We start from the raw sequence: 56,714 nt of genomic DNA, 5'->3' as shown, positions 1-56,714 counted from the left end.
GCGGGAGCGGGGACAGTGCGCATGGATCAAGCTCGGGCCGGTGAGTTCGACGAGTTCGTGGCGGCCCGCTGGTCGGCGTTGCTCCATCTCGCCCGGCTGCTCACCGGCGGCGACCGGCATCGGGCCGAGGATCTGGTGCAGGACTCCCTGGTCAAGCTCTGGTTCGTCTGGCCGAAGGTCGCCGAGGAGGCGCCCGAGGCGTATGTCCGCACCGTGATGGCGCGCGCGGCGGCGCGCTCGGCGAGACGGCGGTGGTGGGGCGAGCGGCCGGTCGAGCGGCTGCCCGAGACCGCGGCGGGGGGTGATGTGTCCGCGGCCGTGGCGGAACGGTCGCGGCTGGAAGCCGCCCTCGGGCGTCTGCCGGCCAGGCAGCGGGCCGCGGTGGTGCTCCGCTACTACCAGGACCTTCCCGAGCGCCAGGTGGCGGAAGCGCTGGGCTGCCCGCTGGGTACGGCCCGCTCCCACACCGCGCGCGGGGTGGCGCGGCTGCGGCAGCTGCTGACCGATGTCATCGAGCCGGTGGGGTGAAGGAGAGGCCATGGATCACTTCGAACGGCAGCTGGCGCGGATGATGCGCGGCGCCGAGGAGCACACCCCTTTCGAGCCGCGGCACCGGGAGCGTCTGCGGGAGGGCGTCCGCGCCCGCCGCCGGGCGCGGGCCGCGCAGAAGGCCGTCGGCTCGGTCCTCGCGGTCGCCGGACTGGGTCTCGGCCTGTTCCTGCTCCCCGACACCCCCACCCGGACCGAGCCCAGCGCGCCCCGTCCGCGGCCCATGTCGAGCGAGGGGCCGTCGTCCTCCGCGCCGGGGACCAGCCCGTCCCCGGAGGTGTCCCCCTCCCCGCCCGGGGACTCCCCCCGCACCACGGCCCCGCCCCCCGCCACGAGCACGACGAGCACCACGAGCAGTACGAGCAGTACGACGCCCCCCGCTTCCGTCACCTCGTCGCCCCCGGCCTCGTACGGCGACGGGGACGAAGGCGGGGGCGGGGACGGCGGCCCGACACCGACGTCCACGGCCTCGGACCCGGCGGTCTCCGCCACGGAAACGCAGCTGCCGGGCGACGAGCCGTCCTAGGACCGCCGGCACTCCCTCGCACCCCGCGTGCCCCGCCCTGCCCCGCCCTGCCCTTCTCCAGGGAACAAACAAGGACACACCATGCGAAAACACAGCCCCGTTCTCCTCCAGGACGTCCGTCGCGCCCCCGTGCCCGCACACCACCCCGACCCCGTGCTCGACATCGCGGTGCCCGTGTTCGACGAGGAGGCGGATCTGGAGCCGAGCGTGCGGCGGCTCCACGCCCATCTGCGCGCGACCTTCCCGTACCCGTTCCGGATCACCGTCGTCGACAACGCCAGCACCGACCGCACCCCGCGCATAGCCGCCCGGCTGGCCGCGGAGCTGCCCGAGGTGGAGTGGCTGCGGCTGGCGGAGAAGGGCCGGGGGCGGGCGCTGCGCGCCGCGTGGTCGCGTTCCCCGGCGCCGGTCCTGGCGTACATGGACGTGGACCTGTCCACCGGGCTCGCGGCGCTGCTCCCGCTCGTGGCCCCGCTGATCTCGGGGCACTCCGACATCGCGATCGGCACCCGGCTGGCGCCCGGGGCGCGGGTGGTGCGCGGGCCCCGGCGGGAGTTCGTCTCCCGCTGCTACAACGCCCTGCTGCGCTCCACGCTCGCCGTCGGATTCTCCGACGCGCAGTGCGGTTTCAAGGCGGTACGGCGCGAGGTCGCCGAGCGGCTGCTGCCGCTGGTGCAGGACTCGGCGTGGTTCTTCGACACCGAGCTGCTGGTGATCGCCGAGCGGGCCGGACTGCGCATCCACGAGGTGCCGGTGGACTGGGTGGACGACCCCGACAGCCGGGTGGACGTCCTCGCCACCGCGCTGGCCGATCTGCGCGGCATCGCCCGGCTCGGCCGCACGCTGGCCCGCGGCACCCTCCGCCCGGCCGAGCTGCACCCGGGCGGGGGTGCCCCACCGGCCGGACCGGCCGGTCAGATCTGGCGGTTCGCGGCCGTGGGGGCGGTGAGCACGCTGGGGCATCTGCTGCTGTACGCGGCGCTGCGCCCGGCGACCGGAGCGCAGGCCGCCAACGCGCTGGCGCTGCTGGTCTGCGCGGTCGCCAACACGGCGGCGAACCGGCGGCTCACCTTCGGGCTGCGCGGCCGGGGCGGCGCGCTGCGCCACCAGGCCAGGGGTCTGGTGGTCTTCCTGCTGGGCCTGGCCCTCACCTCGGGGTCACTCGCCGCGCTGCACCACACGGCACCCGGGGCCGCGCCCGGCACCGAACTCGCCGTCATCGTCGCCGCCGGTCTGACCGCGACCCTGCTGCGGTTCCTGCTCCTGCGGAGCTGGGTCTTCGCGGCCCGCCCCTCCCGTCGTACGGCGGGAGGTGCCGCCTCGTGACCACCACCCCGCTGACCGGCCACCCCGCCCCCGCCTTCCCTCCCTCACCCGCACCCGCACCCGCCCCCTCGCCCTCGCCCGTCCGGCAGCGGCTGCGCCGGGCGGCCGAACGGCACGGCCCCGTCCTCGCCCTGTACGGCGGGCTGAAGCTGGCCGGCTTCGGGGCCTTCCTCTCCCTGCTGCACTTCGCCGGGGACTTCCGCGCCAAGCACCCGCGCTTCGGCGGCGGCGAGCGCCCCTGGGACGTCCTGGCCACCTGGGACGGCTGGTGGTACCAGCAGATCGCCGCGCACGGCTACGACCCCGCACTGGTCCCGATCCCCGGCGCCACCGGCCTGATCACCCTGGAGGGGAACTCCGCGGCGTTCTTCCCGCTCTACCCGGCCCTGATGCGGCTGGTCTCCGAGACGACGGGACTCGGCCTGTACGGGGCCGGCCTGCTGGTCTCGATCGCCGCCTCCTTCGTCGCCGCGCTCGGCATCCACGCCGTCGTCGCCCGGCTCGCCGGCCCCCGGGCGGGCCTGGCGGCGGCCGGGCTGTGGGCGGTGTGGCCGGGGTCGGGGGTGGAGTGGGCGGTCTACTCCGACTCCCTCTTCGTCGCCCTCGCCGTGTGGGCCTGTCACGCCGTCATGAACGGCCGCTGGCTCACCGCGGGGCTCCTCACCTGCGCCGCCGGGCTCAACCGCCCCACCGCCGTCGCCCTGATCGCCGCCCTCGCCGTGGCCGCGCTGCTCGCGCTCCGCGAGCGCCGCGACGGCGCGCTGCGACCCCTGGCCGCCCTCGCGATCGCCCCGCTCGGGCTGCTCGGCTACCTGGGCTGGGTGGGCCACGAAATGGGCGACTACGGAGGCTACTTCGCACTCCAGCGCGGCGCCTGGGCCCACACCTTCGACTACGGCGAGCACACCCTGGACGTGCTGACCTCCGTCCCGGTGGGCCACTTCGACTACCTCTCCGCGTTCCCCTTCGCGGACCTGATCGGCGTCGGCGTCGTCCTCCTGGCCTTCGCCCTGCTGCCGTTGCTGATCCGCGAGCGCCCTCCGGCCGTGCTGGTCGTCTACACGGTCCTCACCCTCGCCCTCGTCCTGGGCAGCCAGCAGATCTTCGCCAACGTCTCCCGTTATCTGCTCCCGGCCTTCCCGCTGTTCCTCCCGCTCGCCGCCGCCCTGCGCCGCCTGACCCTGCCCCAGCTGCTCATCCTCCTCGGCCCGGCCGCGCTGGCCTCCGGCTCGTACGCGGGGTACGCGCTCTTCGAACTGGGGGTTCCGTAATTATCCGACAGCGATATTTAGAGTCTGAACGGCCCCTCTATTAAGTAATTATCGAGGCGCCTGTTCACTCATTTGCCGCGCACCCGCCGAAGTGCGGCAACGTTAGGGGGGATATGAACAATGCAACCAGGGAAGGGCGCTATCGCCTCCTCGTACGGCGCCCGGCGATGACCGCGAGTGAACTTCCGGCCATGGTGCAGGCCACCGAGCCCCTTCTGCGGGAATTCCTGGATCTGTTGAGCACACTGGAAGCCGATCTGGCGCAGCGGTGGATCAAGACCGAAGGCCGATGATCTCTTCGGGAACGGAGCAGTCAGGCTGCGTCATGTACAACGAAGGAAATCTCTCACAGCCCCTGGTGCCACCGGACGCCGCCTGGGACCCGGCCGAGGAACTGGCATGGATGCTCCAGGAGGCCATGCAGGAGGAACATCCCAGAATTCCCGGGCCCCGCGACGAGGATTCGCTCTTCGCGCCGGCCGAAGGCACGCCGCTGGGCAATCTCCAGGAGATCACCGCCGAGCTGCCGCCGCTGAGGCCCGCCTCCCGCGGCCACCGCCGAATCCCCGAACGCAGACGCCCCCGCGCGCTGCAGACCACAAGCTATCTCGTCGCAGCGCTGGCGGCGGCCATCGCTTCCGCGGTGAGCTTCTTCAGCGGAATGGTCGCCTCCGACCCTCTGCAGGTGGTGGCCGCGGCCCGTGTGCCGGGCGACATCGTCCCGTGGTGGCCTCTGCTGCTGTACGGCCCCTGGCTGGTCGCGTCACTGTCCGTCCTGCGGGCCGCGCTCCATCAGCGCCGCGCGCTGCACTCCTGGTGCACGGTCCTGCTCTTCTCGGCGGTCACGATCCTCCTGTGCGTCCTCCAGGCCCCGAAGACCCTGCTCGACACCACCGCCGCCGCTCTGCCGGGCCTCGCCTCCCTCGCCTGCTTCCAGCAGGCCGTCCGGCAGATCACCCTGACCCGGGCGCCCCGGAAGGCGATGCCCCGGCACCGCACCCGTTGAACTCTTCCGGCTGACGGCGGGGGCCGTACGGGGCATGGCTCGTCGAGATCGACGGACGGAATTGCCCGTGGCCGGAATCCTCATCGGCCTCCCTCTCCCGGAACATCGGCGACATCGGCATGTGCGTCGGCGAGCGCGAAGAGTCCTGGTCGTCGCCACGCACCCTGGCCGGCGTCTCCGCGCGCTGCTCGCACTGTCCGGACTGTTCACGCGAGAGGTGAGCGTCCCGCCGCGCCCCGCCCCGGAACACCTGCCGGTACGCCTGCGGCGAGACCGTGGTCAGCCGGGCGAAGTGGTGGCGGAGGTTGGCCGCCGTGCCGAAGCCGGTGCGGCGGGCCACGGACTCCACCGGGTCGTCGGAGGTCTCCAGCAACTCCTGGGCCAGGCGGACCCGCTCCTGGAGGATCCACTGCAACGGGGTGGTGCCGAGGGCCGCGCGGAAGCGGCGGGCGAAGGTCCGTTCGCCGAGGTGGGCCTCGCGGGCCAGCGCGGCGACGGTCAGCGGCTCGTGCAGACGCTCGCGGGCCCAGTCCAGGACCGGGGCGAGGCCGGTGTCGCGGCGGTCGCGGGGCGCGCGGGCGAGCGGCTTGGCGTACTGGCTCTGGCCGCCCTCACGGTGCGGGGGGACGACCATCCGGCGGGCCACCTCGTTGGCGACCGCGGAGCCGCGGTCGTGGCGGACCAGGTGGAGGCAGAGGTCGATGACGGCACCGGTGCCGGCGGAGGTGAAGACGGTGCCGTCCTGGACGTAGAGCGCGGTCGGTTCGTAGGTGACGTCCGGGAAGCGGCGGGCGAAGTCGGCGGCGTTCAACCAGTGGGTGGTGGCGCGGCGCCCGGTCAGCAGGCCCGCGGCGGCGAGGACGTACGCGCCGCTGCACAGGGAGACGATCCGGCGCCCTTGGGCGTGGGCGGTGCGCAGCGCGTCTAGCAGCGGCTCCGGCGGCTCGGTCTGCACGCGCCGCTCGCAGGCGGCCACGACCACGGTGTCCGCCCCGGCCAGGTCGTCCAGGCCGTACGGGGTGTGCAGGGTGAGCCCGGCGGTGGTGCGCAGCACGCCCGGTTCGGCGGCGCACAGGCGCAGGTCGTACCAGGGGTCGCTGATGTCGCTGCGGTCGAGGCCGAACACCTCGCAGGGCACGGCGAGTTCGAAGGTGGGGGCGTTGTCGGTGACGGCCACGGCCACGACGTGCCGGTCCGGGTGCGCGACGGAGGTCGTCCTGGCAGTCGTCATGGCGGGAATTTAGCGCAGCCGGTCGTTTCTGCCACTGGCCGGTGGGTGTCCCGGCCGCGAGGCTCGTCGGCATGCCTGCTCACAACCCCGCCGAAGGGCGGCTCACCGCCGCCCACGGCACCGCCCTGTACGTCGGTGCCGTGCTCGGCACCGGAGTCATCGCCCTCCCCGCGCTCGCCGCCGAGGTCGCCGGACCGGCCTCGCTGCTGGCCTGGCTCGGGCTCGCCGTGCTGTCCGCGCCGCTCGCGGCGGCCTTCGCCGCGCTCGGGGCGCGCCACCCGGACGCCGGGGGCGTGTCGACGTACGCCCGGCTGGCGTTCGGCGAACGGGCCGCCGCGGTGGCCGGCTGGTGCTTCTACTTCGCCATCCCGCCGGGCGCGGTGGCCGCCGCGCTGTTCGGCGCCTCGTACGTCTCGTCCGCCCTGGGCGGCGGGACCGTCACCACCGCGATCACCGCGGCCGGGCTCATGCTCACGGTCACGATGGTCAACGCGGTCGGGCTGCGGATGACGGGCCGCGCCCAGTTCCTGCTCTTCCTGCTGCTGCTCGCCCTGCTGGCGACGGCGGTCCTCCTCTCCCTGCCCCACACCCGCGCGGAACACCTGCGGCCGTTCGCCCCGCACGGCTGGACGGCGGTCGGCCCGGCGGCGGCGCTGCTGGTGTTCAGCTTCGCCGGATGGGAGGCCGTCACCCACCTCGCGGGCGAGTTCCGCAGGCCCGCCCGTGATCTGGCGCGGGCGACCGGGGCGGCCGTGGTGATCGTGGGCGTGCTCTACCTGGCGGTGGCGTTCGCGGTCGTGGCCGTGCTCGGCCCCGCCGCGGCCGACTCCGACGCCCCCCTCGGCGACCTGATGGCGCTCGGCCTCGGCGGCGGTGCCCGCCCGCTCGCCGCGCTCGCCGCGGTCCTGCTCACCCTCGGCACCATGAACGCCTACTACGCCGGTGCCGCCAAACTCGGCGCCGCCCTCGGCCGCGACGGCGTCCTGCCCGCCTGGTTCGCCCAGGGCAGCACCGCGGGCGAGACCCCGCGCCGCAGCCTCTTCTTCGTCTCCGCCCTCGCGGGCCTGGCGCTGCTGGCGGTGACCGTCACGGACACCGGCGCGCTGCCGGCCGTGATGCTCTCCTCGGGCTCCTTCGTCGTCGTCTACGCGATCGGCGTGGCCGCCGCCATCCGCCTCCTCCCCCGCCGCAGCGCGGGCCGGGCGGCGGCCTGGGCGGCCCTGGCGGCGGTCCTCCTCCTGCTGGCCCTCTCGGGCCTCTATCTGCTCTGGCCGCTGGTGGTGAGCTGCGGGGCGCTGCTCTCCGTACGCCGCTACCGCCGGCGCCGGGCCCGCGAGCAGAACGCCGCCGTCACCGCAACCGCTGCCGGCCGTCAGGAACTGGGCAGCGTCAGGCCTGGCATCTGAGAACGCCGCCGGTGCCGCCCGCCCCCGCAGACGCGCAGGGTGAACGTCTCCGGCCCCTGACCACCGCCCGCGTCGTCGGCGTCCAGACGTCCAGCGGTCGGAGTCGCCATGTGCTCACCCCTCGCGGTCAGCGTCGGCGAAGGGCGCCGGTGCAGCGGGGGTGCACCCGTCCCGCGCCTTCGCCGGGGCCGAACCGGCCGTACGGCAGCGACGCCTCCCCGTCCTCGATCACCTGATCGCACACCAGGCACATCAACGTGCCGTTGAGCGCGTCGTAGTGGTCGCACAGGGCCACGGCGGACCGGGCGAGCCGGCTCGCGCGCGCGACCTCGCCGGCCAGCTCCCCGGCCACCGGCTCGGCGAGACGGCGGCGCGCCTCCCCGACACCGGCCAGCGCCACCCGCGAGGGCACGTCGTCCTCCGCCCTGCCGGCGGCGAGCTGTTCGATCCGGGGGATCACCTGCTCCAGGAACCCGTGGAAGTCCTGGCCGAACAGCCGCACGCTGTTGAGGCCCAGCAGGTGGCAGGGGCGTTTCCGCGTTTCTCTCTGCCCCACAGCACCCGACACATACCCCCCGGGGGTGGCGTCCAGTGGTTGCCGGGACGCAACGGGCCAGGGCCGGTTGCGGCCAGTCGATCTCTCTTCTCACCGCCCTGACCTGCGGCGAAAGTAGTTCTCACCACCGGGCGACACACCCGCCTCATCCCTCACAGCTGCACCTGCAGGGCAGCTGTCCGGGTCAGGGACGTGCCTTCGCCCGCTCGACTTCCCATGCCGCAGGAGAGAAACCGTGAAGCTGAGCAACGCCGTCCGCCGCACCTCCGCCGCCCTCGCCGTCGGCGCGATGTCCCTCGGTCTCGTCACCGTCACCGGCGGCGCCGCCCAGGCCGCCGCGCAGTGCACCGGCGACGTGTCGATCTACGGCACGCTGTCCGACGGCCGGCTGACGTACACGCAGATCGCGCCGAACACCGGCGACCGCGTGAAGACCCTGGTCGGCCCGGCCCTCGGTTTCACGCCCAAGGCGATGGCGACCCTGAACTTCAACACGATCCTGGTGACGTCGACCGCCGGTGACCTGTACCGGGTGGACGTCCAGACCAACAACACCAGCCTCACCCTGGCGAACGCGCCGGTGAAGATCTGGGACGGCGGCTGGACCTTCGACAAGCTCACCTACGACGGCCACGGCCACCTCTACGGCACGGTCGCCGGGCAGCTGCACCAGTACGTGGTCTCCCAGGACAAGCCGTCGGGCTCCGCGCACATCGGCCAGCACGTCGTCATCGACACCGGCTTCGTGCTGAAGACGCTGGCCGCGGCGGGCGACGACCGGATCATCGCCTCCACCGAGGGCGGCCAGCTCTACAGCTACAAGATCGGCGGGGTCGGCAACTGGAAGCGGTCCACGCTGAAGAGCGGCGGCTGGTCCGCCGTGGACTCGCTGGTCTCGCCCGGCGGCGGCCTCTACTACGGCCGTACCAACAGCGGCATGTACTGGTACCACGACGCCGACCCGACCGACGGCGACGGCTCGGACATCGCCTACCACCCGAACGACCCGGTGGACGCGTCCGGCTGGACCCAGACGCTGCTGTCCGCGTACGGCAACAACTGCGCGTACGTGCCGCCGGTCCCGGTGGCGACCACCGGCGAGAAGATCGCCAAGTTCGCCAACGCGCAGGTCGGCAAGGGCTTCGGGGACTTCAACTTCTACCACCCGGGCGCCTGGTGCGCCGAGTTCGGCGAGTACGTGTGGTGGAACGCCGGCGCCAAGACCGGCGGCCTGACCGCCGCCGCCGGCAGCTTCTACACCTACGGCCAGAACAACGGCACCCTGCGCACCTCCGCCCCCAAGGTCGGCGACGCGGTGGTCTACGGCTACTCCGGCGGCGGTTCCGCCAACCACGTGAACCTGGTCGTGGCCGTGGACGGCGACTACATCACCACGGTCGGCGGCAACGAAAGCAACATGGTCAAGCGGACCACGTTCAACTGGAAGACCAACAACAACCCGGTCAACGCCGGCGACATCTCCGGCTTCATCTCGCCGGTCAGCTGATCACCCGGCCCCGGCCGCACCAGGGTGGAGCCCCCTCCTCGGAGGGGGCTCCACCCTTTGCGCGTTGTGGGGGGCGGGGCGGTGCTCAGGCCCAGTCGGCGGGCACGCACTCCGTCGTGGGCGAGTCCATCCTGTTGACGACCCCGTTCACCGTGAGCCGCACGGTCCCGCCGTACGTCTCGGCGCCGTCCCCGGTGCCCGCGCCGTACGCGCAGTCCGGGACCGGCCCGGTGGTGCCGAAGCAGCCGCGGCGCTCGCCGACGGCCAGGCTGTACGAGCCGCAGCCCGCGTCGGCGCCGAAGGAAGTGACGGCGCCGGAGACGGTGACCGCCGACGTCGAGTTGTTCACGACCACCAGCACCACCTGGGCGTCGTCATGGGCGTTGCGCACCAGGCAGGCCTGGAAGCCGACACCGGCCTTCGCGGTGTGCACCACCGTGCGGGCGCAGTCCCAGGTGGGTCCGGTGGACACCGACTGCCAGTACGGTGCCGCCCCGGCCGGCGCGGCGGCGATGAGCGCGGTGGTCACGCAGGCGGCCGCGGTGGTGAGGATTCTGCCGGTCTTGCGCACGGTGCTGGCTCCCTTGGTCGGGTGGAGTCGGAATCGGCCTCACGGACGTTAAATGATCTTGCGGCGGTCCGACAGGGAGAACGACTGGCCTGTTTGGGCCAGGGAGCGCCGGGAAACGCCGAAGGGCCCCGCCGGGGAGGCGGGGCCCTTCAGGAGGGGGCTGTCGGGTCTAGTACCAGTTGTTGGCCTGCCAGAAGTTCCACGCGTTGCACGGGGAGCCGTAGCGGCCGTCGATGTAGTTCAGGCCCCAGCGGATCTGGGTGAGCGGGTTGGTCTTCCAGTCGTCACCGGCGCTGTCCATCTTGGAGGCGGGCAGCGACTGCGGGATGCCGTACGCGCCGGAGGACGGGTTGGTCGCGTTCCAGCGCCAGTTGGACTCGTGGTCCCACAGGTTCTCCAGGCAGGACCACTGCGCGGAGGTGGCCCAGGCCGCGTCCTTCTCGTTCATCAGCTGCCGGCCCGCGGCCTTGACCTCGGCGATGTTGTCGCGGTTGACGGTGGTCACGGAGGTGGTGCAGGTGTAGGTGCCGGGCTGGGCGGACAGCATCTTCTGCGTCCAGCCGCTGGTGTTGACCGGGTCGTCCAGGTGGTACGAGATGTCCGCGCCGGAGCCGTCGGTGGGGTTGGCGTCCTTGTACCAGTACATGGCGCCGGTGGCGAGACGGCCGTAGTAGAGGCCGCCGCCGGGCGAGACCAGCTGGTTGAAGCCGGACCAGCCGTCGGCCTTCAGGAGGTTGCTCTTCCAGGCGCCCGCGCCGGAGACCGTGTAGTCGAGGAGGCGGCCGTCATCGGTGGTGGCGCTGAGCCGGTCGTCGCCGGTGGCGGTGAGGGTCTTCAGCACGAACCCGGTGCCGATCTCGGTGCGGGCGCCGATGTGCTGGGAGCCGGCCGGCTTGTCCTCGGTGACGTTGTAGCGCAGCAGCAGGCCCGCGGCGGTGGTGCCGTAGAGGTGGCCGTGACCGTCGTAGGTGAGCTTGTCGTGGGTCCAGCCGCTGTCGGCGATCTTCACCGGGGCGGTCATGAGGGCCAGGCTGGTGTTGTTGGTCCGCACGTCGACGCGGTAGAGGGCACCGGTGGTGGAGGTGACCAGCACGGTGTTGAAGTTGAGGGTCGCCACGGCCTTCGGCTCGAAGCCGAGGCCGGGGCCGACGAGCACCTTGGCGAGGTCGCCGGTGGCCGGGTTGATGGCGCTGAACGTCAGCCTGCCGTCGTCGAGCACGCCGTAGATGTTCACCCCGCCCCTGCAGGTGGTGGCGGCTTCGGCGGCGGTGGTCGTGGCCACCGTGAGCAGCCCGGCGCCGAGCGCGCCGGCGGTGAGCAGTCCTGCGACGCCGCGGCCGGTTCTGCGGACGTTCTTCACTTTTCGGTCCCCCTGGGGCAGTGGTGGGCGGAGAGTCTGGGAGCGGAGAGGCGGGAGGCGGAGCCCGGGAGGGCGCGGCGGTCTACTGCCAGCCGGCGTCGTGGGCCAGGTAGGTGACGGACGGAGCAGCCGGGTCCGCGTCGCCGAGCTGGGCGGCGACGGCCGGGGCGGCCAGCAGCGCGGTGAGGGCGAGGGTGGCGACCGCGGCGGCCTGGGCGATGCGGATGCGGAGCATGGCGGTTCCGTCCTTCCGGAGTGTGTCGAGTGCGTCAAGTGCGATGGGGATCCGGCTTGTTCTCGCGCCCCGCGGTGGCGTTCGGTCCGGCCGGTGATCAATAGAATCCCCGCAGCTCAGGCGGGTTGGAAGGGATTCCGGATGGACGGAAAGGGCCTTGGACCAATGCGTCCACCCGGCCGGTTCCGCGTCCGGTGGGGCCGGTACGGCGCCAGACACGGCCGGTCCCGCCTCCCGTGCGGCCGGATCAGTCCACCGGCTGCGGCGCGAACGCCAGCGGCATCAACGGCACCCCCGCCCCGGTCAGCCGCGCCCCGCCCAGGTGCGGCACGTCCCGCAGCAGCCGCTCGCAGACCCGTACGGCCCGCTCCTCGGCCTCCTCCAGCACGGCGGCGAGCAGATAGAAACCGAGGGTCAGCCGGTACGGGGAGCGGGGGTGGACGGCGACATGCTCGACCCGGTCGCCCGGGACGATCGCCGAACGAACCAACGCCCGCACGTCGTCGGGCAGTTGGGCACCGGGTGGCAGCTCCAGATGGGCGTGCACGAGATACATGCACTCCAGCGTCTCAACGGATCTCGTCGCACCGTCGGGTTTCGGCTGGACGGTTGGGGCCGAGGCCCGTTCCGTCCTTCCCGCGCTCCGCCCCCTGTGAGGATGCGTCTCCGCTCTGCGAAGATCATCGACAAGTAGGGGATGTTCTGTGCAGGGACCAGGGGGAACCACATGCTCACCGCACTCGGCCTCGACTCAGCCGCGGAGACCGTGTACCGCGCCATGCTGAGACGTCCGGCGGCCGGCGTGGCCGATCTCGCCGTCGCCGCGGGGGTGCCGGAGGAGGACGTCCGCGACGCCCTCGACACATTGAGCGAGCTGGCGCTGGTGCGTCCGGCCGCCGGGGACGCGGGCCGGCTGCGCGCCGTCTCCCCGGACATCGGCATGGAGATCCTGATGGCCCGGCAGCAGGCGCAGCTGGCCGCCCAGCAGCAGCGCCTGGAGGCCTCGCGGGCCGCCGCGGCACAGCTCATCTCGGAGTACGCCGAACTGCGCCCGGCGACCAGTCACCCGGGGGTGGAGCAGCTGGTCGGCCTGGACCAGATCCGCGACCGGCTGGCGGTGCTGACCCGCGAGGTCACCGAGGAGTTCCTGGCCTTCGCGCCGGGCGGGCCGCAGACCGCGGAGAACATGGCCGCGTCCCGGCCGCTCAACCAGGATCTGCTGGAGCGCGGGGTGCGGATGCGCACCCTGTACCTGGACAGTGTCCGCAGCCACCGCCCCACCGTGGAGCACGCCACCTGGCTGGCGGGGCTGGGCGGGCAGGTGCGCACGGTGCCGTCACTGCCGACCCGGATGATCCTGATGGACCGGCGGACCGCGATGATCTCGGTGAGCAGTGACGATACGGCGGCGGGCGCGGTGGTGCTGACCGGCCAGGGCACGCTCACCCTGCTGTACGCGCTGTTCGAGACCACCTGGGAGTCGGCGCAGCCGCTGGGCGAGGTCGTCCCGGTCGACCCGCACGGACTGACCGCTCAGCAGACGGCGGCCCTGCGGCTGCTGGCGGAGGGCCACACGGACGAGGCGATCGCCAAGCGGCTCGGGGTGTCCCATCGCACGGCCCGGCGGATCGCGTCCGAGCTGATGGACCGGCTGGACGCACGCAGCCGGTTCGAGGCGGGCGTCCGCGCGGTCCAGCAGGGGTGGCTCCCGGCGCGCCGATGAGCCCTCCGGGGCGCCCGCCCGCCGCCGACCAGCCCTGAGGCCGGTCCTCCCCGTCATCGCGTCCGCGGGCCTCCTGGCCGGCACCCTCGTCGCGCTCTGCGGCACCGCGGCGCGGGCCGCCACCGCCCGCCATGTACGCCTCCGACGGCCGCCTGGTGGTGACCTTCGGCGGCAACCGGGTCACCCCCTGACCCGCGCCCCGAAACAGCCGTCCGGTCCGGCCGGGACGTCCCGGCCGGACCGGACGGGCAAGGGTCAGCGACCGGACTCGGCCGGTTCCCGGGCCGGTTCCGCCACCGCGGCAGCCGATCCGGCCACCGTCCGGGACCCGCCGCGCAGCCCGAACGCGGCGATCAGGGCGGCGAGGGCGGCGGCGGCCAGGGGCACCAGCAGGGCCGCGCGGTGGCCGTCGAGGAGCGCCTGCTCGCCGGTGCCGTCGGTCGCCGCGGTGAGCACGGCCGTGGCGGACGACAGGCCGAGGGCCGCGCCGAACTGGAAGGACGTGTACAGCAGGCCGCCCGCGACGCCCTGCTCCGCCTCCTCGACGCCGTCGGTGGCGACGATGGTCAGCGGGCCGTAGGCCAGGGAGAAGGCGAGACCGAGGATGATCAGGCTCGGGAACATCATCGGGTACGTCCAGTCCGGGCCCAGCGGCAGCATCAGCGCGTAGGACAGCACGGCCAGCAGCAATCCGCCGAAAATCACCCGCGCGTTGCCGAACCTGTGCACCAGCTTCGGGGTGAGCGTCGGCGACAGGATCGCGTCGACCCCGATCACGATCATGGCGAAGCTGGTCTCCAGGGTCGACCAGCCGCGCAGTTCCTGGAGATGGAGCACGACGATGAACTGGAAGCCGAAGAACCCGGCGGCGAACAGCAGCCCGGCGAGGTTGGCGCGGACCAGGCTTCCGCTGCGGAGGATGCCGAGGCGGACCAGCGGCGCGGCCGCCCTGCGTTCGATCAGCACGAAGACGAGGACCAGCAACAGGCCGGCGGCCGCGGTCAGGGCCGTCACGCCCGGCGAACCGTGGCCCGCCCGCTCGACGGCGAGGACCAGGAGCAGGATGGCGGCCGTCACACTGACCGCTCCGGCCACGTCCATGCCCTGACCGTCCCGGTCGGGCTTGGCGGACCTGGGGATGAGCGCCGTACCGGCGACGAGGATGACGGACGACAGGATGACCGGCGCGAAGAACACCCAGCGCCAGTCGGCCGAGGCCAGCAGGCCGCCCACGACCAGGCCGATGGAGAAGCCGCCCGCGGCGGTGCCCGAGTAGACGAGCAGGGCCTTGTCGCGCTGCGGGCCCTCGGCGAAGGAGGTCGTGATGATCGACAGCCCGGCCGGGGTCATGAAGGCAGCGGCCACGCCGGTGACGAACCGGGCGACGATCAGCATCCAGCCCTCGGTGGCGAGTCCGCCCAGCCCGGAGAAGAGCAGGAAGACGGTCAGCCACAGCAGGAACATCCGGCGGCGCCCGAACAGGTCGGCGGCGCGACCGCCGAGCAGCATGAAGCCGCCGTAGCCGAGCACATAGGCGCTCATGACCCACTGGAGCGCGCCGGTCGACAGCCCCAGGTCGGCCCGGATGGACGGCAGGGCCACATTGAGCATGGCCACGTCGACGCCCTCCAGGAATATCGCACCGCACAGCACGAACAGCACGCCCCAGGCGCGTCCGGTCATGCGTGGGGTGCCGCTGGGCGCGGCGGAGGGGAGTGCGGACACGGAGAGGACTCCTCGGGGAAAGGAAGGTGGTTCCTGACCCAGGGAATCCTCCGGTGCCTCAACTGATCGCGGAAGAAGGCACTTTGAAGTCACCGAGTGACCGCGGAGGTACCGAGGAGGGGGTCCCGGAGGCCCGGACCGGATCCGATGGGAGCCGTTCCCGGGCCACGCGCGGCCACAGTGCCCGCATGCGACGGCGAACTCTATGCGGAACACCCCGGCCGCACCGGCACCGACGCGGGCGGCGGCTCCGGGCTCGGCCTCCGACCGCCCGGGCGGGCCGCCCCGCGGTTCAGCCGGCGTCCCGCAGTCCCGCCGCCCGGCCCTCCGCGTCCCACACGATCTCGCGGACCCGGACCACCGCCGCCCGGTCGACCGGGCCGTACACATGCGGGAACCGGGTGCCCTCCGGGACTCCCGGCGGCGGGACGGGTGCCGCCTCCTCCCAGACGCAGGGCGCGGTCAGCCGGGTCTCGTCGAGGTCGAGGACCAGCAGGGGCCGGGGCGCGCTGCGGTAGAAGGCGTTCACGACGGCCAGGGTGACCCGGTCGTCGGGGGAACAGTGGACGAAGCCGTCCTCGGCGAGGGAGGCGGGGGCGTACGGGTGTCCGGGGCCGGCGGCCCAGTCCGCGGCGGGGACGACGTGGTGGATCACCCCCCGGTTATACCCGGTCCGGGCCCTGATCACAGGCGTCCGCGTTGCCTCGGGCGCCGCCGATCGTTGGTCCTCTCATGCGTCGAACGAGCGGAGGCCCCCCATGCGTGTGACCGACCTCGAGCGCTGCGGGATCCGGCCCGGACGGCTCGTGGAGTGGACGCTGCATCCGGCGGCCGTCGCGGCGGCACGCGGCCTGCCGGACGACGTCCGTCCACCCGCCTACGTCCAGGAGTCGCATCTGCGCACCTCGCGCTCCATCCGCCGGGACGGACTGTTCGTGCCGACCTGGCTGGGCACGGCGTTCGACCTGCCGGGGCGGGTCGACCTCGATGTGCTCCAGTCGGCGCTGCGCACCTGGACCCTGCGGCACGAGACGCTGCGCAGCGGCTTCCGGTGGGCGGGCGAGGAGATGCGGCGGTTCACCCTGGACGCGGATGCGGTCGCGCTGCACCGCCGGGACGTCGGGCACTTCGCGGACGCGACCACGCTCACCCGCCACCTGCGGGATCGTTTCGACGCCGAGGCGGACGCGCTGACCTGGCCCAACTACCTCTTCACGGCGGTCGTCCGGGACGACGGCGCCAGCGTCTACCTGGCGTTCGACCACAGCAACGTCGACGCCTACTCCCTGTACCGGATCGCCGCCGAGATCCACGAACTGTACGCGGCGGAGCTGGCCGGGCGCCCGGCCGACGAGTCCCCGGCCGCCAGCTACATCGACTTCTGCGCGGCCGAGCGCACGAACGCCGACAGCATCGACGACGGTCACGCGATCGTGTCCCGCTGGCGGGAGTTCATCGCCCGCTGCGACGGCCGGCTGCCGAACTTCCCCGTCGACCTCGGCCTGGATCCGCACGGCCCGTTGCCCCCGCAGAAACTGCTGTGCGAGCCGCTGGCCGACGCGGAGCACGCGGCGGGCTTCGAGGCGTACTGCCGCCCGTACGGCGGGAGCCTGGTCGGGGTCCTCGCGGCCGTGGCGCTCGCCACCCACGAGATCGGCGGCCCGGACGTGTACCGCACGGTGGTGCCGTTCCACACCCGGGCCGCCTCCCGCTGGGCCGATTCGGTCGGCTGGTACGTGGGCGGCGCGCCGGTGGAGATCCCCGTGTCACCCGCCACCGGCTTCGACCGCGCCCTGGAGCTGGCCCGCGCCACGCTCCGCGCCAACCGGAAGCTCGCCCGGATGCCGCTGGCCCGCGTGCTGCGCCTGCTGGGCGCGGACTTCCGCCCCACCTCGCCCGACCTGTACTCGATCGTGTCGTACGCCGACAGCCGCGGCACCCCGGGCGCCGAGCGCTGGCAGGAGCTGAACGCCTGCGCGCTGATCCGCGTCTCGTACGGCGACCAGGTGTGCGTCTGGGTCAACCGCGTCCACGAGGGCCTCCAGTTCGCCGCCCGTCATCCGGACACCGAGAGCGCGCACAAGAACCTGCGCCGGTGTGTGGAGCGGGTCCGGGAGCTGGTGGTGTCGGCGGCGCGGGAGCGGATGCCGGTGCCCGGACAGGGCCGCCTCCGCCGGGAGGCGGCCCCCTGGGGGAACTCCCCCGCGCCTACTTGGCGTTGATCAGCTCGTGCGGCGGAACCGTCACCGTCCGGGCGCCCGGCGTGCCGCCGAGGACGACCTTGCGGAGCGCGACGTTGTTGTTCAGGTTCGTCTCCTTCAGCCGCTTCTCCGGATTGGCGATGACCTGGATGTAGTACGTGCCGTTCGGCAGGTCCGTGATGTCGAAGGACTGGCCGGGCCGGTACTGGGTGTAGGTGTCACCGGAGCCGACGTCCAGCACCTCGCGCACGGATATCGAGTTCTGCTGGCCGCAGGCGGTCGACAGGTCCGTGTTGTACGGGTGCCAGTTGGCGTTCTTCACCGTGTAGTCGATCGCGTCGGTGTTGGCGAGGCAGAACGCCTCCTTGCCGCTGCGCACCTCCTTGGTCTGGTCCTCGCTCAGCAGCCGGTAGCTGGCGAAGTCGGTGAAGTGCCAGTGCTCGTGGCCGATGCGCGGGTCCCACTCCATGGTGCCGGTGGGGGCGTAGCCGACCTGCTTGCCGTTCGCGTCGTAGAAGTACTGGTACGCGTCCATCAGGTCCTTGCCGGGGCTGCGGAAGCCGTCCACGACGAGCGGCGCGGGGCCCGCGTTCCAGACGTTGGCGCTGAAGGCGAGGTAGTCCTTGCCGGGGACGTCGCCGTCCTCGCCGTCGGTGATGGCGATGTCCCAGGCCGGCAGCGAACGCAGGTCGGGCTTGGGCGCGTTCGCCGGGACGCCCGCGCGGCCGGTGGGCCGCTTGGCGTTCGGCGTCAGCGCCGGGGCGATCCGGGAGCCGTCGGTGTGGCCCGGACCGTCGCCCAGGTGGTGGGCGAGGCCGCGGTCCTCCAGGGCGTGGGACAGGGCGGGCGGGGTGGGGGCGTCGGCGCCGCGCGGGCCGTAGTGGTGGGCCGCGCCCGCGGCGCCGTGGCCGGATCCGTGGCCCGCGCCGTGGGCGGAGCCGTGACCGGCGCCGTGGCCGGACTTGCCGGCCGCCGCGACGCCCGCGCCGCCGCCGTCCCCGGTCTCCCGCACGGTGACCTTGATGGTGGGCCGGTCGTCCGGGATGGCGAACAGCTCGCGGTACTTCTTCGCGACCCGGACCTTCGCCGTGTACTCGCCGGCGGGCAGGTCCACCGGCTTGTCGTAGTCGACGGTGCTGGAGTTGGACGCCCAGCCCTTCTCCACGCCCCACACCGAGCCCAGCGTGAACGGGTTGGTGGGGCAGCTCTCCGGGTAGTGCGAGGTGGCCGGGGCGTCCGGGCGGAGCCGGCCGGAGGCGTTGTTCGGGCAGAAGGTGCCCTTGCTCTTCGCGACCTCGGCGCCGGCCGCGTCGGTGACGGTCACCTCCAGGAACCCGGGCAGCCCCGAGAAGTCCTTCACCAGGCCGGCGGGCAGCGTCCTCGTCGTCGTGCCGGTGCCGTCGCGCAGCACCTGCTTGGCGACGACCGGATCCTTGTACGACTTCCTGGTCACCCGGAACTCCAGCGGCGCGTCGTCGACGGTGACGTACGTGCCCAGGTCCAGATAGACCCCGGACTCCCCCTCCCAGCGGTCGAGTGTCACGGAGTTCGACGCGGCGATCAGCCGGAGCTTCGGCTTGCCCGAGGTGGCCGACGGGGCCTTCTCGGCCCCGGGCGCGGCCCCGGCCACGGCGACGACGGTGAGTGCGGCGCCCGCCGCGAGCGCGGCCCGCTTCAGGCGGATGCGGTGTTGCTGACTGGTCATCGGTTCCTCGTCTGCGAGTGCCGCGGTCGAGCGGCATCGGACTGGACAGCCCACCCGCGGCCGACTGCGGACGCACCCCACGCGCCCCGGCCGTCGCTGTGAGCACCCTGTGAGACCGGTGAATCAGCTGTGGGGGTTGCCTGTTGGGGGTGACTTGGCCGGGGACCGCCGCTGTCGGGGGCGTTCGCGGTCCGCGCGTTCCGGCGGTGCGGGAGACTCCGCGGGGGACCCGGCACCGTAGTCGAGCCGCCGGGCCGTCTCCACGAGGGCGTCCAGCGGGTCCCGTCGGCGGGGGCGCACGAGGTGGCGCAGAGGGCGCAGGAGCTGCTCGCGCACTTTCGCCACGGTTCGCCACCCCTTCCGCACCGTAGAAATATCTACCAGCATGAGCACCCCTGATCCGGTTCCCGGAGGTGCACCATGCGAGGCGCCCAGAGACGGGCCGAAGAGTGGCTGTCCGCGGCGGCGACCGACCCGCGGGCCTGCAAGCGCCAGTGGGCCGGGGAGGCCGGGATATCCATGCTGGCGTGCGGACGGTTCTGGGATGTGCTGACCGTGCCGGAGGACCTGGGCGTGCTCGCCCTGGACGCCCTGCTCTGCATCCCGCAGGTGCCCGGCCCCGCGCTCGCCGACACCGGGACCCGCCGGGTCGGCTTCTTCCTGCCGCCGGATCCGGACGGCCGGTGGATCGGCCCCGACATCCGGTACGCGGGCCGCGGTTCCTGGATCGCCGTCCCCGCGCCGCACCGGGCCGCGGGCCGCCTGCGCTGGCTGGTCCCGCCCGACGGCAGCGGCGCCCTGTTCGTGCCCGCCGCCGTCGAACTCGCCCTCCAGCAGGCGCTCGGCACGCTCGGCGCGCTGGCCGACGCCCGCGGGCGCTGCCTCGCGTGCGGCTGCCACGGCGGTGGCCGGACCACGCCCGCGGAGGCGGTCAGCGGCGGCGCGCCGGTCCGGCGGCTCTGACAGCGGTGCCGGCGTGCTGCGGGTCGGGTCATGCCAGGGCAACGCGTCCCCGTGGGCCGGTGGTGCGCCCGCCGGGCCGCATGGCCCGCATCGGATGAGGCGGGGTCCCCCGTTCAGGGCCATGCGGTTATCCCACGAGATGCCCGCGCGGGCGGCCACCGGCCCGCCGGGCCGCACCGCCGGCTTGCGATACTCCAGCCGTGACCACCGATAACACCCGTTCGGCCGGACGGCCGCAGCCCCCCGCCCGCCGAGCGGTCCGCACCTGGCAGGACGCCGAGCGCAACGCGGCCGCGTGGATGCGCCACTGGGGTTACCCGGACGCCGACGCCCGGCCGGGCGGCCCGGACGGCGGGGTCGATGTGCGATCGGCGCGGGCGCTGGCTCAGGTCAAGTTCCAGGCGCACGCGGTCGGGCGGCCCGAGCTGCAGCGGCTGTTCGGGGCGCGGGGCCGGAACATGGACCGGCAGCTGCTGTTCTTCACCGGCAGCGACTACACCGCCACGGCGGTCGCATACGCCGCCGAGCAGGACATCGCGCTGTTCGTGTACGGCCTGGACGGCTCGATGACCCCGGTGAACGCGCCCGCCCGCCGGATCCGCGACGCCGTACGCCCGACGCCGCCCGAGCCCGCGGCCGAACCGGAAGCGGCGACGAGGCCGGAACCCGTGCCGGCGGCCGGGCCCGGCGCCGAGCCCGCCAAGGAACGCCGGCCCGGGTCCGCCCGGTTCGCGCTCGGGTTCCTGCTCGCGGTCGTCGCCCTCGCCCTGCCCGCCTCCGACAGCTTCGTGGCCCGCCCGAGCCGCACCGCGGCGACGGCGGCGATGCTCGTCGTGCCCGCCGTCCTGCTGGTGTGGGGGATCGTGGAGAAGACCCGCCGCCGCTTCGGGCACACCGCGCTCGGGCTGTTCCTCCTCCAGCTCCCGGTGGGCTGGCTGTGCAACGCGCGGCTGTGGCAAAACGGATTCCTCCCGGCCGGTGCCGTCACCCTCGCGTCCACCGTCGCGGCCGTCCTGCTGCTGCGGCACGGCGCGCGGATCCGCGCGAGGGACGCGGTGGCCTGAAGCCGCCGGTCCCGCTGTCCCCCGATCCCGCCCGGAAACCCCCTCCTCAACTGTCACTGCCATGCCATACGCTGCCGCTGGCAGCCGCGCCCCGCGAAGACGGACAACACGCGGGCGTTGCGCGGCTCTCTCATCTCCCCGGCTTCGCGCCGGGTTTCCTTGTGGGGGTTTCAGCAACTGTGCGCACGCGCAGCATCTCGACCGCGACGGCGTTCGCGGTCCTCGTCGGCTCGGCGGCCCTGAGCGTCGCCGTGGCCGCACCCGCGTCGGCGGCCGGCGTCAGCGTCGCCGCCCCGGGCGGCATCGTCGCGGACGGTGTCCACCAGCGGGTCTTCGTCGGTGACAGCGGCCTCGGCCGCGTCGTCGCCGCCAATTGGTCCGGTTCCGTCGTGGACTCGGTGACCGGCCTCGGCGCGGTCAGCGACCTGGCGCTCTCCCAGGACGGCGGCACGCTCTACGCGGCCCTGCCGAACAGCCACGAGATCGTGGCACTGGACCCGGCGACCCTGGACATCACGGCGCGGTACGCCGTGGCCGTCACCGCCGGCCCGCGCCACCTCGCGTTCGCCGGCGGCAAGGTGTGGTTCAGCTACGGCGACCAGTGGGACGGCGACCTCGGCTCGCTCGACCCGGCCGTGGACCCGGCGAGCGGCACCGACCCGGTGGCGCTCGGCCAGTTCACGGACAAGGTGTGGGGGCAGGTGCTGCTGGACACCGACCCGTCGGCGCCCGGCCTGCTGGCGCTGGGCGAGACCGGTGACTCCACCGGCTCGGTGGCGGTGCTCGACGTCTCCGGCGGCACGGCCCAGCCGGTCGCCTGGCACAACGGCGACTACACCCTGACCAACGGGGTCCACGACGTCGACCTGGTGCCCGGCGCCCCCCAGCTGCTGGTCAACGGCACCGACCGGCTGGCCCACACGAACGGCGTGTTCGCCAGGGCGGGCTCGTACCCGGCGGGCAGCCAGGCCGACCTCTCCGAGACCGGCCTGGTCGCCCAGGCCACCGGCAGCAACGTGGCGGTCTACCGGCCGAACACCACCAAGCCGCTGCGCACCTACCTGAACGTCGGCACCTGGGGTGCGGCCGACCTGGCCTGGGCCCCGGACTCCTCCCGGCTGTTCGCCCTGGTCCAGACGTCGGCCGGCTACACCGTGAAGGCCCTCACGGACCCCGCCAAGAACGTCCCGTCCCTCACGGTCAACGCGCCGTCGACCGCGGCCCGCGGCAAGCCGCTCACGGTGACGGGCCGGATCTCCGCGACCCTGCCGCTGCCCGCCGGCGTCCAGCTGAAGGTCACCCGGGTCGACCTGGAGAGCCCCGGCGGCAAGGCGCTGCCGACGGTCACCGCGAAGACCGACGGCACGTACTCCTTCTCCGACACCCCGCCGGCCGGCGGCACCGTCACCTACAAGGTGGCCTACGCGGGCGACGCCGACCACACGGCCGTGACCGCGTCGGACAAGGTGGCCGTCTCGCGCGCCTCGACCACGCTGACGCTGAACAACAACGGCAAGCTCTACGCGTACGACGCGAACGTCACCTTCACCGCGCACCTGGGGAAGACGTACAAGAACCGCACGGTCGAGATCTGGGCGGACCCGTTCGGCGGGGACAAGCCCAGGAAGCTGCTGAAGACCGCCACGGTCAACTCCCAGGGCAATGTGTCCGCGGTCGTCGACATGAAGCGGGACACCACCGTCAGCGCCGTCTTCGAGGGCGACGCCCGGTACAAGCCGAAGACGGTGAAGTCCACCGCCTACGCCAAGGTCCGCGTCTCCACCGCCGTCTCCCGGCACTACCGGACCGGCAAGATCGGCTCGACCACGTACTACTGGTTCCGCAAGAGCACCGACCCGCTGCTCACCACGACCATGACGTACTACCCGGGCCGCCAGCAGCGCTTCGACCTCCAGGTCTACTTCGACGGCACGTGGTACTCGGCCGGTTCGGAGTACTTCGCGCTCGCCGCCGACGGCAAGTCCGCGGTGTCCCTGGAGGCCCCCGGCGAGGCGGGCATCCGGGCCCGGATGCGGTCCGTCTACGTCAACGGCTCCTCCGGTGACAGCGTGAACTCGACGACGTACGGCTCCTGGAAGTACCTGTACTTCACCAACTAGCCGCCCGTCGGCCGGCCGCGCTGCCCGCAGTGCGGCCGGCCCGTCAGGCCCGTGGCCTCGCCCCGGGGTGGTGCGTCGCCAGGGCCCAGATGACGAAGAAGTCGATGGCGATCAGGATCATCGACCAGAGCGGCGCGTACGGCAGGAACAGGAACTGGGCGATCAGGCTCAGTGAGGCCAGCAGGATGCCGACGGCCCGCGCCCAGGCGGCGCCCTGGAGGATGCCGACGCCGGTCGCCGCGGCCACCGCGCCGAGGATCACCAGGATCCAGCCCCAGCCGGTGAGGCTGACCTCGTACACGTAGTCGCCGAGCCGGGCGTAGACGTCGTCCTCGGCGATGGCGGCGATGCCCTGGAGCACCGCCAGCAGGCCGTTGACGAGCATCAGGACGCCCGCGAAGACGGTGCCTCCGGTTGCCCAGCCGTTCCCGGCGGAGCGGGGGGCGGAGCCGGTGCCCTGGTGGGACGGGTCCCACACCGGCGACTCGGGCGTGCGCGGCTGTCGGGTCATGACCTACCTCTGTCTCCGTCGGGGCGGGTGGTGTGCCGTGCCTCGACGATCCGCCCGGGCGGCGGCCCCGACCAGGGGGAGTACACCGTTCGAGTGATCCCGCATGCGGGCCGGTCCGGTCGGGCCTTCACTTGGAAGGAGACCCGCACCCTGGGAGGCAGCATGCCCGGTCACCGCAGGACCCGCTCCACGCTCACCGCGTCGGCGGCGGCCGCGGTCCTCGTCCTCACCGGCTGCACCGGCGAGGACAGCCCCGAGAACCGGGTCGGCGACGCGGCCTCGGCGGTCGAGTCCGCCGCGTCACGGGCCGGGGACTCCGTGGCCTCGGCGACCGCGGAGGCGGACCGGCGGTTCGACGACATCACCGGCGGCCTCGACGCGAAGAGTGACGTGCGGCTGGGCAGGCCCGCCACCGGCCGCGACGACCGGACCACGGTCGAGGTCACCGTCCGCAACACCGCCGGCTCGGCCAAGTCCTTCGCCGTCCAGATCAACTTCACCAGGGCGAACGGCGACCTCCTGGACACCGCCGTCGTCAAGGTCGACGGTGTCCCCGCCGCGGGCGAGCGCTCCGCGACCGCCCGCAGCAACCGCTCGCTCGACGGCGACGTGCGGGCCGAGGTGGCCCGCGCCGTGCGCTACTGACCGCCCCGCCTCCGGCATCACGGAGCCCCCGCCCCGGGCCGGCCCGTGATCTGTTCAGCCGAGCCAGACGGTGGTGTCCGGGGGCAGCACCCCGCGGTCCGGCAAGGGGGCGCTGGCGAGCAGGGGTTCACCCGGCGGCAGCGGGACCGGTGCGTCGGACAGGTTGGCCACGCACCGCCAGCCGTCCGTGCGGGCGAACGCGAGCACCCCCGGCGGGGCGTCCTCCAGCCAGGTCAGCTCCTCGCCCTCCAGCAGCTTGCGGCGCAGTTTCAGGGCGCTGCGGTACAGCTCCAGGGTGGAGCCCTCCACCCCGTCCTGCGCCTGGACGGCGTAGTGCGCGAAGGACTCCGGCTGCGGCAGCCAGGCACCGCCCGCGCCGAAGCCGTACGACGGCCCGGTCGTGGTCCACGGCAGCGGCACCCGGCAGCCGTCGCGGCCCTTGCGGACATGGCCGGTCTGCTCCCAGATCGGGTCCTGGAGGACGGCGGTGGGCAGGTCGGCGACCTCGGGCAGGCCGAGTTCCTCGCCCTGGTAGAGGTACGACGAACCGGGCAGCGCCAGCATGAGCAGGGTCGCCGCGCGGGCCCGGCGCAGCCCGGCCGCGGTGTCGACGGCCGGGGCGTGGCCGCCGGAGAGCAGCCAGGCGTCGACGTCGGTGCCGGGCGGCAGCATCAGCCGGGAGGCGTGCCGTACGACGTCGTGGTTGGAGAGCACCCAGGTTGCGGAGGCCCCGGCGGCCCGGGCGTCGGCGAGCGAGGCGGTGATGACGCGGCGCAGCTCGTCGGCGTCCCAGCGGGTCCTCAGGTACTCGAAGTTGAAGGCCTGGCCGAGTTCGTCCGGGCGGGCGTACAGCACCCGGCGCGGTCCGGGCACCCAGGCCTCGGCGACGGCCATGCGGGGCGGGGAGTAGGCGTCGAGGATCTTGCGCCAGTCGCGGTAGATCTCGTGGACCTCGTCGCGGTCGAAGAACGGGTGGGTGCCGGGCGGGAACTCGGTCAGGTTCTCCTCGTCGCTCAGCTCGGGCGCGCCGAGGTCGCGCAGCGGCTCGCCGAGGTCCTTGGCGAGGGCGTGCGCGACATCCACGCGGAAACCGTCCACGCCCCGGTCGGACCAGAATTTCAGGGTGGTGCGGAAGTCGGCTCGGACCTCCTCGTTCTCCCAGTTGAGGTCGGGCTGCTCGGGGGCGAAGAGATGCAGGTACCACTGGCCGTCGGGGACCCGGCACCAGGCGCTGCCGCCGAACACGGACTGCCAGTCGGTGGGGGGCAGTTCGCCGCCCGGACCGCGCCCGTCGCGGAACACGTACCGGTCGCGGGCGGCCGAACCGGGCCCGGCGCGCAGCGCCTCCTGGAACCACACGTGCTGGTGGGAGGTGTGGTTGGGCACGACGTCCACGATGACCTTCAGGCCCAGCCGGTGGGCCTCGGCGGCCATCGCGTCGAAGTCGTCGAGGGTGCCGAGGCGCGGGTCGACGTCCCGGTAGTCGGCGACGTCGTAACCGCCGTCGGCGAGTTCGGAGGGATAGAAGGGGCTCAGCCACAGCGCGTCGACGCCGAGCGCGGCGAGATGGCCGAGCCGCTGGGTGATGCCCTTGAGGTCGCCGAGCCCGTCGCCGTCGGCGTCGGCGAAGCTGCGGGGGTAGACCTGGTAGATGACGGCCTGGCGCCACCAGTCGGGGTTCTTGGAGGAGAGGTCGGGCACACGGCCTCCTTCTCGGCATTGCGGGTGTTGCGGGTGTCAGGGAGATGACTGTCCACATCGCCGGAAAAGCGAACATTCTTTGCACCCGGGGGATGCCGGGGACACCGTGTCAGAGGATTTGTCAGGGTCATTGACAGCCACCTCGGCGGACCCGGCCCCTCACCCCGCGGTGGGTCCCGCCGGCCGGGCTCGCTACCTGGCGCCGACCGTCTCCAGGTACAGCTTCACGTAGCGCTCCACGTCCACGTCCAGGGCCACGTCCACCAGGTCCGGTGCGCGGCCCTCGCCGTGGATCTCGGCTTCGCCCGGGCGGGGACGGCGGTCGACGATGGTCTGGCCGCGGGTCGGGCCCGGGGCGAGGGAGACCTCGACCGGGAGGAGGCGGGTGGTGATGCCGGCGGGGTCGACGACCGCGCAGACCGCGCCCGCGTCGCCGACGCCGCCCGCCCAGTCCTCACCGTCCCCGTCGGGGCTGCCCGGGCGGTGGGCGAGCAGCTCGCCCGCGAGCCGGGTGCCGGGCTCGTCGCTCGCCCGCAGCCGCTCGATGACCGGGCCGGGGACGACGACCTGCTGGAAGACGTCCAGCCCGTACATGGTGAGCGGCACTCCGGCGGTGAGCAGGACGGCCGCCGCCTCCGGGTCGTGCCAGACGTTGAACTCGGCGACCGGCGTGGCGTTCCCGCAGGCCACCGCGCCACCCATGAACACGATCCGCTCGATGTTGCGGGTGACCTCCGGGTGCGTGCGCAGCAGGAGGGCGATGTTCGTGAGGGGCGCGGTGGGGACGAGGGTCACCGGGCGGGGGGAGGCGAGGATCTCGCGGCGGAGGAGAGTGACCGCGTCCAGGTCGGACGGGGCACGGGTGGGGGCGGGCAGGCCGAGGTCGCCCATGCCGTCCTCGCCGTGGACGTGGCGGGCCGAGCGCGGCGGTTCGATGAGGGGCCGTTCGGCGCCCCGGGCGACCGGGAGGTCCGGCGCGCCGGCCTGTTCCAGCACGGTCAGGGTGTTGCGTACGACGCCGTCCACGTCGGTGTTCCCGGCGACGCAGGTGACGGCGCGCAGGTCGAGCCCCGGGTGCCGTACGGCGAACAGCAGGGCCAGGGCGTCGTCGACGCCGGTGTCGCAGTCGATGACCACGGGGATGGGCTGACCGGCCACGGGAGGCTCCTTCCGTCTGCGACGACCCTATGCCGCTTCCCACAGCCCGGCACCACGCGCGGCGACCCGCTCGCGGACGCGCCGCAGCAACTCGTCCACGGGTACGGCCCCGGGTCGCCGCCCGTCGCGCAGGCGTACGGCGGCGAGGGCGCCGCACGCCTCCCGTTCGCCGATCACCGCCTGGTACGGCACGAGCCGCGCCGCCCGGACGCGCGCCCCGAGGCTGCCCTCCTCCGGACCGCTCAGCTCGGCCCGCAGGCCGTGGCGCAGGGCCTGCTCGACGACCTCCCGCGCGCGGTCCTCCTGGGCCTCGGACACCGGCAGCACGACCAGTTGGACGGGGGCGAGCCAGACCGGGAAGGCACCGCCGTGCTCCTCCAGCAGATGGGCGACGGCCCGTTCCACGCTGCCGATGATGCTGCGGTGCACCATGACCGGCCGGTGCCTGGCGCCGTCGGGGCCGATGTAGTGCAGGTCGAAGCGTTCGGGCTGGTGGAAGTCGATCTGGACGGTGGAGAGGGTGGACTCGCGGCCGGCGCTGTCCACCACCTGGACGTCGATCTTCGGGCCGTAGAAGGCGGCCTCGCCCCCTACCGCCTCGTAGGCCACCCCGGACGCGTCCAGCACCTCCCTCAGCATCCCGGTCGCCCGCCGCCACAGCTCGGGGCCGGCGACGTACTTGGCGCCCTCGCCGGGCAGGGAGAGCCGGTGGCGGGCGCCGCGGATGCCGAGGTCGGCGTAGGCGCGGCGGATGAGGCCGAGGGCGGCGCGGGCCTCCTCCACCGCCTGCTCGAGGGTGCAGAAGATGTGGGCGTCGTTGAGCTGGATGGCCCGTACGCGGGTCAGTCCGCCGAGGACGCCGGACAGCTCGGAGCGGTACATGCCGCCCAGCTCGGCCATGCGGAGGGGGAGTTCGCGGTAGCTGCGGGAGCGGGAGCGGTAGACGAGGGCGTGGTGGGGGCACAGGCTGGGCCGCAGCACGACCTGTTCCGAGCCGAGGTCCATGGGCGGGAACATGTCCTCGCTGTAGTGGTCCCAGTGCCCGGAGATCTCGTACAGCTCGCGTTTGCCGAGCACCGGTGAGTAGACGTGCCGGTATCCGGCGGCCCGCTCGGCGTCCCGGATGTACTCCTCCAGGGTGTGCCGGACGACGGCCCCGGCGGGCAGCCAGTACGGCAGTCCGGCGCCCATCAGGGGATCGGTGCCGAAGATGCCCAGTTCACGGCCGAGCCGCCGGTGGTCGCGGGGGCCGGGGCGGTGGTCGGGGCGGCGGTCGGGGCGGCGGTCCTGGCGGTCCTGGCGGTCGTTCGAGGTGCTCATGACGGTGGGTCTCCTCCGGTCGGAGGCGAGCGCACCGTACGGCCAAGCCCCGGGGCGCTCGCCCCGGGGCTTCGGACATCTGCTCAGCTGTCAGCGCGCCGGGACACTCTCCGGCGTCGTCGTGAGGGACGGACGGGCGCGCTTCATGGGAGGGACGGTAGCGGGGGCCGGGGCGGGCGTGCGAAGGGTTTTCCGGGGCCGTGCGCGGAGTTGATCACCCGGACGGCCCGGAGCGCTGGTGGACGGCCGGGGGTGATGGTGCCGTGGACGTACCACCGTGCCCGGCAAGCCGCCCCCAAGTCCCCGTGGAGTCCCCTCCGATGGCCCGCATCCGCCGCACCGCCCTCGCCGTCCTCGCCACCGCCGCCCTGCTCAGCGCCCCCGCCTGCTCCGCCATCAAGGTGGACCCGGACCGGCCCACCGCCCCGGCGTCCCCGGCGGCCTCCTCGCCCGCCGCCGCCCCGGCGTCCCGCTCGCCCGCCCCGGCCACGCCACCCGCCCTGACCGCCGCCCAGGCGCAGGCAGCCCTGATCACCTGGACGGACCTCGGCGAGCCGTGGGCGCCGACGCAGGGCGCGGCCACCTGGCGGGACGCCTTCCTCAAGGTGCGGGTGGCGCGAGGCACGGCGCCGGACTGCCGGCGGCTGCTCGACGCGCTCTACGCCGACGAACTGCTCGGCGCGCCCGCGCGGGCGGTGGTCGGCCTGGACGACACGTACCACCACGCGCAGCTGCGCTACCAGGTCACCGCGCAGCGCCCGGCGGCCGTGGACCGCACGCTGGGCTGGCTGCGGACCCTGCCCGGCAGGTGCGCGGCGTTCGCCGCGACCAGTGCCAACGGCACCGTTCAGCGGGTCGAGGTGGCCGAGGCGGCGCTCCCGGAGGCGGGGGACGCCCGGCAGGGGCTGCGGGTCACGTCGACGATCGAGTACGAGGGCGAACCGGTCTCGCTGACCCTGGACGTGGCGGCCGTCCGCGTCGGCCAGGACGCGTTCACGCTGACCAACGGCGGTCTGGGCGATGTCCACGCCGAGGTCACGGCGGCGGCGGTGCAGCTGGGCGCCGAGCGGCTGGCGGCGGTACGCAAGCAGGGCCGGGTGCTGGTCTGAGCCCCTGGGGGCTACTCGCGGTCGAACGGCTCCCGCTGGGCGACCACGTCGTGGGCCAGGTCCAGGACGGTACGGCCGTGTGCGAAGGCGCGGGCGCGCAGCCGGGCCAGCGCCTCGTCGGAACCCACGCGCAGCCGGGCCATGATCATGCCGACCGCCTGGAACACCTGGTCGTGCCCGTCGGCCAGCTCGGTCAGCCAGGTGCCGTCCCGGCGGGGGTCGTCCTCGTCGCCGCACGGCAGGTACACCAGCGCGACCGTCATGACCTTGGCGATGAGGCGCGCGATGTGCAGCTCACGGGCGGTGAGGGAGCCGGGGGTGTCCCGGTACAGGTCGAGGGTGCCGACGCACCCGTCGTCGTCGCCCAGGGGCAGCGCGTACACGGCCCGGATCCCGGCCGCGGTCGCCTGCTGCGCGAAGACCGGCCAGCGCGCGGCGTTCGACGTCGCGCCCAGGTCGGCGACGAGCACCGGCGCCCCGATCCGGGCGGCCTCCAGGCAGGGCCCCTCCCCCAGGGTGGCCTGGATCTCCATCAGCTCGGCGGCGCGGTCGTCGACGGCGCTCAGCGGCACCGGCATGCCCTCACCGGCCAGGGAGACGCTGGCGGAGGTCACCGGCAGTATCCGCGTCGCGACCTCGCACAGCCGACGCGGCAGCTCCCCGGGCCCGACGCCGCGCACCGATTCCGCGATCACGTCGGCGGCCCACGCTCCGTCCCGCTCGTTCCTGGGCCGCACGGTCACTCCCTCCTGGACCGGTGGAACCACAGGGGAAAACGACGCCCGACTACCCGAGGGCGGTGCCCCGAAACAGCCGTTTCGCCCCGGCCGGGGCAGGAGAACAGTGGCATGAGCGACCAGGCCCCCTCCTTACGGCTGCGCGCGTTGCGTGACCGGTTCACGCCCCCTGCCGGTGACATCGCGCGCCGTGTGGAGCCGCAGCTTCCCGAGGGTCCGCGCGCCTTCGGGACCACCGACGTCATGACGAGGCTCTCGGCAAGCTGCGCGTCCCCGGCCTCGTCGCCACCTCCCGCGAGGCGATGACGGACGACGGACCGCTGTACCGGCGGGCCGCCTCGGTGCAGCGAGAAGGACATGTTCCGGAGCTAGGGAGTCGGCTCCGCGCGTTGCACGCCCGGGCCGCAGGGCGGTTCCGTGGCCTGTGCCGGGCCCGCGTTCGCGGCGGCGACGAGGGCGGTGACGGCGAGGAGGGCGGCGGCGACGGCTCTGGCACAGCGGGGGGCGGGACGGCCGGGGAGGGGGGTGGGATGTCCGGGCACGGCGACCTCGCAACGGCAGCGGCGGTGACGGAACAACGGCGGGTTAAGCGGGTTTAACTTCTGAGGTTAGCCTCTCCCAACCTAGGGGGTGCGGACTTCAACGGGAAGACCGTTACCGCCAGTTGACGCTGGCATCATGTGCGCATGGCGAAGCGCGACGACCCGGTGACCATCGGGCGCAGGGTGCAGCGGCTGCGGCGGGAACGCGGCCTCACCCAACGGCAGCTGGCGGAACCCGTCTACACCCCCGCCTACATCTCCACCCTGGAGTCCGGCCGCGTCCGCCCCTCCGACGACGCCCTGCGCCACCTCGCCGGCCGCCTCGGCGTCGCCTTCGAAGAACTGGCCACCGGCCGCCCCGCCCGCCTCGCCACCGACCTGCGGCTCCGCCTGACCGAGGCGCAGCGCACCCTCGCCACCGGAGCCACCGAGGAGGCCGCCCGCCAGTACGCCGGTCTGCTCGCCGAGGCCGAGACCCACGGCCTGCCCGACGCCCAGTACACCGCCCTGCTCGGCCTCGGCGAGTGCGCCCTCGACACCGGCGACCTCACCGCCGCCCGCCTGCACTTCGAGCGCGCCGAGCAGACCCTCGCCGACGCCCCGCTGCCCGCCCGCGTCCCCGCCCTGCGCGGCCGGGCCGTCGCCCACTACCTCGCCGGGGAGCTGCGCTACGCCGTCTACCTCCTGGAAACCACCCTCGACGAACTCAACCGCGGCGGCCTTCACGACCCCGACGCCCTGCTCCTCCTCTACGCCAGCGTCATCGGCCCCTACATGGACATGGGCGCCCACGCCCGCGCCGCCCAGGCCGCCGAGTTCGCCCTCGCCCTGGCCCCGCGGGCCGCCGATCCCGCCCTGGTCGCCCGGATGCACCGCTCGGTCGCCCGCACCCTGCTCGCCGAGGGCCGGATCGCCGAGGCGGACGCCTCCCTCGCCAAGGCGGCCGAAATGTACCGCCAGCTCCAGATCCGCGCGGAGCTGGCCAAGTGCCACTGGATGCGCGGCTACGTCTACGCCCAGAACGGCGACCTGGAACGCGCCGAGGCCGAGCTGCGCTCCGCGCAGACCATGCTCTCCGCCCAGCGCGCCGCCCTCTACAGCAGCCAGGTCGCCGTCGAACTCGCCGACGTCCTGCACCGCCGCGGCAAGTCCGGCGAGGCCGCCGCCCTCCTCCACGGCGTCCTCGGCGACCTGTCCTCCGAGCGCGGCGCCGTCCACGCCGCCGCGGCCCACCGCCTGCTCGGCCGGATCGCCGAGGCCGCCCGCGACACCGAGACCGCCGAGGAGCACTACGTCCGCGCCCTCAGCCTCCTGGAACGCGCGGGCGCGGCCGGTGACCTCGCCGACCTGTGCCGCCTCCTCGGCGACCTGCTGCGCCGCACCGGCCGCGTCGAGGCCGCCCTCGACGCCTACCGCACCGGCCTCGGCCACCGCACCGCCCCCGGCACCACCACCCTCGGCCCTGCCCCCGCACAGCCCCCGCTCTGACCTCGCCCAGCCCGCCCACAGCCCGGCCGGTTAGCCTTCGGGACGGCAACGGCGGCTAGGAACGGGACCCGTGCAGAACAACGACGTACACATACGAAGACTGGCCGACGGGCTGCGTCTCACCGTCCGCGCGCTGCTCCACGCCGGTGTCGGCGGCGCGGCCCTGATCGCCATCGCGACGGTCGCCTCCGTCCTCGGCCCGCTCGTCGCCCTCGACCTCTACACCCCGCCCGTCGCCGCCTGGTGGACGGTCTTCACGGCGATCACCGTCCAGGGCGTCCCCTTCCTCCTCCTCGGCACGGTGGTCTCCGCCGCGATCGGCGCGTTCGTCCCGCAACGCGTCTTCACCCGCCTCCTCCCCCGCCACCCGGCCCTCGCCGTCCCCGTCGCCGGCGCGGCGGGCATCGCCCTGCCCGGCTGCGAGTGCGCGTCCGTCCCCGTCGCCGGCTCCCTCATCCGCCGTGGGGTGGCCCCGGCGGCGGCCCTCGCCTTCCTCCTCTCCGCCCCCGCGATCAACCCGGTCGTCCTGGTCGCGACCTCGATCGCCTTCCCCGGACAGCCGGAGATGGTCCTCGCCCGTCTCCTCGCCTCCCTCGCGGCGGCGGTGGTCATGGGCTGGCTCTGGGCGAGATTCGGCAAGGACCGGTGGCTGCGACTGCCGAAAGCCCGGACCGGCCCGGAGTCGTCCGGTGCCCGCGCCTTCGCCCACGGCCTCCAGCACGACTTCCTCCACGCGGGCGGCTTCCTCGTGGTGGGCGCGGCGGCGGCGGCGACGTTCAACATCGCGGTACCCCGCGCCTACCTGGACGTCTTCACCGGCTCACCCTGGCTGTCGGTCCTGCTCCTCGCCCTGCTCGCCGTGCTGCTGTGCGTGTGCAGCGAGGCCGACGCCTTCGTCGCCGCGTCGCTCAGCGGCTTCTCGCCGACCGCCCGTCTCGCCTTCATGGTCGTGGGCCCCATGGTCGACCTGAAGCTGATCGCCCTCCAGACCGGCACCTTCGGCCGCGCCTTCGCCGTCCGCTTCGCCTCCGCGACCTGGGTGATCGCCGTCCTGTCCAGCGTGCTCGTCGGGTGGTGGCTGCTGTGAGGGCACCGACGGTCCTTCTGCTGCTGACGGGTGCGGCCGTGCTCCGCGTCTCCCTCTTCAGCGAGCTGTACCTGCGGTACGTGCAGCCGGGGCTGCGGCCGTACCTGATCGTCTCGGGTTGCGCGCTGGTCCTGCTGGGCCTGGTCTCGGCGGTGCTACGGCGGGACGCGCACTCCCACACCCCCCGAGTCGCCTGGCTGCTCACCCTCCCCGCCCTCGCCCTGCTCCTCTTCCCCCCGCCCGCCCTCGGCTCCTACAGCGCCGAACGCGAGGCGGAGCAGCGGCTGGCCCAGGGCATGGGCACCTTCCCGGAACTTCCGTCGGACCCGGTCCTTGACCTGACCCTCACCGAGTTCGGCTCCCGCGCGGTCTACGACACCGAGCGCTCACTGGAAGGCCGCACGGTCCGCCTCACCGGCTTCGTGACCCAGGACGACGACGGCACCTGGTACGTCACCCGCCTCGCCGTGGCCTGCTGCGCCGCGGACGCGACGGTCAGCAGAGTGGAGATTCGGGGCGCGTCCGAGGCGCCGCCCACTGACACGTGGGTCACGGTGACGGGCACCTGGCACCCCGGGGACACCGTCCTCGACGCCGAGAGCGTGAGGACGGTACGACAACCGGCGAACCCCTACGAGAAACGGACGTGATCGACGAAGGCGTCGAACGCCTCCGGCGCGACCGTGAGGGCACCGGCTTCGGGGTTCTTGGAGTCACGGACGGCTACGCGGGCGGTGAGGTCGGCGACCTCGGCACCATCACCGCCGCTGCTACCGCTGTACGTCACTTGCGGGTTGGCGGTCATGTGCCCTGGGAACCTTCCTCGCTGTCTCGATCTGGCCGATCAGCGAACCCGTGCAGAACACGACGTTCGCCAACTCCTCCCGCATGTGGCGGAGTTCCGGGACCGGTTCCGCGGACTGAGCCTCACATCTCCGTCTGGCCGGTTCCGGGCCGGTCGGTGCGGCCGGGCATGTCGGTCCGCTCGCGCGCGGGCTGGTTCCGCGCGGCGTCCGCGCGGCCCGACTGGTAGGCGGGGGCGTCGCCCCGCGCCTGCCGGGTCTCGCGCTCGGCGGTGCTCAGCCACCGCTCCCAGCGCTGCCGCATCGGCATGATCATGCCGCCGCCGACGCCCACGACGAGGATGCCCGCGGCGGTGGCGAGAGCGGCGTAGAGCAGGGGCTGGGTGACGGCCGTGGCGATGCCGGCCTGGCCGAGCGCGGCGATCGCGCCGAGGGCGACGATGCCCGCCCGGACCACGGTGCCGACGGTGCCCCCGTACGACGTGCCCGAGAGCGCGCCGGTGACCAGGGAGCGGACCGCGTTGGCGATGGCCATGGCGACCACGACGAGGACGACGGCCACGACGGCGCGCGGCAGCCAGGCGACGATGCCGTCGATCATCCGGCTGACGGGGTTGGAGCCGAAGACGCCCAGGGCGAGCTGGATGGTGATCAGCAGCAGGGCGTAGTAGACGACGCGGCACACGATGCCCGTCATGTCGTATTTCGAGTCGCTGAGATAGCGTGCCGTGCCCGCGCGCTCCGCGAGGCGTTCGGAGCCCGTCTTGCGCAGGACGCGGTCCACGACGCGGGCGATCATCTTCGAGGTGAACCAGCCGATCGCCAGGATGACCAGGAAGCCGACGAGCTTGGGCACGAAGGTGGCGATCCGGGACCAGGCGTCGTTGAGGCCTTCGGTCCACTCGATGGAAAGGGGGGTGAGGGTGGTGGCCATGCTCACTTCCTTCGGTGGTGACGGCCCCCCTACGTGGATAGACCACCCTGACCCGCAGGGCCCCTCCGGTACCGCCGCCCGGGTGACGCCGGACTCGTCAGACCTGGGCCTGGGCCTGCGGCTCCAGCCGCCGCAGCCGACGCCGGACGTGCTCCAGGGCGCCCGCCCTGCGGCCGGGCACTCGCGCGCGCAGGTCCGCGAGGGCGGTGCCCAGTTCTCGGGCGGCGGCCGGTGCGGTGATCTCGCTCCACTGATGGTGGGCCCGGTCGACGGCCGCCTCGACGGCGGGCGCGTCCACGGGCTGTCCGGCGGCCAGCCGGGCCGTGGCGATCGCGAGCCAGGTGCGGCAGCTGCGGGCCGGGTCCCCGGCGAACATCGCCAGGTCGGCGCGGACCTCCGCCCAGTGCAGGGCCCCCTCGGAACCGGGCCCGTGGTCCCGCACGGCGGCCTGCTCCCACTGTGCGGCGAGGGTGTCGGCGTGACTGTGGCGGCCCGCCTGGACGGCGGCGCTGATCGCGGCGTGCGGGTCGTCGGCCGTCGCCGGGGGCGCCGCCGCGAGGACGAGGTGACCGGCCGTCTCCTCGGTGCGGGTCAGGGCCAGCTCGTGCAACTGGCCCAGCGGGGGGCGGTGGCCGCTGCGGAGTATGGTCGCGAGCGCCTTCATGTAGGCGGGGGCGGCGGGGGTGCCGCGCCGGCCCGGCGGTGGCGCGATCCGGCCGTAGACGGCGGTGGCGCGGCCGGTGTCCAGAGGGGTCGTGCGCAGCAGGTCCCAGGTGTCGGCGTCGGCGTGCAGGTCGGCGAAGACGGTGGTGGTGCCGGGGGCGCGCAGGCGCAGTTCCTCGCGGAACCAGTGCCAGGGGAACGCCGTGTACCGGACCGTGGCCGGGGTGGTGCGGGCCAGGGCCAGGTGGGGCAGTCGCTGGCGTCTGTCCAGCTGGAGCTGACCTGTGACGTACACGGTGAGCGGGCCGGGGGCGGCGGACGCGGCCCGCAGCCGGGTGAGGACGGCCTGGGGTTCCAGGGGGTCGGCGAGTTCGACGACGTTCGCGGTGTCGGTGCCGGCCAGTACGGCGGGGTCGACGGCCGCGAGCACCGGAAGTACGGCCGCGGCGTCCACCAGCCTGCCCTTGCCCACGGGCGCGGCGGCGAGCATCAGCACGGTTCCGGGCATCGGTCCCCCCTGTCGTTCGTGTACGCGCACTGTCGATCACGTACGCAAAGCACCGTAACCGGTGCCCGGGGGGCCGCGCGGGCCGCTGCCGAAGCCCGGTGCCATCAGAGCCCGAAGCCGTCAGAGGCCGGCGCCGGGGAGCCGCCGGACCGCGAACATCGTCGTGTCGTCCGCCAGGCGCCCGCGGCTGTGCCGCAGCACCCCGTCCCGGACCAGCGTCACCAGCCGCCGGGGCACGGCCGTACCCGGGTCGGCGGCGAGCGCGCGGGTCACCGCCGCCGCCAGCGGAAAGAACACCCCGCCGCCGTCCCGGGCCTCGGTCACGCCGTCCGTGGTGAGCAGCAGGCTCTCGTCTGCGGCCAGCGGGAAGCGGCGCACGGCGGGCGGGGCGGCGGCGCCGGTCGTGAGGTCGCCGAGGCCGAGCGGCAGGCCGTCGCCGGGCGGCAGGACGCGCACTCCGTGCGGGCCCGCGACCAGCGGCGGCTCATGGCCGAAACTCACCACGTCCACCGCGCCCGGGTCGTCCGGCGGGAAACCGAGCAGGACGGCCGTGGCGAACCGGTCCGTCTCCTCGCCGCCCCGGCCCAGCTCGGCGATGTGCCCCCGGTGCCGGCGCACCCGGGTCTCCAGCCGCTCGGCGACCGTCGTCAGCTCCCGCTCGTGATACCCCGCCTCGCGGAACGTGCCCAGCAGCGCCGCCGCCATCTCCAGCGAGCCCAGCCCCTTGCCCTGGACGTCGCCGACGAGGACGCGGGTGCCGTGCGGGCCGGGCTGGATGTCGTAGAAGTCGCCGCCCACCCGCGCCTCCACGTCGGCCGGCAGATAGACCGCCGCGTGCTCCAGTCCGCCCCACAGCGGCGGCAGCGGGCGCAGCACGGTGCGGCGGATGGTCTCGGCGATGTTCTGCATGCGCAGGATCCGCTCCTGGCCGCGCACCCGCACCACACAGGCCAGCGTGGCGAGGATGCCGCCCATGGCGACCAGGATGAAGTCGGGCAGTCCCGCCTGGTACGCGTCCGGCCACAGGCTGTCCACGCCGGCGTACGTGACGACGGACAGCACCGCGAAGACGGCCGTCCCCCACATCCCGCAGATCGCCGCCGCGATACCGGGCACCAGCACGATCCACGAGACGATCCGGAAGTCCGCCCCGGTGTTCACGTCGGCCAGCGCGATCGCCGCCAGCAGCACCAGCGGCGGCAGCCAGGCGACGCTGCGCCCGCGCACCCGCAGCACCTGCTGCCGGTACGGCACCGCCCGGCGCGCGGCCCGCGGATACCGGTCGCGCAGACGCCGGCCGCCGCCCCGGCCGTCGCGTGCGGTCACGGGCTCCATGGCCCCCAGCGAAACACGCGGCCGGACGCCCCGCATCCGGTCCGCGTCGCCACCGCCCCGCCCGACACGGTGCGTGACCTGCCGACTTGCCGGGGCCGACGGCCCGGTGTGCCCTGGAAGGCGGGGGCGAGGAGAGAGGAGATCTCCCATGGCTCACGCGGCACCGGTCCGCCGCAGGACCCGCGGCGGCACTCGCGACACCCGCACACCCGACGTCTTCTCGGCACGCGCTCACCGGATCGCGAGCTGGGCGTGGCCCGTCATCGCCGGTCTGGTGTACGGCTACTGGGCGGCCGCCATGCGGCGCCACGGCGGACCCATCACCGGCTGGAACCTGCTGTTCGGGTTCGTGACGGCGCTCGCGTTCATCGTGCTCTACCTCGCCGTGCGCGAGCTGGGCCGGCGGTCCAAGCGGGAGCTGCACGCGGCTGTGTGGGCGGCGTTCGTGGCCGCCGCGGTCGGCTTCCTGTACTCACAGGCGCCCAGCGGCACCGTGCTCGGCGCCGTCGGCAGGTCGCTGCCGGTCGCCGCGGGCGTGTTCGCGCTGCTGTTCTACCGCTACTACACGCGGGAGGACGCGGAAGGCCATACCCCTGGCGGCCGCACTCCTGGCGACCGCGCTCCCGGCGACCGTGCCCTCGGTGACCGCACTCCCGACGACCGGGGTCTCGGCGGCCGCGCTCCCGGCGGCCGTGCTCTCGACGACGGTGCTGCCGGTGGCCGTTCGACCGGCTAGCCCGCGGCGCACGAGGGCGCGCGGGCCCCGGCTTCGCAGCCGCGGCCCGCGCGTCTCCCTCATCCCTCCACTCACCGGACGACGGGCAGCCAGCCCCAGTCGCCCGAGGAGGATCCGGAAGTGCTGACGCTCCAGGAGCCCGAGACGCTGAACGAGCCGGACACGGTCCACGACCGCGCCCAGTCGGGCTCGTTCCAGTTGACCCACTTCCCGTCCTTCCACTGCGGACAGGGGTCGTCGCAGGTCGGCACGTGGTGCCGGTCCGTCTCGACGAACGCGGCGCTCGCCCAGCCGTGAGCGCCCACGAGCCAGTACCAGTACGGGTTGCCGTCGACGTGCTGTCCGCGGACCTTGCACTTGACACGGTCCTGGCTGCCCGGGTCGAGCCAGGCGACGGCCCGCGCGTGGACCGTGGGTGCCTCGCGGACGTTGAGTGCGGTGCGCGAGACGACAGTGCCCCAGACGGGGTCGTCACCACCGCGTCCTTCGGACGTGGTCGGCGGTGCCGCTCCCGCCGTCGTGCCCACCGCGGTGGCGGCGAGCGTTCCGCCGGTGAGCAGGGCCGCGGTCAGGATCCGCAGGACCGGAGTGGTGCGCATGGATCGGCTCCCTTCTCCCCAGCTCCAGGAAACACCCGTTCGGGTGAAGGCTCCACCGGAGAGCGGAAAGCGCAGTTCCGGGGGTGTGCGGGACGGGTGCGGCTCCGGTCCCCGGCCGGGTGCCCACCCGTACGGCGGCGCACGTCTCGCGCCGTACGCGTCCGCGCCGTTGCCTTGAAACGTGTCCCCCCGTGAGTCCGGCCGCCAGTCCCCACGTGAGTCCCCCCGCGTGTCCCCCGAGGTGTCCCCCCGTACGCCGCCCCGGGTCCGTGACGGCCTGTCGGCCGCGCTGGTCGTGCTGGCCTGCCTGCTGCTGCCGTTCGGCGCGTTGGCGGCCTGGGCGGCGTACGGACTCACGGACACGGGCCGGTACGTGCGCGCCATGGCTCCGCTGGCCGGTCATCCCGCCGTACGGGAGGCCTTCGCGGACACCGTCGGCGCCGAACTGACCGACGACTTGGAGCCTCGGCTGCGGCGCGTGGCGGGCCCGTTCGTCCAGGACGCGGCCCGCTCCTTCACCCGCACCGACGCCTTCCGCGCGGGCTGGGACACCGCGAACCGGGTCACCCACACCGCGCTCCTGCACGCTGTCCGGCAGGACGCCGAGGGACGGCCGGTCACCGTCGACGTCGCCCCCATCGCCGCCGAGGTCCGACGCCAACTCATCGCCGACGACGTCCCGTTCGCCCGCCGCATCCCGGTGCCGCACACCGAGGTCGCCGTACTGCCCGCCGCCGAGGCGGACCGCCTGCGCGAGGGATACGACGTGCTCGAAGTGGCCGGTCTCTGGCTCCCGTTGACCACCCTCACCCTGGCCGCCACCGGCATCGCCGTAGCCGCCCGCCGCCGCCGCGCCGTCACCGCGACCGCGCTCGGCACAGCGCTCGGCGGCGCCCTGCTCGCCCTCGCGATCGCCGTCGGCCGCCACCTGACCCTCGCCGGCCTCCCCGCCGGCCTGCACCGCCCCGCCGCCGAAGCCGTCTACGACACCCTGACGGCCACCCTCCGCACCACCTCCTGGCTGCTGCTGGCCCTCGGCCTCACGGCGGCCACCACCACCTGGCTGACCGGCCGCTACGGCCCTGCGGGACGCCGCAGCCGTGCATCGGCGTCCGTCTCCGCCTCCGCGGTGCCCGCCGTGCCCGACGGTGCGCCGGAACCGACCCGGCCCCAGGCCTGACTCGCGCAGCGGGCGGCCCGTCCCCTGCTCAGGGCCCCCGGCGGGCCAGTTCCGCCAAGGTGCGCAGGGCTCGGTCCAGGTCGGGTTCCGGGGCCGAGGCGAGGCCCAGGCGGACCGCGTTCGGGGTGCGGGCGGGGTCGACGGCGAAGGACGGGCCCGGGGTGACGGCGATGCCGTGGGCGGCGGCGGCCGCGGTGAAGGTGTCGGCGCGCCACGGCGCGGGCAGCTCCCACCAGCCGTAGCAGGCGTACGGGTCGGACCGTACGGGGAAGCCGCGCAGCCGGGCGGCGAGCAGCCGCTGGCGACGGGCCGCTTCGGTGCGTTTGGCGGCCACCAGCCGGGCCACCGTGCCGTCCTCGGTCCACCGCACGGCCGCCGCCAGCGCGAACCCGCCCGCGCTCCACCCGCCGGAGCGGATCGCGGCGGCCACGGCCGGCACCCGCTCCTCCGGCACGACGAGGAAACCCACGGTCAGGCCCGGTGCGACCCGCTTCGACAGGCCGTCGACGACATGGGTGAGACCGGGGGCGAGCGCGGCGAGCGGGGGGCCTGGGCGCAGGAAGGACCAGATGCGGTCCTCGACGACGGGCAGGCCGAGGCCGGTGACGGTCCCGGCGATGGCCTCCCGGCGCGGCTCGGGCGTGGTGAGGGACGTCGGGTTGTGCAGGGTCGGCTGGAGGTAGAGGGCGGAGAGCGGGGCCGTGCGGTGGGCGGCGGCGACGGACTCCGGGAGCAGTCCTTCGTCGTCGGCGGTGAGTGGGACGAGGGTGATGCCGAGGCGGGCGGCGATCTCCTTGACCAGCGGATATGTCAGCGGCTCGACGCCGACCCGGCCGCCGGGGCGGACCAGGGAGGCCAGGGCGGCGGCGATGGACTGGCGGGCGTTGCCGGTGAAGAGGACGCGGTCCGGGCCGGGGCGCCAGCCGGGGGCGGTGAGCAGGCGGGCGGCCGCGGCGCGGGCCTCGGGGGTGCCGGTGGCGGCGGCCGGGCCGAGGGTGCCGGTGAGGGCGGCGGGGTCCCCGAGGAGGGAGGTGAGCGCGGGGGTGAGGAGGGCGGACTGGCCGGGGGCCGTCGGGTAGTTCAGCTCCAGGTTGACGAGGGCTGGAGCGGTCGTGGTGGCCGGGTGCGGCGGTTCGGTGAGGGCGCGGCCGTCGCCGGTCGCGGGCGGGGTGGCCCGGACGAAGGTGCCCCGGCCCACCTCGCCGACGACCAGTCCGCGCCGCACCAGTTCGCCGTAGACCCGCCCGGCCGTGGAGGCGGCGATGCCGCGCCGGCGCGCGAACGCCCGCTGCGGCGGCAGCCGCTGGCCGGGCTTGAGGCGGCCGGAGGCGATGTCGGCCGCGATCCGGTCGGCGAGACGGAGGTAATCGTCCACAGCGGCCCCTTGGTTGGCATTGCACCGAGAGCAAAGATCTTATTGCACCGAGAGCTTGGCCCGCCGTACGGTCGACGCCATGACCGTCTCCCTCGCATACGAGGACAAGGGCACCGCGACCGGCGTACCTCTGCTCCTCGTCCACGGCCACCCCTTCGACCGCACCATGTGGACCCCGCAGATCGCGGCGTTCGCCCCGCACCGCCGGGTCCTCGCCCCCGACCTGCGCGGCTACGGCGCCTCCCCGGTGGTCCCCGGAATCACCCCGCTCGCCGCCTTCGCGGCCGACATCGAAGCCCTGCTCGACGAACTGGAACTGGAGTCCGTCGTTGTCGTCGGGCTGTCCATGGGCGGCCAGATCGCCATGGAGTGCTACGACCGGTTCGGCGACCGCATCCGCGGACTCGTCCTCGCCGACACCTTCGCCGAGCCCGAGACGCCCGAGGGCAAGCGCACCCGCAACGCCATGGCCGACCGGCTGCTGCGCGAGGGCATGCGCGGCTACGCCGACGAGGTCCTGCACAAGATGGTCGCCCCGTACGCCGACCCGGACGTGCGGGCCCACGTCCACCGCATGATGACCGCCACCGCGCCCGAGGGCGCCGCCGCGGCCCTGCGCGGACGTGCCGAACGCCCCGACTACCGCCCGCTGCTGGCCCGCGTCACCGTGCCGGCGCTGGTCGTGGTCGGCGAGGACGACGAGTACACCCCGGTCCCGGTCGCCGAGACCCTGCACGCCCTCCTCCCCGACTCCACCCTGCGCGTCGTCAAGGGCGCGGCCCACATGCCGAACCTGGAACGCCCCGAGGACTTCAACGCGGCGCTCGCGGACTTCCTGGCCCGCATCCCCGGCTAATCCGCTGGTGACGGCCGTACCCGCCCGGATACCGTCACCGTCCATGCGCGAGACGACGACCCTGTGGCGGCCCGCGGGACCCGAGGAGCTGGCCCTCGTCGAGGCCTCCGGCTGGACGGCCTGGCCCCCACGGCTGCCCGAACAGCCGATCTTCTATCCCGTCCTCAACGAGGACTACGCCGTGCGCATCGCCCGCGACTGGAACGTCCCGGCCTCCGGCGCCGGATACGTCACCCGCTTCGAGGTCGACTCCGCGTTCCTGAAGCGCTACCCGGTCCGCCGGGCCGGCGGCGAGACCATCCTCGAACTCTGGGTCCCCGCGGAGGAACTGCCGGACTTCAACGCCCACATCGTGGGCCGCATCGAGGTCGTGCGCGAGTTCCACCGAGGGCGGTGATCGTCCGACGCGCCGGGGCGCTGGTCGCCGGGGGGCGTGATCGCGCCGGTGCCGGCAGCCCCGGCCCTCCGGGCAAGGTGCTCATAATGGGCGCATGTCGCGAGAGTTCCCCATCGGCCTCACCCCTCCTGACTGGCTGGTCCGGAACCTTCGATCCCAGCAGGCGCCCGTCAACCGGGCCGCCGTGGCCCGGGCCGCCGTCGCGATGTCGCTCCCGCTGGCGATCGGCCTCGCGGCCGGCCGGCCCGGCTACGGCGCGCTCGCCGCGATGGGCGCGCTCTCCGGTGTCATCGGCGACACCGCCGACGCCTACCGCCTGCGCATTCTCAACATCGCCGTCCCGCAACTGCTCGGCGCGGTCGGCATCACCCTCGGCTCCCTCGTCTTCGGCCACGGCTGGATCGCGGTCGCCGTCCTCACCGGCATCGCCCTCGTCTCCGGGATGATCTCGACGATCGGCGCGGTCTCCTCCGTCTCCGGCCTGCTCCTGCTGCTGAACGCCGTCGTCGCCGCGGGCCTGCCGATGCCCGGCGCCTGGTGGCTCGCCCCACTGCTGATGACCGGCGGCGGACTCCTCGTCCTCGTCCTCGCCCTGCTGTCCTGGCCGCTGCGCTCCGGCGTCCCCGAACGCACCGCCGTCGCCGTCGCCTACCGGGCGGTCGCCGACCTGCTCGCCGCCTGCGGCTCGGACACCGAGACGTACGACATGACACGGCACGCCGCCACCCAGGCGCTCAACCAGTCGTACGACGTCGTCCTCGCCCGCCGCTCCCGCTACCACAGCCGCAGCCGCGACCTCACCCGCCTGCTCGCCCAGCTCAACGCCGTCATCCCGGTCATCGAGGCCGCCCCCGCCGTCCACCTCTCGGGCACACCGCTGCCCCCCGAGGTCCCGCAGGCCGTCCGGCACCTCGCGGAAGCCGTCGACACCGGCTACACCGGCCCGATAGGGCTGCCCCTGCCCCTGCCGCTGACGGAGACCGGCCGCGCCGTGGACCAGGCACTGCGGCACGCCGCCGACGTCGTCGCCGAGCCCGACATCGACCCCACCGGCATCCTGGACCGCCTCGGCCGCCCCGCCGCGCTGCGCACCCGCGCCGCCCTGGCCGCCCGCAATGTCCTGCTGTCCGCCGCCTCCTGGCGCTACGGCCTGCGCCTCGCCCTGTGCGTCGGCATCGCCCAGGTCCTGGTGTCGATCGTCCCGGTCCCCCGCTCCTACTGGGTCGCCCTCACCATCACCTTCGTCCTCAAGCCCGATTTCGGCTCGGTGTTCTCCCGCGCCCTGCTGCGCGCCCTCGGCACGGTCGCGGGCCTGGTCGTCGCGGCGGCGGTCCTCTCGCAGGTGCCGCGCGGCTGGTGGGACGTACCCGTCCTGTTCCTCCTCGCGCCGCTGATCCCCGCCCTCACCCCGCGGGGCTACGGCCACCAGACGGCGGCCATCACCCCCGTGATCCTGCTGCTCTCCGACGTCCTCAACCGGCAGGGCACCGCCCTGCTGCTGCCCCGCCTGGTCGACTCCCTCATCGGCTGCGCGATCGCGATCGTCGCGGGCTACCTGCTGTGGCCGGAGAGCTGGCACACCCGGGTCGGCGACCGCCTCGCGGACGCGGTCGCCGACACCGCCCGCTATGTGGAGTGCGCTTTCGGCGGCGGCGCGGAGGGCACGGACGCCGCGGCCCGCGCCCGGATGCGCCGCCGCCTCTACCGGGACCTGTCCACCATCCGCACCGAGTTCCAGCGCGCCCTGACCGAACCCCCGCCGACCGGCCGCCGCGCGGCGGCCTGGTGGCCGCTGGTCGTCGCCGTGGAACGCATCGTCGACGCGACGACCGCGGCCCGGGTCCGGGTGAAGCAGGGCGCGGTCCCGCCGTCCGCGGCGGAGGTCACCCAGGTGATCCGGCAACTGCGGGAACTGGCGGAGGGGGTCCGCGAGGCGGACACCCTCATCGCCGTACGCACCGACCTCACCGGACCGCCGGGCAGCGTGCTGGAGCCGCTGCGTCAGGAGGTGGCGGTGGCGAGGTCGATCGCGTCACCGCACTGAACGGGAACGTGCGGTGACGACCGAGGCGACCGGTCAGACCCCGATGTCGCCGCCGTCCTCGCGCCACACGGCGACCACGGACGGCCGGACGATCCTCCCGGGCCCGTCGGGCCAGGCGGACGCGGGCTTCTCCACGCTCGCCCCGTCGACCTCACCGGGGTGCTGCACGGCCACCAGCACCCGACGGTCCTGGATCACCGGACCGCAGGTCTCCGCACCGGTCGGCATCGTCGCGAACTGCTTCAGCTCACCGCGCCGGTCACCCCGGGTGGCCACGCCGAACAGCCCGTCGTGCGAGCCGAGCTGGTTGCCGTCCGTCGAGATCCACAGGTTGCCGTGCGGGTCGAACGCCACGTTGTCCGGGCAGGAGATCGGGCTGACCTGGTCCTTCGGGAACCCGGCGAAGTAGGTGGCGGGGTCGTTCGGGTCACCGGCGACCAGGAACAGCGACCAGGCGAACCTCCTGCTGTCGGCGCGGTTCCAGCGCTCGGTCAGCTCCAGCACCTGACCGTGCTTGTTGAGGTTGCGCGGGTTCGCCTCGTCGGCACCGGCGTACCCCGTCTTGCCCCGGTTGCTGTTGTTGGTGAGGGCGACGTACACCTTGCCGGTGTGCGGGTTGGGCTCGATGTCCTCGGGCCGGTCCATCTTCGTCGCGCCGACCTTGTCACCGGCGAGCCGCGTGAAGACGAACACCTCCTCCGCGGTCATGCCCTCGACGTGCGAGACGGCACCGTCGGCGGTGGCCGTGGCCAGCGGGATCCACTCACCGCTGCCGTCGAACTCCCCGTCGGCCGGCAGCTTGCCCGTCCCGTCGATCTCGATCGACGGCGAGTCACCGGTGAGCCTGGCGACGTACAGCGTGCCCTCGTCGAGCAGCGAGAGATTGTGCTCGCGCACGGCCCGGGACGACCCCTTCTTCATCCGCTTGCTGCCGACGAACTTGTAGAAGTAGTCGAACCGCTCGTCGTCACCCGAGTACACGACGGGCCGCCCGTCCTCGGTCAGCCGCACGGTCGCGCCCTCGTGCTTGAACCGGCCGAGCGCGGTGTGCTTGCGGGGTGTGGAGGACGGGTTGTACGGGTCCAGCTCGACGACGTACCCGAACCGGTGCGGCTCGTTGGGCTCCTGCGCCACGTCGAACCGCTTGTCGAAACGCTCCCACTTGCGCTCGGTGGCGCCGGACCCCAGCCCGTACCGCTTGTCCGTGGCCCTCGTGGCGTTGGCGAAGTACTGGTTGAAGTTCTCCTCGCCGTGCAGCGTGGTGCCCCACGGGGTGGTGCCGCCGGAGCAGTTGTTGAGCGTGCCGAGCACCTTGGTGCCGGACGGGTCGGCGGACGTCTTCAGCAGGTCCGACCCGGCGGCGGGCCCCGTCAGCCGGAACTCGGTGGTGGCGGTGACCCGCCGGTTCAGCGGATGCCGCGGCACGGCGACGAGCTTCCCGGTGCGCCGCTCCCCCTCCACGACCACGGCGGACAGCCCGTGCGCGGCCCAGGCGATCTCCACCTGCTCACGGGTCGGGTTCTCGGAGTCGTACCCCCGGAACATGAGCACCTCGTCGGTGTACTCGTGGTTCGCGACGAGGATCTGCCGGCCCCGCTCGCCCGGCAGCGGCAGCAGCGCGAGGAAGTCGTTGTTGTAACCGAACTGCCCGGCCTGCGCCTTCGCCGTCTGCTTCTCCGGGTCGAAGGCGGGCGCACCTCGCAGAATGGGCTCACCCCAACGGATGACCACATTCTGGCCATACCCGTCGGGCACGGTCACGACGTCGTTCGTGTTCGGCGCGACGGGGCTGAACCGCAGGCCGCGGGCGCCCTTCGCGGCGGAGGGCCGGCGGGCGGGAGCCGCACTCGCCTCGGGGGACGCGGCAGCCGCACCGGCGGCGCCCACAGCGGCGGTCGCGGTCACGACCGCGGCGGCACGCATCACGGAACGACGGCTGAGCGCGGTGGCGATGACGTCGCCGACGTACGGGTTCGTGGTGGTGTTCGGGACCTCGTGGAAGCAGGCATCACCACACCGGAACCGGCAGGTCAGGGCGGAACGGCCGCCGGGATGCGAGTCGGACGAGGTCCTGATGATGGGCAGCGTGATGCGACGCACGTTGATTCTTCTCCCCTGGCTTCCCCATGTTTGTCAGCGTCACGGACGCTAGGAGCACGTTTGTGCGGGAGCGGGGCCGGCGCGTGAACGAGGGGTGAACCCGAGGTAGCTACCTCTGGCGAGGCTCTGTGCCTGAAAGAGCGCTTGACACCTTCACCGGCTCTCCTCCGGGGCCCGCTAACCTTACGTGTCCGTCCTGGCCAGGGATTGACGGGCTACAACTCACTTCGAAGGGTTGCGCACATGGGCATTCTCTCTCTCCTGCGGAACGCGTTCAGCCGCTCCCGCAAGTCACGCCAGACCGACGCCGAGGATGCCGCCCCCCAGCAGACGGAGCCCCAGACCCAGGACACCGTCCCGGCTCCCCGCCCCGCCGCCCCCGAGCAGACGGAGACCCGGACCCCGGACACCGTCCCGGCCCCCCGCCCCGCCGCCCCCGAGGAACACGACCTCGTAGCCGCAGCCTTCGACAAGATCACTGTCCCCACCCCGGCCCACAGCCCGGAAGACCCGGCCACGGAGGAAAAGCCGAGGGCAGAGGAAGAGCCGGAGACCGAGGAAGCCCCGACAGCCACGGAAGAGCCGCCGGCCGAGCAGCACCGGGAGCGGGAGCCGGAGCCGGAGCCGACGCAGAACCGGTCCGAGCCGGAGCCCGAGCCCGAGCCCGAGCCCGAGGCGAAGCCGACGCAGGAAGCGGAGCCGGAGCCCGCCCCGGAGCCTGAAGACACGCCTGCGGCGGAAGCGGAGCCCGAGGCGGAGCCGGTAGCCGAGGGGGAGCCGGACACGGAGCCCGAGGCGGAGCCGAAGGCCACCGCCACCCCCGAGCCCGAGGCCGCCGACGGCGAGGACGCCCCGCAGGGGCCACCCGCACCCGGCGACGAACCCGGCACGGGTGGTGCGGGTGGGAACACGGAGGCCGAAGGCGAAGCCGAGGCCGGGGCCGAGGTCAAGCCCACCCCCGCCCTCCCCCTCACCCGAGTGAAGTCCCGCGCCCCCGGCCTCACCACCGCCTACAAGGCCGCGACCAGCACCCTCAGGAAAGCCGACCTCACCGGCACCCGAGCGAAGCTCTACCTCGTCCTCGACCGCTCCGCGTCCATGCGCCCGTACTACAAGGACGGCTCCGCCCAGGCCCTCGCCGAGCAGACCCTCGCCCTCGCCGCCCACCTGGACCCCGAGGCCACGGTCCACGTCACGTTCTTCTCCACGGAGCTGGACGGCACCGGCGAGCTGACCCTCTCGGACCACGAGAACAAGATCGACGAGCTGCACGCCTCGCTCGGCCGCATGGGCCGGACCAGCTACCACGTGGCCGTGGAGGAAGTCCTCGCGCACCACGACAAGACGGCCGCCCCGGGCACCCCGGCCCTGGTGATCTTCCAGACGGACGGCGCGCCGGACGCGAAGACCCCGGCCACCCAGGCCCTGACCACCGCCGCCGAGACCCACCCCCACATCCACTTCGCCTTCGTGGCCTTCGGCGAACACGACAACAAGGCCTTCGACTACCTCCGTAAGCTGAAGAGCGACAACACGTCGTTCTTCCACGCGGGCCCGACCCCGCGAGAGCTGACGGACACCGAGCTGTACGAGGGCGTACTGGCGAACTGGCGCCCGTAGGAAGATCACCGAACGGGCGGGCCGCCCCTTCCCACCACGCACAACGGCAAGCGGGCGGCCCGCCCGTCTCGGCTACGATTCCAAGGTTCGCAAACAACCGACCTGGGAGCAGCCAAGCCATGGCTCGACACCTCATCACCAGCGCCCTTCCGTACATCAACGGGATCAAGCACCTGGGCAACATGGTGGGGTCCATGCTCCCGGCGGACGTGTACTCCCGGTACCTCCGCCAGCGCGGCCACGACGTCCTCTACATCTGCGCGACGGACGAGCACGGCACCCCGGCGGAGCTGGCGGCCAAGGAGCAGGGCCTGCCGGTGGCGGAGTTCTGCGCGCAGGCGCACGACGCCCAGAAGGCCGTCTACGACGGATTCGCACTCGCGTTCGACTACTTCGGTCGCAGCTCCAGCGCGCAGAACGTCGAGATCACCCAGCACTTCGCCCGCAAGCTGAACGAGAACGGCTTCATCGAGGAGCGGGCGATCCGCCAGGTGTACTCGCCCACCGACGGCCGTTTCCTCCCGGACCGCTACGTCGAGGGCACCTGCCCGCACTGCGGCTACGACAAGGCCCGCGGCGACCAGTGCGAGAACTGCACCCGCGTCCTGGACCCGACGGACCTGATCGACCCGCGCTCGGCGATCTCCGGCTCCACGGACCTGGAGGTCCGCGAGACCAAGCACCTCTTCCTCCTCCAGTCCAAGCTCCAGCACGAGGTGGAGGCCTGGGTCGCCCGCCACGAGGACGACTGGCCCCAGCTGGCCTCCTCCATCGCCCGCAAGTGGCTGAACGAAGGCCTGCACGACCGCGCCATCACCCGTGACCTGGACTGGGGCGTCCCGGTCCCGGCGGACACCTGGCCGGAGCTGGCCGCCGAGGGCAAGGTCTTCTACGTCTGGTTCGACGCCCCGATCGAGTACATCGGCGCGACGAAGGAGTGGGCGGACCAAAACCCGGAGAACCGGGACTGGAAGTCCTGGTGGTACGAGGCGGACTCCGGCGAGAACCCCGTCCGCTACACCGAGTTCATGGCGAAGGACAACGTCCCGTTCCACACGGTGATGTTCCCGGCCACCGAGCTGGGCGTGCGCGAGCCGTGGAAGATGGTCGACTACGTCAAGGCCTTCAACTGGCTGACGTACTACGGCGGCAAGTTCTCCACCTCGCAGAAGCGCGGCGTCTTCACCGACCAGGCCCTGGACATCCTCCCGGCCGACTACTGGCGTTACTTCCTGATCGCCAACGCCCCGGAGTCCGACGACTCGTCCTTCACCTGGGAGCACTTCACCGCGACCGTCAACAAGGACCTCGCCGACACCCTCGGCAACTTCGTCAACCGGGTTCTGTCCTTCTCCAAGAAGCGCTTCGGCGAGGAGGTCCCGGCGGGCGGCGAGCCCGGCGAGGCGGAGGCCCGTCTGGGTGAGGAGATCGCCCGGCTGCTCGCCGAGTACGAGCAGCAGATGGAGGCCCTCCAGTTCCGCAAGGCCGCCGCGGCGCTGCGCGCCCTGTGGTCCGCGGGCAACTCCTACCTGGAGGAGAAGGCCCCCTGGCTGGAGATCAAGACGAACAAGGACGGCGCCGCGCTCACCCTGCGCACGGCGATGAACCTCATCCACCTGTACGCGGTGGTCTCCGAGCCGTTCATCCCGGCCACCTCGGCGGCGATGCGCCAGGCCTTCTCGCTCGCCGACGACACCGCCACCTGGATCACCCAGGAGGAGGCGAAGTCGCTGACCTCGGTCCCGGCCGGCACCCCCTTCACCGTCCCGCCCGTCCTCTTCGCCAAGCTGACGGATGACGACCTGGCCGCGTACAAGGAGCGCTTCGGCGGGGAAACAGCCGCGTAACAGCCCTTCTCGGACCCCCCACTCACCCGGTATATCTGGCCAAGATCACGTGAAGCCCTTCATGTGACATCCGAGTGGGGGGTCCACTTTCATGGCTCTTTTCGGCAACGCGCACGCCATCGACCCGGCTCAGGCGTCCCAGGACTACGCCCGGCTGCTGGGGCACGGCGAGCAGGTGCACGCCGCGTACCTGCTGATCCGCGACACCATCCTGTTCACCGACCGCCGCCTGATCCTGGTCGACAAGCAGGGCATCACCGGCAAGAAGGTGGAGTACCACTCCGTGCCGTACCGCTCCATCACGCACTTCGCGGTGGAGACCGCCGGCACCTTCGACCTCGACGCCGAACTGAAGATCTGGCTCTCCGGCAGCCAGATGCCGATCACCAAGACCTTCACCAAGGGCGTCGACATCTACGAGGTGCAGGCGATCCTCACCCAGTTCGTGGCCCGGTAGCCGCGAACAGCCAACGGCGGTCTTGTCCCTCCGGGAGATCACCCGGAGGGACAACGGTGCTCCTTGGGCTCGCGCCGTCCCGTCGGTCCGACCGAAGAATCCGGCCGTGGCCTCACCCTGGTGTCCGCCCTGGCCGACCGCTGGGGTGTGGTCCCGGGCCTGCCGCCCCGCGAGACGGTCTGGGCCGAACTCGCCATCGCCACCCGGCAACTACCGGCACCCGACGGCCCACGCCCCGGCCCGCCCTGCGCCCCTATGCACTACCCACTGAGGAGAAGGAACCCCACCAAGCCCCGCCCCGCCCTTACAGTCGGCCCGCGACACCATGAGCACACTGCCCACCACGGACGCGAGCTGATCCCCCGCCCCGAGCAGACACCCGACGCCCTGCGCGCGGCACTCGCCGTCGTGGTGCCGGGCGCATGATCCGGCCGGGTTCTGTTCGTTCGAGTGTGCCGCAAGGGGCGGCTGCGAGGTCCAGGCGATCCTCACGCAGTACGGCGCGCTGAGCCGTACCGCACAACTCCTCGGCGCCACGGGGAGGATCACCTTCACCGCTTCTGCACAGGCAACGTACAGTCCCCCCGTGGGAGGCACCCGCCTCCCACGGGGAGGGAACACCACACATGGGCAGATCAGCCCTGCCGCGCCGTCGTGCCGCGGCCACCGCACTTGTCACCGTCTCGCTCGTCCTCGCGTCCGCCGCGCTCCCGGCCGTCCCGGCCGCCGCCGCGACCGCGCTGCCGCCCTGGGCGAACGCGGTGACGCTCTCGAGCGTCGGCAGCAAAGTCCAGGACGTCGCCGTTCGCACCGACGGCAGCGCCGTCGCCCTGTGGGTGCAACGCGTCAACGAGGGCGACGCCGGCGTCCTGTACGCCGCCACCCGACCGGCCGCGAGCGACGCCTGGAGCGCCGCGGTACCGCTCACCACCGCGCCCGTCGTCCTCGAGGCCGAGCTGGCGGCGCGCGCGGACGGCTCGGTCGCCGCTGTGTGGGCCGAGTTCCCGAGCCCCACCTCGCAGAGCCCGGCCACCGGCCCGTCCCGCGTCGTCACGGCCGTGCTCGGCGCCGGGCAGACGGAGTGGCCGGCGCCCGTCGAGCTGGTCGGCACCGAGCAGCAGCTCGGCGTCCGCGGCCTCGACCTCACGGAGGGGCCGGACGGCACCCTCGCCGCCGTCTGGACCGGCCTTCCGGTGAACGCCGTGACGGCCACGTCGAGCGAGGCCTACGCCACCACCCTCGCGGCGGACGGCAGTTGGGCCGCACCGCGCAAGGTCAGCAACGCGTCCGCGTACGCGGGACCGTACACCGGCATGCGCGTCAGCAGCCCGGAGATCACCTCGGACGCGTCCGGCGGGCTCGTCGTGTCGTACCGGATGCAGCCGTACGCGTACGGCACCGCGCACGTCATGACCGCCGCCCGGCCCGCCGGGAGCGACGTGTGGAGGACGCCGGAGCTGATCAGCACCAATGTGGCTCCGCAGGCGGCCCCCACGCTGTCCTCCGGCCCGCAGGGCGCGGTGCTGGTGTGGCCGGACGCGAACAAGACGCTCCAGGTGATGCGCCGGTACTCGGCCGACTCCGAGTGGGGGCAGGCGGAGACCGCCGTCACCGGCGTCGACCAGCTCTTCCAGTACCCGGACCCGCTGGTCGCCGCGGACGGTGACGTGACGCTCGTCTGGTCCGACTACAGGCCCGCCAACCTGCAGACCACCACCTTCGACACCGACACCGGGCAGTGGTCGGCTCCGCAGCTCCTGTCCACCGGCCAAATCTCCAGCGACGCGATGTCCACCCCGGTGTACGACGTGGAGATGGCCCGCGACGGGTCGGTCCACGCCCTGTGGCACCAGGCCGGCGAGTCCCCGAACACCAAGGGCCTGATGCAGGCCACACGGGTGGGCGGCACGTGGTCGGCCGCGCGCGGCGTCAGGGGCAGCCTGCACGAGTACCTGACCGGGCAGATCGCGGCGCGGTCGGCGACCGACGCCACCGCCGTGTGGAGCTGGTCGCAGTCCACCACCACCTCGGCCGCCGGGCTGCGGGCGTCCCGCACCGCCTGGCCGACCCTCAAGGTCGTCACGTCGTCCGTGCCCGCGTCGGTGAACTTCAAGTCCTACAGCACCTGGACGCCGTCCTGGGAGACGAACCGCCCGGTCGAGTCCTGGACGCTCACCCTCACCGACCGGGCGGGCCACACCCTGCGCACCCTCACCGGCGCCCCCGGGACCCCGGCCGTCCACGCCTCCTGGAACGGCCGCACGAGCTCCGGCACCTGGGCCGTCAACGGCAAGGTGAACTGGACCCTGAAGGGCACCCAGCCCGACACCCCGGGCACGACCACGCTGGCGAGCGGATCGCTCATGGTGTCCGGGGCCGCCCCCGCCCCCCGTGACTTCGGCGGGCCCGACGGTGTCCCGGACGGCGGCGGCGATCTGCTGATGCTCACCAGCACCGGGCGCCTGCACCTGCGCCACTGGGACCTGACCGCCACGCGCGAGGTGGGCAGTGGCTGGCCCACCACCGTCCGGTTCGTCACCTACGGCGACCTGAGCGGCGACCGCTGCAACGACGTCCTCGTCCGGCTGACCACCGGCGCCCTGCGCCTGTACAAGCCGGCGTGCGGCGGCAGCATCAAGCCGGCCACGCCGTACACGGCGCTCGGCACCGGCTGGAACCAGTACGACGTCCTGACCGCCCCCGGCGACCTCACCAAGGACGGCCGCCCGGACCTGATCACCCGCAACGCGTCGACGGGCGCGGTGTACCTCCACAAGGGCACCAGCACGGGCAAGCTCACCGCACCCGTGAAGCTCGCCACGAACTGGAAGACGTACAAGAAGATCGTCGGCGCCGGCGACCTCAACGGTGACGGCATCGGCGACCTGCTCGCCCAGGACACGTCGAACAACCTGTACCGCTACCTCGGCACCGGCAGCGGCACCCTCGGCTCCCGGGTGAAGCTGGCCGCGGGCTGGGGCACGTCGTACAACCTCGTCCTCGGCGCGGGCGACGTCACCGGCGACGGCAGGGCCGACCTGGTGGCCCGCGACACGGCCGGCGTTCTGTGGCGGCAGTCCGGCACCGGGACGGGCGCGTTCGGGGCCCGCGTGAAGGCCGGCACCGGCTGGGGCGGGTACAAGGGCGTGTTCTGATCGACCGGTGATCGCTTACAACCCTCTGAGGCCCTGAAGGGTCCCCTTCTTCGACCGTGCGTCGGAGAAGGGGACTCACATGCGCAGAGGGAGTGCGGCTGCGGTCGTGGCCGCATCGGTGATCGCGGGGACGCTGCTGCCGGCCGTGCCCGCCGCCGCCGTGCACGGGGCGGTACCGGGGGATTTCAACGGCGACGGCTACCGCGACCTGGTGCTGCCGGTGCCGGGGGCTGATGTCACGTACTTCGGAAACTACGAGCAGGCGGGAGCCGTCGTCGTGCTGTACGGCTCGGCGAACGGCGTCTCGGCGACGAGCCGGCGGCAGACGATCAGCGAGGTCACGCCCAATATCCCCGGGCGCCCGTTCGAGCGGGACCAGTTCGGCACCACCACGGCGACGGCCGACCTGAACCGGGACGGATACGCCGACCTGGTCGTCGGCTCACCGCACAGCATCGCGGAACGGCAGATCACGGTGATCTGGGGAAGCAGGAACGGCCTGACCAAGGGCACCAGGCTGCCGCAGCCGACGCACCACGAGGACAACGGCCTCGACGTGGCCGCGCTCAGTCTGGGGACGGGATCGAAGACCAAGATCCTGGTCGGCGGCGGCGACTGGACGACCGTCTACAAGGGCCCGTTCGCCACGGGCGGCTCCATCGGTTCGCGCGTCGAGACCCGGACCGAGAACTCCGTGAGTTCGGTGGCGCTCGGTGACTTCAACCGCAGCGGCAGCCCCGACCAGGTGGCCTTCGGGGCGAGCCGGCCCGAGCTGAGCGGCAGCCCGATCATGGTCAACCACGGCGGCACCGAGACCTGGCCGGAACCGCTGGAGAACGGCAACGGCCTGATCGCCGCCACGGGTGACGTCAACGGCGACGGCTACCCGGACCTCGTCGTCGGGGACCCGCTGACCCCGGTGACACCGGGCGTCGACGGCGAGACGGGCGGGCGCGTGCTGGTCTACCGCGGTTCGAAGAACGGCATCACCCGCGCGCAGACCCCCGAGGTGATCACCCAGGAGACCGCGGGCGTCCCCGGCACGAGTGAGGAGGGCGACGCCTTCGGCGCCGGTCTCACCGTGGCCGACCTCAACCGGGACGGCGCCGCCGACATCGTGGTGGGAGCGCCGTTCGAGGCCGTGGGAGCGGCGGAGCGCACCGGCACGGTCACCGTGATCCCGGGCCGGCGCTCGGGCGCCCTCGGCACGGGCGGGTACTCCTTCCACCAGGACACCGCCGGTGTCCCCAGCACCAACGAGTCCGGCGACTTCTTCGGCACCACGGTGTCGGCGGGTGACCTGAACCGGGACGGCAGGCCGGAGCTGATCGTCGGCACGGCGGGTGAGAACAACGGCAACGGCGCGGTCTTCGTGCTGCCCGGCGGCTCGTCCCGCCCGACGGGCACCGGCAGCCGCGTCTTCACCCTGGAGTCGATCGGGATGGCCCAGGCCGACGGCTGGCTCGGCGGCAAGGGCCTGCTCAGGCTCCTCTGACCCGGCCGTCGGCACACCGCCGCGCGTACGGACCACGCATACGGACCACGCATACGGAAGGGCCCGGAACCGCGCTCGGTTCCGGGCCCTTCCGTCGGACGACGCCTACTTCGGCTGCGGCTTGCGCACCGACAGGTGCAGCTCCTTCAGCCGCGCCTCCTCCAGCTCGGTCGGCGCGCCCATCATCAGGTCCTGGGCGTTGCCGTTGAGCGGGAAGGCGATGGTCTCGCGGATGTTGGGCTCGTCCGCGAGGAGCATGACGATGCGGTCGACGCCCGGGGCGATGCCGCCGTGCGGCGGGGCGCCGAAGCGGAAGGCGCGCAGCATGCCCGCGAACTTCTCCTCGACGGTGTCCCGGTCGTAGCCCGCGATCTCGAAGGCCTTGAGCATGATCTCCGGGTCGTGGTTCCGGATCGCACCGGAGGACAGCTCGACACCGTTGCAGACGATGTCGTACTGCCAGCCCAGGATGTCCAGCGGGTCCTGGGTTTCCAGGGCTTCCAGGCCGCCCTGCGGCATGGAGAACGGGTTGTGCGAGAAGTCGATCGCGCCGGTCTCCTCGTCCTTCTCGTACATCGGGAAGTCGACGATCCAGCAGAAGCGGAAGACGTTCTCCTCGAAGTGCCCGGCGCGCTTGGCGGCCTCGACCCGCACCGCGCCCATGATCTTCGAGACCTCGTCGAACTCGCCTGCGCCGAAGAACACGGCGTGGCCGGCCTCCAGGCCGAGGCGCTCGGTGAGGACCTTGACGTTCTCCTCGGTGAGGAACTTGGCGATCGGGCCGGAGAGCTGGCCGTCCTCGCCGACGCGCACCCAGGCCAGGCCCTTGGCGCCGAGCGTGACCGCGAAGTCGCCGAGCTGGTCGAAGAACTTGCGCGGCTGGTCCTGGACGGCCGGGACCGGCAGGGCGCGCACGTGCTTGCCGGCGAACGCCTTGAACTCGGACGCCTCGAAGACGTCCGTGATGTCGACCAGCTCCAGCTTGGCGCGCAGGTCCGGCTTGTCGGAGCCGTACTTCAGCATCGCCTCGCGGAACGGGATCCGCGGGAACGGGGAGGTGACGTGACGGCCACCGCCGAACTCCTCGAACAGCTCGGTCATGAGCTTCTCGATCGGCTGGAAGACATCCTCCTGCTCGACGAAGCTCATCTCGACGTCGAGCTGGTAGAACTCGCCCGGCGAGCGGTCGGCGCGGGCGTCCTCGTCGCGGAAGCAGGGCGCGATCTGGAAGTAGCGGTCGAAGCCGGAGATCATCAGCAGCTGCTTG

General features: G+C 73.3%; 48 protein-coding genes and 3 pseudogenes. 28 read left to right on the top strand and 23 right to left on the bottom strand.

Annotation, left to right across the window (positions count from 1 at the left end; translation table 11 throughout):
* Positions 1 to 21: 21 nt before the first annotated feature.
* The 6 genes from VE614_RS02310 to VE614_RS02285 all read left to right on the top strand — a co-directional run bounded on the left by VE614_RS02310 (position 22) and on the right by VE614_RS02285 (position 4,678).
* The gene (locus tag VE614_RS02310; RefSeq protein WP_324931062.1) at positions 22 to 528 is read left to right on the top strand and encodes a SigE family RNA polymerase sigma factor; all 507 of its coding nucleotides are present in this window, start codon (positions 22 to 24) and stop codon (positions 526 to 528) included.
* Between the two features lie 10 nt (positions 529 to 538).
* Positions 539 to 1,075 (top strand): hypothetical protein, encoded by a 537-nt coding sequence (locus VE614_RS02305; RefSeq protein ID WP_324931059.1) that lies wholly within the window; start codon positions 539 to 541, stop codon positions 1,073 to 1,075.
* Between the two features lie 81 nt (positions 1,076 to 1,156).
* Positions 1,157 to 2,401 carry a bifunctional glycosyltransferase family 2/GtrA family protein gene (locus VE614_RS02300; RefSeq protein ID WP_324931056.1) on the top strand — a complete coding sequence of 415 codons (1,245 nt, stop codon included), beginning with the start codon at positions 1,157 to 1,159 and terminating at the stop codon, positions 2,399 to 2,401.
* 92 nt (positions 2,402 to 2,493) lie between these two features.
* Positions 2,494 to 3,672, top strand: coding sequence for a hypothetical protein (locus tag VE614_RS02295; protein WP_324931166.1), 1,179 nt, complete (start codon positions 2,494 to 2,496; stop codon positions 3,670 to 3,672).
* 113 nt (positions 3,673 to 3,785) lie between these two features.
* The gene (locus VE614_RS02290) at positions 3,786 to 3,965 is read left to right on the top strand and encodes a hypothetical protein (protein ID WP_324931053.1); all 180 of its coding nucleotides are present in this window, start codon (positions 3,786 to 3,788) and stop codon (positions 3,963 to 3,965) included.
* A gap of 32 nt (positions 3,966 to 3,997) precedes the next feature.
* Positions 3,998 to 4,678 carry a DUF2637 domain-containing protein gene (locus tag VE614_RS02285; RefSeq protein WP_324931050.1) on the top strand — a complete coding sequence of 227 codons (681 nt, stop codon included), beginning with the start codon at positions 3,998 to 4,000 and terminating at the stop codon, positions 4,676 to 4,678.
* 229 nt (positions 4,679 to 4,907) lie between these two features.
* Here VE614_RS02285 and VE614_RS02280 read toward each other — a convergent pair.
* A pseudogene (locus VE614_RS02280) lies at positions 4,908 to 5,909 on the bottom strand (helix-turn-helix domain-containing protein); the annotation flags it as partial.
* A gap of 71 nt (positions 5,910 to 5,980) precedes the next feature.
* Between VE614_RS02280 and VE614_RS02275 the strand changes: the two are divergent.
* On the top strand, positions 5,981 to 7,315 hold the full coding sequence (locus tag VE614_RS02275) for an APC family permease (protein ID WP_324931047.1): 1,335 nt from the start codon (positions 5,981 to 5,983) through the stop codon (positions 7,313 to 7,315).
* A 127-nt stretch (positions 7,316 to 7,442) separates the two neighbouring features.
* On the opposite strand, the gene VE614_RS02270 is transcribed toward VE614_RS02275, so the two are convergent.
* Entirely contained in the window at positions 7,443 to 7,871 is a 429-nt protein-coding gene (locus VE614_RS02270) for a DUF6415 family natural product biosynthesis protein (RefSeq protein WP_324931044.1), read from the bottom strand.
* Between the two features lie 235 nt (positions 7,872 to 8,106).
* Between VE614_RS02270 and VE614_RS02265 the strand changes: the two genes are divergently transcribed.
* A complete protein-coding gene (locus VE614_RS02265) occupies positions 8,107 to 9,378 on the top strand; it encodes a CHAP domain-containing protein (RefSeq protein WP_324931041.1) in 1,272 nt (423 codons plus the stop codon).
* An 85-nt stretch (positions 9,379 to 9,463) separates the two neighbouring features.
* Here VE614_RS02265 and VE614_RS02260 read toward each other — a convergent pair whose 3' ends face one another.
* From VE614_RS02260 to VE614_RS02245, 4 genes are all read right to left on the bottom strand, one after another.
* A complete protein-coding gene (locus VE614_RS02260; protein WP_324931038.1) occupies positions 9,464 to 9,949 on the bottom strand; it encodes a hypothetical protein in 486 nt (161 codons plus the stop codon).
* Between the two features lie 169 nt (positions 9,950 to 10,118).
* Positions 10,119 to 11,309, bottom strand: a complete 1,191-nt coding sequence (locus VE614_RS02255; protein ID WP_324931035.1) for a tachylectin-related carbohydrate-binding protein — start codon at positions 11,307 to 11,309, stop codon at positions 10,119 to 10,121.
* Between the two features lie 82 nt (positions 11,310 to 11,391).
* Positions 11,392 to 11,544 (bottom strand): hypothetical protein, encoded by a 153-nt coding sequence (locus VE614_RS02250; RefSeq protein WP_324931032.1) that lies wholly within the window; start codon positions 11,542 to 11,544, stop codon positions 11,392 to 11,394.
* A gap of 247 nt (positions 11,545 to 11,791) precedes the next feature.
* Positions 11,792 to 12,100: a hypothetical protein gene (locus VE614_RS02245; RefSeq protein WP_324931029.1), complete on the bottom strand. Its 309-nt coding sequence runs from the start codon at positions 12,098 to 12,100 to the stop codon at positions 11,792 to 11,794.
* 171 nt (positions 12,101 to 12,271) lie between these two features.
* Between VE614_RS02245 and VE614_RS02240 the strand changes: the two genes are divergently transcribed.
* Positions 12,272 to 13,267, top strand: a complete 996-nt coding sequence (locus VE614_RS02240; RefSeq protein WP_324931026.1) for a helix-turn-helix domain-containing protein — start codon at positions 12,272 to 12,274, stop codon at positions 13,265 to 13,267.
* Between the two features lie 255 nt (positions 13,268 to 13,522).
* Here the strand turns inward: VE614_RS02240 and VE614_RS02235 are convergent, their stop codons facing one another.
* Both VE614_RS02235 and VE614_RS02230 read right to left on the bottom strand, forming a co-directional pair.
* Positions 13,523 to 14,950, bottom strand: coding sequence for an MFS transporter (locus VE614_RS02235; protein ID WP_324931163.1), 1,428 nt, complete (start codon positions 14,948 to 14,950; stop codon positions 13,523 to 13,525).
* Between the two features lie 334 nt (positions 14,951 to 15,284).
* Positions 15,285 to 15,647, bottom strand: a complete 363-nt coding sequence (locus tag VE614_RS02230; RefSeq protein WP_324931023.1) for a DUF952 domain-containing protein — start codon at positions 15,645 to 15,647, stop codon at positions 15,285 to 15,287.
* 103 nt (positions 15,648 to 15,750) lie between these two features.
* On the opposite strand from VE614_RS02230, the gene VE614_RS02225 reads away from it, so the two are divergent.
* On the top strand, positions 15,751 to 17,214 hold the full coding sequence (locus VE614_RS02225; RefSeq protein WP_324931020.1) for a condensation domain-containing protein: 1,464 nt from the start codon (positions 15,751 to 15,753) through the stop codon (positions 17,212 to 17,214).
* Here the strand turns inward: VE614_RS02225 and VE614_RS02220 are convergent.
* Entirely contained in the window at positions 17,201 to 18,898 is a 1,698-nt protein-coding gene (locus VE614_RS02220; RefSeq protein ID WP_324931017.1) for a lysyl oxidase family protein, read from the bottom strand. The genes VE614_RS02225 and VE614_RS02220 overlap by 14 nt on opposite strands.
* Positions 18,899 to 19,318: 420 nt before the next feature.
* On the opposite strand from VE614_RS02220, the gene VE614_RS02215 reads away from it, so the two are divergent.
* From VE614_RS02215 to VE614_RS02205, 3 genes are all read left to right on the top strand, one after another.
* A complete protein-coding gene (locus VE614_RS02215) occupies positions 19,319 to 19,861 on the top strand; it encodes a bifunctional DNA primase/polymerase (RefSeq protein WP_324931016.1) in 543 nt (180 codons plus the stop codon).
* A 200-nt stretch (positions 19,862 to 20,061) separates the two neighbouring features.
* A complete protein-coding gene (locus VE614_RS02210; RefSeq protein ID WP_324931014.1) occupies positions 20,062 to 20,925 on the top strand; it encodes a restriction endonuclease in 864 nt (287 codons plus the stop codon).
* A gap of 179 nt (positions 20,926 to 21,104) precedes the next feature.
* The gene (locus VE614_RS02205; RefSeq protein ID WP_324931012.1) at positions 21,105 to 23,045 is read left to right on the top strand and encodes an Ig-like domain repeat protein; all 1,941 of its coding nucleotides are present in this window, start codon (positions 21,105 to 21,107) and stop codon (positions 23,043 to 23,045) included.
* A 43-nt stretch (positions 23,046 to 23,088) separates the two neighbouring features.
* Here the strand turns inward: VE614_RS02205 and VE614_RS02200 are convergent, their stop codons facing one another.
* A complete protein-coding gene (locus VE614_RS02200; RefSeq protein WP_324931011.1) occupies positions 23,089 to 23,556 on the bottom strand; it encodes a DUF7144 family membrane protein in 468 nt (155 codons plus the stop codon).
* Positions 23,557 to 23,718: 162 nt separating this feature from the next.
* On the opposite strand from VE614_RS02200, the gene VE614_RS02195 reads away from it, so the two are divergent.
* On the top strand, positions 23,719 to 24,201 hold the full coding sequence (locus tag VE614_RS02195; protein ID WP_324931009.1) for a hypothetical protein: 483 nt from the start codon (positions 23,719 to 23,721) through the stop codon (positions 24,199 to 24,201).
* Between the two features lie 54 nt (positions 24,202 to 24,255).
* On the opposite strand, the gene VE614_RS02190 is transcribed toward VE614_RS02195, so the two are convergent.
* The 3 genes from VE614_RS02190 to thrS form a co-directional block, all read right to left on the bottom strand.
* Positions 24,256 to 25,902, bottom strand: coding sequence for a glycoside hydrolase family 13 protein (locus VE614_RS02190; protein WP_324931006.1), 1,647 nt, complete (start codon positions 25,900 to 25,902; stop codon positions 24,256 to 24,258).
* Between the two features lie 192 nt (positions 25,903 to 26,094).
* Positions 26,095 to 27,060, bottom strand: a complete 966-nt coding sequence (locus tag VE614_RS02185) for a nucleoside hydrolase (RefSeq protein WP_324931003.1) — start codon at positions 27,058 to 27,060, stop codon at positions 26,095 to 26,097.
* A gap of 27 nt (positions 27,061 to 27,087) precedes the next feature.
* The gene (gene thrS, locus VE614_RS02180) at positions 27,088 to 28,380 is read right to left on the bottom strand and encodes a threonine--tRNA ligase (protein ID WP_324931000.1); all 1,293 of its coding nucleotides are present in this window, start codon (positions 28,378 to 28,380) and stop codon (positions 27,088 to 27,090) included.
* Positions 28,381 to 28,700: 320 nt separating this feature from the next.
* Between thrS and VE614_RS02175 the strand changes: the two genes are divergently transcribed.
* Positions 28,701 to 29,489 (top strand): hypothetical protein, encoded by a 789-nt coding sequence (locus tag VE614_RS02175; protein ID WP_324930998.1) that lies wholly within the window; start codon positions 28,701 to 28,703, stop codon positions 29,487 to 29,489.
* Between the two features lie 11 nt (positions 29,490 to 29,500).
* Here the strand turns inward: VE614_RS02175 and VE614_RS02170 are convergent, their stop codons facing one another.
* Positions 29,501 to 30,226: a GAF and ANTAR domain-containing protein gene (locus VE614_RS02170; RefSeq protein ID WP_324930995.1), complete on the bottom strand. Its 726-nt coding sequence runs from the start codon at positions 30,224 to 30,226 to the stop codon at positions 29,501 to 29,503.
* 686 nt (positions 30,227 to 30,912) lie between these two features.
* On the opposite strand from VE614_RS02170, the gene VE614_RS02165 reads away from it, so the two are divergent.
* From VE614_RS02165 to VE614_RS02155, 3 genes are all read left to right on the top strand, one after another.
* The gene (locus VE614_RS02165; RefSeq protein ID WP_324930992.1) at positions 30,913 to 32,256 is read left to right on the top strand and encodes a helix-turn-helix domain-containing protein; all 1,344 of its coding nucleotides are present in this window, start codon (positions 30,913 to 30,915) and stop codon (positions 32,254 to 32,256) included.
* A gap of 70 nt (positions 32,257 to 32,326) precedes the next feature.
* The gene (locus tag VE614_RS02160; RefSeq protein WP_324930989.1) at positions 32,327 to 33,343 is read left to right on the top strand and encodes a permease; all 1,017 of its coding nucleotides are present in this window, start codon (positions 32,327 to 32,329) and stop codon (positions 33,341 to 33,343) included.
* Positions 33,340 to 33,993: a TIGR03943 family putative permease subunit gene (locus tag VE614_RS02155; protein WP_324930986.1), complete on the top strand. Its 654-nt coding sequence runs from the start codon at positions 33,340 to 33,342 to the stop codon at positions 33,991 to 33,993. The genes VE614_RS02160 and VE614_RS02155 overlap by 4 nt, the downstream gene beginning before the upstream one ends.
* Here VE614_RS02155 and VE614_RS02150 read toward each other — a convergent pair.
* From VE614_RS02150 to VE614_RS02135, 5 genes and pseudogenes are all read right to left on the bottom strand, one after another.
* Positions 33,975 to 34,148, bottom strand: a complete 174-nt coding sequence (locus VE614_RS02150; protein WP_324930983.1) for a DUF397 domain-containing protein — start codon at positions 34,146 to 34,148, stop codon at positions 33,975 to 33,977. The genes VE614_RS02155 and VE614_RS02150 overlap by 19 nt on opposite strands.
* 7 nt (positions 34,149 to 34,155) lie before the next feature.
* A pseudogene (locus VE614_RS33645) lies at positions 34,156 to 34,245 on the bottom strand (XRE family transcriptional regulator); the annotation flags it as partial.
* A 25-nt stretch (positions 34,246 to 34,270) separates the two neighbouring features.
* Positions 34,271 to 35,080 carry a mechanosensitive ion channel family protein gene (locus VE614_RS02145; protein WP_324930981.1) on the bottom strand — a complete coding sequence of 270 codons (810 nt, stop codon included), beginning with the start codon at positions 35,078 to 35,080 and terminating at the stop codon, positions 34,271 to 34,273.
* 97 nt (positions 35,081 to 35,177) lie between these two features.
* A complete protein-coding gene (locus VE614_RS02140) occupies positions 35,178 to 36,251 on the bottom strand; it encodes a hypothetical protein (protein ID WP_324930974.1) in 1,074 nt (357 codons plus the stop codon).
* Between the two features lie 120 nt (positions 36,252 to 36,371).
* Positions 36,372 to 37,586, bottom strand: a complete 1,215-nt coding sequence (locus VE614_RS02135; protein ID WP_324930971.1) for a PP2C family protein-serine/threonine phosphatase — start codon at positions 37,584 to 37,586, stop codon at positions 36,372 to 36,374.
* A gap of 148 nt (positions 37,587 to 37,734) precedes the next feature.
* Between VE614_RS02135 and VE614_RS02130 the strand changes: the two are divergent.
* Positions 37,735 to 38,175 (top strand): annotated as a pseudogene (locus tag VE614_RS02130) (hypothetical protein); the annotation flags it as partial.
* A 218-nt stretch (positions 38,176 to 38,393) separates the two neighbouring features.
* Here the strand turns inward: VE614_RS02130 and VE614_RS02125 are convergent.
* Positions 38,394 to 38,921 carry an SH3 domain-containing protein gene (locus VE614_RS02125; RefSeq protein WP_324930968.1) on the bottom strand — a complete coding sequence of 176 codons (528 nt, stop codon included), beginning with the start codon at positions 38,919 to 38,921 and terminating at the stop codon, positions 38,394 to 38,396.
* A gap of 229 nt (positions 38,922 to 39,150) precedes the next feature.
* Between VE614_RS02125 and VE614_RS02120 the strand changes: the two genes are divergently transcribed.
* Positions 39,151 to 40,101 (top strand): hypothetical protein, encoded by a 951-nt coding sequence (locus tag VE614_RS02120; protein WP_324930965.1) that lies wholly within the window; start codon positions 39,151 to 39,153, stop codon positions 40,099 to 40,101.
* Between the two features lie 28 nt (positions 40,102 to 40,129).
* On the opposite strand, the gene VE614_RS02115 is transcribed toward VE614_RS02120, so the two are convergent.
* Positions 40,130 to 41,476 (bottom strand): PLP-dependent aminotransferase family protein, encoded by a 1,347-nt coding sequence (locus VE614_RS02115; protein WP_324930963.1) that lies wholly within the window; start codon positions 41,474 to 41,476, stop codon positions 40,130 to 40,132.
* Positions 41,477 to 41,555: 79 nt separating this feature from the next.
* Here VE614_RS02115 and VE614_RS02110 point away from each other — a divergent pair, with 79 nt between their 5' ends.
* From VE614_RS02110 to VE614_RS02100, 3 genes are all read left to right on the top strand, one after another.
* The gene (locus VE614_RS02110; RefSeq protein ID WP_324930960.1) at positions 41,556 to 42,332 is read left to right on the top strand and encodes an alpha/beta hydrolase; all 777 of its coding nucleotides are present in this window, start codon (positions 41,556 to 41,558) and stop codon (positions 42,330 to 42,332) included.
* Between the two features lie 43 nt (positions 42,333 to 42,375).
* Positions 42,376 to 42,729 (top strand): hypothetical protein, encoded by a 354-nt coding sequence (locus tag VE614_RS02105; protein ID WP_324930958.1) that lies wholly within the window; start codon positions 42,376 to 42,378, stop codon positions 42,727 to 42,729.
* A 94-nt stretch (positions 42,730 to 42,823) separates the two neighbouring features.
* Entirely contained in the window at positions 42,824 to 44,773 is a 1,950-nt protein-coding gene (locus VE614_RS02100; protein ID WP_324930955.1) for an FUSC family protein, read from the top strand.
* A gap of 33 nt (positions 44,774 to 44,806) precedes the next feature.
* Here VE614_RS02100 and VE614_RS02095 read toward each other — a convergent pair whose 3' ends face one another.
* Positions 44,807 to 46,873 (bottom strand): PhoX family protein, encoded by a 2,067-nt coding sequence (locus tag VE614_RS02095; protein ID WP_324930953.1) that lies wholly within the window; start codon positions 46,871 to 46,873, stop codon positions 44,807 to 44,809.
* A 243-nt stretch (positions 46,874 to 47,116) separates the two neighbouring features.
* Between VE614_RS02095 and VE614_RS02090 the strand changes: the two genes are divergently transcribed.
* The 5 genes from VE614_RS02090 (at position 47,117) to VE614_RS02065 (ending at position 55,447) form a co-directional block, all read left to right on the top strand.
* Positions 47,117 to 48,493: a VWA domain-containing protein gene (locus VE614_RS02090; RefSeq protein WP_324930950.1), complete on the top strand. Its 1,377-nt coding sequence runs from the start codon at positions 47,117 to 47,119 to the stop codon at positions 48,491 to 48,493.
* Positions 48,494 to 48,612: 119 nt separating this feature from the next.
* Positions 48,613 to 50,340 carry a methionine--tRNA ligase gene (gene metG / locus VE614_RS02085; protein ID WP_324930947.1) on the top strand — a complete coding sequence of 576 codons (1,728 nt, stop codon included), beginning with the start codon at positions 48,613 to 48,615 and terminating at the stop codon, positions 50,338 to 50,340.
* A gap of 91 nt (positions 50,341 to 50,431) precedes the next feature.
* Complete coding sequence (locus VE614_RS02080) at positions 50,432 to 50,797, top strand: PH domain-containing protein (RefSeq protein WP_324930944.1); 366 nt, start codon at positions 50,432 to 50,434, stop codon at positions 50,795 to 50,797.
* Between the two features lie 626 nt (positions 50,798 to 51,423).
* Positions 51,424 to 53,952 (top strand): VCBS repeat-containing protein, encoded by a 2,529-nt coding sequence (locus tag VE614_RS02070; RefSeq protein WP_324930941.1) that lies wholly within the window; start codon positions 51,424 to 51,426, stop codon positions 53,950 to 53,952.
* A 79-nt stretch (positions 53,953 to 54,031) separates the two neighbouring features.
* Complete coding sequence (locus VE614_RS02065) at positions 54,032 to 55,447, top strand: FG-GAP-like repeat-containing protein (RefSeq protein WP_324930939.1); 1,416 nt, start codon at positions 54,032 to 54,034, stop codon at positions 55,445 to 55,447.
* A 105-nt stretch (positions 55,448 to 55,552) separates the two neighbouring features.
* Here the strand turns inward: VE614_RS02065 and aspS are convergent.
* Positions 55,553 to 56,714 (bottom strand): aspartate--tRNA ligase (gene aspS, locus VE614_RS02060; protein WP_324930936.1); only part of this gene is annotated, 1,162 nt, incomplete at its 5' end.

It is taken from the genome of Streptomyces sp., assembly GCF_035645055.1.
Classification (GTDB): domain Bacteria; phylum Actinomycetota; class Actinomycetes; order Streptomycetales; family Streptomycetaceae; genus Streptomyces.
Note: the sequence above shows the minus strand (reverse complement) of the source record. Positions and strands in the feature narration are given on the sequence as shown.

What these genes read in the sequence shown, in the direction of transcription:
- VE614_RS02220 (WP_324931017.1), bottom strand. Translation starts at nt 18,898, where the DNA reads ATGACCAGTCAGCAACACCGCATCCGCCTGAAGCGGGCCGCGCTCGCG.
- VE614_RS02090 (WP_324930950.1), top strand. Translation starts at nt 47,117, where the DNA reads ATGGGCATTCTCTCTCTCCTGCGGAACGCGTTCAGCCGCTCCCGCAAG.
- VE614_RS02290 (WP_324931053.1), top strand. Translation starts at nt 3,786, where the DNA reads ATGAACAATGCAACCAGGGAAGGGCGCTATCGCCTCCTCGTACGGCGC.
- VE614_RS02200 (WP_324931011.1), bottom strand. Translation starts at nt 23,556, where the DNA reads ATGACCCGACAGCCGCGCACGCCCGAGTCGCCGGTGTGGGACCCGTCC.
- VE614_RS02250 (WP_324931032.1), bottom strand. Translation starts at nt 11,544, where the DNA reads ATGCTCCGCATCCGCATCGCCCAGGCCGCCGCGGTCGCCACCCTCGCC.
- VE614_RS02310 (WP_324931062.1), top strand. Translation starts at nt 22, where the DNA reads ATGGATCAAGCTCGGGCCGGTGAGTTCGACGAGTTCGTGGCGGCCCGC.
- VE614_RS02235 (WP_324931163.1), bottom strand. Translation starts at nt 14,950, where the DNA reads ATGACCGGACGCGCCTGGGGCGTGCTGTTCGTGCTGTGCGGTGCGATA.
- metG (WP_324930947.1), top strand. Translation starts at nt 48,613, where the DNA reads ATGGCTCGACACCTCATCACCAGCGCCCTTCCGTACATCAACGGGATC.
- VE614_RS02125 (WP_324930968.1), bottom strand. Translation starts at nt 38,921, where the DNA reads ATGCGCACCACTCCGGTCCTGCGGATCCTGACCGCGGCCCTGCTCACC.
- VE614_RS02245 (WP_324931029.1), bottom strand. Translation starts at nt 12,100, where the DNA reads ATGTATCTCGTGCACGCCCATCTGGAGCTGCCACCCGGTGCCCAACTG.
- VE614_RS02240 (WP_324931026.1), top strand. Translation starts at nt 12,272, where the DNA reads ATGCTCACCGCACTCGGCCTCGACTCAGCCGCGGAGACCGTGTACCGC.
- VE614_RS02300 (WP_324931056.1), top strand. Translation starts at nt 1,157, where the DNA reads ATGCGAAAACACAGCCCCGTTCTCCTCCAGGACGTCCGTCGCGCCCCC.
- VE614_RS02285 (WP_324931050.1), top strand. Translation starts at nt 3,998, where the DNA reads ATGTACAACGAAGGAAATCTCTCACAGCCCCTGGTGCCACCGGACGCC.
- VE614_RS02195 (WP_324931009.1), top strand. Translation starts at nt 23,719, where the DNA reads ATGCCCGGTCACCGCAGGACCCGCTCCACGCTCACCGCGTCGGCGGCG.
- VE614_RS02150 (WP_324930983.1), bottom strand. Translation starts at nt 34,148, where the DNA reads ATGACCGCCAACCCGCAAGTGACGTACAGCGGTAGCAGCGGCGGTGAT.
- VE614_RS02305 (WP_324931059.1), top strand. Translation starts at nt 539, where the DNA reads ATGGATCACTTCGAACGGCAGCTGGCGCGGATGATGCGCGGCGCCGAG.
- VE614_RS02110 (WP_324930960.1), top strand. Translation starts at nt 41,556, where the DNA reads ATGACCGTCTCCCTCGCATACGAGGACAAGGGCACCGCGACCGGCGTA.
- VE614_RS02175 (WP_324930998.1), top strand. Translation starts at nt 28,701, where the DNA reads ATGGCCCGCATCCGCCGCACCGCCCTCGCCGTCCTCGCCACCGCCGCC.
- VE614_RS02215 (WP_324931016.1), top strand. Translation starts at nt 19,319, where the DNA reads ATGCGAGGCGCCCAGAGACGGGCCGAAGAGTGGCTGTCCGCGGCGGCG.
- VE614_RS02070 (WP_324930941.1), top strand. Translation starts at nt 51,424, where the DNA reads ATGGGCAGATCAGCCCTGCCGCGCCGTCGTGCCGCGGCCACCGCACTT.
- VE614_RS02065 (WP_324930939.1), top strand. Translation starts at nt 54,032, where the DNA reads ATGCGCAGAGGGAGTGCGGCTGCGGTCGTGGCCGCATCGGTGATCGCG.
- VE614_RS02080 (WP_324930944.1), top strand. Translation starts at nt 50,432, where the DNA reads ATGGCTCTTTTCGGCAACGCGCACGCCATCGACCCGGCTCAGGCGTCC.
- VE614_RS02165 (WP_324930992.1), top strand. Translation starts at nt 30,913, where the DNA reads ATGGCGAAGCGCGACGACCCGGTGACCATCGGGCGCAGGGTGCAGCGG.
- VE614_RS02105 (WP_324930958.1), top strand. Translation starts at nt 42,376, where the DNA reads ATGCGCGAGACGACGACCCTGTGGCGGCCCGCGGGACCCGAGGAGCTG.
- VE614_RS02275 (WP_324931047.1), top strand. Translation starts at nt 5,981, where the DNA reads ATGCCTGCTCACAACCCCGCCGAAGGGCGGCTCACCGCCGCCCACGGC.
- VE614_RS02135 (WP_324930971.1), bottom strand. Translation starts at nt 37,586, where the DNA reads ATGGAGCCCGTGACCGCACGCGACGGCCGGGGCGGCGGCCGGCGTCTG.
- VE614_RS02145 (WP_324930981.1), bottom strand. Translation starts at nt 35,080, where the DNA reads ATGGCCACCACCCTCACCCCCCTTTCCATCGAGTGGACCGAAGGCCTC.
- VE614_RS02100 (WP_324930955.1), top strand. Translation starts at nt 42,824, where the DNA reads ATGTCGCGAGAGTTCCCCATCGGCCTCACCCCTCCTGACTGGCTGGTC.
- VE614_RS02225 (WP_324931020.1), top strand. Translation starts at nt 15,751, where the DNA reads ATGCGTGTGACCGACCTCGAGCGCTGCGGGATCCGGCCCGGACGGCTC.
- thrS (WP_324931000.1), bottom strand. Translation starts at nt 28,380, where the DNA reads ATGAGCACCTCGAACGACCGCCAGGACCGCCAGGACCGCCGCCCCGAC.
- VE614_RS02140 (WP_324930974.1), bottom strand. Translation starts at nt 36,251, where the DNA reads ATGCCCGGAACCGTGCTGATGCTCGCCGCCGCGCCCGTGGGCAAGGGC.